Origin of the sequence: Paenibacillus sp. FSL K6-2524 (assembly GCF_038005525.1) — a bacterium.
GTDB lineage: Bacteria > Bacillota > Bacilli > Paenibacillales > Paenibacillaceae > Fontibacillus > Fontibacillus anaericanus.
In genome coordinates this window covers 2,474,626-2,532,296 of sequence record NZ_JBBOSP010000001.1, presented here as the reverse complement: position 1 = coordinate 2,532,296, position 57,671 = coordinate 2,474,626, and the positions used below count along the sequence as shown (strand labels likewise).

Annotated in this window: 52 protein-coding genes and 6 pseudogenes (1 of these 58 running past the window's edge); 10 read left to right on the top strand and 48 right to left on the bottom strand. The window is 35.4% G+C overall.

The features are described from left to right. Window positions 1-83: 83 nt before the first annotated feature. The 7 genes from NST85_RS11305 to NST85_RS11275 form a co-directional block, all read right to left on the bottom strand. The gene (locus NST85_RS11305) at window positions 84-227 is read right to left on the bottom strand and encodes a hypothetical protein (protein ID WP_341189336.1); all 144 of its coding nucleotides are present in this window, start codon (window positions 225-227) and stop codon (window positions 84-86) included. Between the two features lie 662 nt (window positions 228-889). Next, window positions 890-1,108: a hypothetical protein gene (locus NST85_RS11300; protein ID WP_341189335.1), complete on the bottom strand. Its 219-nt coding sequence runs from the start codon at window positions 1,106-1,108 to the stop codon at window positions 890-892. 177 nt (window positions 1,109-1,285) lie between these two features. Continuing rightward, a complete protein-coding gene (locus tag NST85_RS11295) occupies window positions 1,286-2,281 on the bottom strand; it encodes an ABC transporter ATP-binding protein (RefSeq protein WP_341189334.1) in 996 nt (331 codons plus the stop codon). A gap of 14 nt (window positions 2,282-2,295) precedes the next feature. After that, window positions 2,296-3,093, bottom strand: a complete 798-nt coding sequence (locus NST85_RS11290) for an ABC transporter permease (protein ID WP_341189333.1) — start codon at window positions 3,091-3,093, stop codon at window positions 2,296-2,298. Window positions 3,094-3,097: 4 nt separating this feature from the next. Continuing rightward, window positions 3,098-3,898, bottom strand: coding sequence for an ABC transporter permease (locus tag NST85_RS11285; RefSeq protein ID WP_341189332.1), 801 nt, complete (start codon window positions 3,896-3,898; stop codon window positions 3,098-3,100). Between the two features lie 441 nt (window positions 3,899-4,339). Beyond that, window positions 4,340-4,489, bottom strand: a complete 150-nt coding sequence (locus tag NST85_RS11280) for a hypothetical protein (protein ID WP_341189331.1) — start codon at window positions 4,487-4,489, stop codon at window positions 4,340-4,342. Window positions 4,490-4,497: 8 nt separating this feature from the next. Beyond that, window positions 4,498-4,881, bottom strand: coding sequence for an AMP-binding protein (locus NST85_RS11275; RefSeq protein ID WP_341189330.1), 384 nt, complete (start codon window positions 4,879-4,881; stop codon window positions 4,498-4,500). 816 nt (window positions 4,882-5,697) lie between these two features. On the opposite strand from NST85_RS11275, the pseudogene NST85_RS11270 reads away from it, so the two are divergent. Beyond that, window positions 5,698-5,814 (top strand): annotated as a pseudogene (locus NST85_RS11270) (IS6 family transposase); the annotation flags it as partial. A gap of 3 nt (window positions 5,815-5,817) precedes the next feature. On the opposite strand, the pseudogene NST85_RS11265 reads toward NST85_RS11270, so the two are convergent. The 4 genes and pseudogenes from NST85_RS11265 to NST85_RS11250 all read right to left on the bottom strand — a co-directional run. Further along, a pseudogene (locus tag NST85_RS11265) lies at window positions 5,818-6,033 on the bottom strand (transposase); the annotation flags it as partial. A gap of 205 nt (window positions 6,034-6,238) precedes the next feature. After that, window positions 6,239-7,192, bottom strand: a complete 954-nt coding sequence (gene mraY / locus NST85_RS11260; protein WP_341189329.1) for a phospho-N-acetylmuramoyl-pentapeptide-transferase — start codon at window positions 7,190-7,192, stop codon at window positions 6,239-6,241. Between the two features lie 424 nt (window positions 7,193-7,616). Then, a pseudogene (locus tag NST85_RS11255) lies at window positions 7,617-8,114 on the bottom strand (ATP-binding cassette domain-containing protein). A 905-nt stretch (window positions 8,115-9,019) separates the two neighbouring features. Further along, window positions 9,020-9,418, bottom strand: a complete 399-nt coding sequence (locus tag NST85_RS11250; protein ID WP_341191100.1) for an ATP-binding cassette domain-containing protein — start codon at window positions 9,416-9,418, stop codon at window positions 9,020-9,022. Window positions 9,419-9,652: 234 nt separating this feature from the next. On the opposite strand from NST85_RS11250, the gene NST85_RS29305 reads away from it, so the two are divergent. Together NST85_RS29305 and NST85_RS29300 are read left to right on the top strand one after the other, a co-directional pair. Beyond that, window positions 9,653-9,799, top strand: coding sequence for a helix-turn-helix domain-containing protein (locus tag NST85_RS29305; protein ID WP_445671179.1), 147 nt, complete (start codon window positions 9,653-9,655; stop codon window positions 9,797-9,799). 22 nt (window positions 9,800-9,821) lie between these two features. Continuing rightward, window positions 9,822-9,881: pseudogene (locus NST85_RS29300) on the top strand (hypothetical protein); the annotation flags it as partial. A 54-nt stretch (window positions 9,882-9,935) separates the two neighbouring features. Here the strand turns inward: NST85_RS29300 and NST85_RS11245 are convergent. The 12 genes and pseudogenes from NST85_RS11245 to NST85_RS11190 form a co-directional block, all read right to left on the bottom strand. Next, a pseudogene (locus NST85_RS11245) lies at window positions 9,936-10,037 on the bottom strand (transposase); the annotation flags it as partial. A 103-nt stretch (window positions 10,038-10,140) separates the two neighbouring features. Beyond that, window positions 10,141-11,052 carry a glycosyltransferase family 2 protein gene (locus NST85_RS11240; RefSeq protein WP_341189328.1) on the bottom strand — a complete coding sequence of 304 codons (912 nt, stop codon included), beginning with the start codon at window positions 11,050-11,052 and terminating at the stop codon, window positions 10,141-10,143. A gap of 207 nt (window positions 11,053-11,259) precedes the next feature. Continuing rightward, the gene (locus tag NST85_RS11235; RefSeq protein ID WP_341189327.1) at window positions 11,260-11,418 is read right to left on the bottom strand and encodes a hypothetical protein; all 159 of its coding nucleotides are present in this window, start codon (window positions 11,416-11,418) and stop codon (window positions 11,260-11,262) included. Window positions 11,419-12,102: 684 nt separating this feature from the next. Next, on the bottom strand, window positions 12,103-13,629 hold the full coding sequence (locus tag NST85_RS11230; protein ID WP_341189326.1) for an amino acid adenylation domain-containing protein: 1,527 nt from the start codon (window positions 13,627-13,629) through the stop codon (window positions 12,103-12,105). A 42-nt stretch (window positions 13,630-13,671) separates the two neighbouring features. Further along, the gene (locus NST85_RS11225) at window positions 13,672-13,923 is read right to left on the bottom strand and encodes an acyl carrier protein (protein WP_341189325.1); all 252 of its coding nucleotides are present in this window, start codon (window positions 13,921-13,923) and stop codon (window positions 13,672-13,674) included. Then, window positions 13,907-14,623: a hypothetical protein gene (locus NST85_RS11220; RefSeq protein WP_341189324.1), complete on the bottom strand. Its 717-nt coding sequence runs from the start codon at window positions 14,621-14,623 to the stop codon at window positions 13,907-13,909. The genes NST85_RS11225 and NST85_RS11220 overlap by 17 nt, the downstream gene beginning before the upstream one ends. 91 nt (window positions 14,624-14,714) lie before the next feature. Continuing rightward, a complete protein-coding gene (locus NST85_RS11215) occupies window positions 14,715-15,488 on the bottom strand; it encodes a hypothetical protein (protein WP_341189323.1) in 774 nt (257 codons plus the stop codon). Between the two features lie 12 nt (window positions 15,489-15,500). After that, complete coding sequence (locus tag NST85_RS11210; protein ID WP_341189322.1) at window positions 15,501-16,340, bottom strand: radical SAM/SPASM domain-containing protein; 840 nt, start codon at window positions 16,338-16,340, stop codon at window positions 15,501-15,503. After that, a complete protein-coding gene (locus tag NST85_RS11205) occupies window positions 16,321-17,310 on the bottom strand; it encodes a glycosyltransferase (RefSeq protein ID WP_341189321.1) in 990 nt (329 codons plus the stop codon). Before NST85_RS11205 ends, NST85_RS11210 begins: the two co-directional genes overlap by 20 nt. Then, window positions 17,300-18,571, bottom strand: a complete 1,272-nt coding sequence (locus tag NST85_RS11200) for a B12-binding domain-containing radical SAM protein (protein ID WP_341189320.1) — start codon at window positions 18,569-18,571, stop codon at window positions 17,300-17,302. The genes NST85_RS11205 and NST85_RS11200 overlap by 11 nt, the downstream gene beginning before the upstream one ends. A gap of 73 nt (window positions 18,572-18,644) precedes the next feature. Then, complete coding sequence (locus NST85_RS11195) at window positions 18,645-19,235, bottom strand: HAD hydrolase-like protein (RefSeq protein WP_341189319.1); 591 nt, start codon at window positions 19,233-19,235, stop codon at window positions 18,645-18,647. Window positions 19,236-19,262: 27 nt separating this feature from the next. After that, complete coding sequence (locus tag NST85_RS11190; RefSeq protein WP_341189318.1) at window positions 19,263-20,354, bottom strand: hypothetical protein; 1,092 nt, start codon at window positions 20,352-20,354, stop codon at window positions 19,263-19,265. A 221-nt stretch (window positions 20,355-20,575) separates the two neighbouring features. Between NST85_RS11190 and NST85_RS11185 the strand changes: the two genes are divergently transcribed. Further along, a complete protein-coding gene (locus NST85_RS11185) occupies window positions 20,576-21,397 on the top strand; it encodes a helix-turn-helix domain-containing protein (protein WP_341189317.1) in 822 nt (273 codons plus the stop codon). Beyond that, window positions 21,387-21,629: an acyl carrier protein gene (locus NST85_RS11180; protein ID WP_341189316.1), complete on the top strand. Its 243-nt coding sequence runs from the start codon at window positions 21,387-21,389 to the stop codon at window positions 21,627-21,629. Before NST85_RS11185 ends, NST85_RS11180 begins: the two co-directional genes overlap by 11 nt. Before the next feature lie 300 nt (window positions 21,630-21,929). On the opposite strand, the pseudogene NST85_RS11175 reads toward NST85_RS11180, so the two are convergent. The 9 genes and pseudogenes from NST85_RS11175 to NST85_RS11140 form a co-directional block, all read right to left on the bottom strand. Beyond that, window positions 21,930-22,094 (bottom strand): annotated as a pseudogene (locus NST85_RS11175) (sigma factor-like helix-turn-helix DNA-binding protein); the annotation flags it as partial. A gap of 39 nt (window positions 22,095-22,133) precedes the next feature. Beyond that, window positions 22,134-22,526, bottom strand: coding sequence for a hypothetical protein (locus tag NST85_RS11170; protein ID WP_341189315.1), 393 nt, complete (start codon window positions 22,524-22,526; stop codon window positions 22,134-22,136). Between the two features lie 472 nt (window positions 22,527-22,998). After that, window positions 22,999-23,241, bottom strand: a complete 243-nt coding sequence (locus NST85_RS11165) for a hypothetical protein (protein WP_341189314.1) — start codon at window positions 23,239-23,241, stop codon at window positions 22,999-23,001. 202 nt (window positions 23,242-23,443) lie between these two features. Beyond that, window positions 23,444-23,530 carry a transposase gene (locus NST85_RS29295; RefSeq protein WP_445671178.1) on the bottom strand — a complete coding sequence of 29 codons (87 nt, stop codon included), beginning with the start codon at window positions 23,528-23,530 and terminating at the stop codon, window positions 23,444-23,446. 572 nt (window positions 23,531-24,102) lie between these two features. Continuing rightward, complete coding sequence (locus NST85_RS11160) at window positions 24,103-24,828, bottom strand: HAD-IA family hydrolase (protein WP_341189313.1); 726 nt, start codon at window positions 24,826-24,828, stop codon at window positions 24,103-24,105. A gap of 602 nt (window positions 24,829-25,430) precedes the next feature. Next, window positions 25,431-25,571 carry a hypothetical protein gene (locus NST85_RS11155; protein WP_341189312.1) on the bottom strand — a complete coding sequence of 47 codons (141 nt, stop codon included), beginning with the start codon at window positions 25,569-25,571 and terminating at the stop codon, window positions 25,431-25,433. 168 nt (window positions 25,572-25,739) lie between these two features. Continuing rightward, entirely contained in the window at window positions 25,740-25,919 is a 180-nt protein-coding gene (locus NST85_RS11150; RefSeq protein ID WP_341189311.1) for a hypothetical protein, read from the bottom strand. 543 nt (window positions 25,920-26,462) lie between these two features. Then, the gene (locus NST85_RS11145) at window positions 26,463-28,397 is read right to left on the bottom strand and encodes a carbamoyltransferase C-terminal domain-containing protein (RefSeq protein WP_341189310.1); all 1,935 of its coding nucleotides are present in this window, start codon (window positions 28,395-28,397) and stop codon (window positions 26,463-26,465) included. 793 nt (window positions 28,398-29,190) lie between these two features. Then, the gene (locus NST85_RS11140) at window positions 29,191-29,313 is read right to left on the bottom strand and encodes a hypothetical protein (protein WP_341189309.1); all 123 of its coding nucleotides are present in this window, start codon (window positions 29,311-29,313) and stop codon (window positions 29,191-29,193) included. Window positions 29,314-29,420: 107 nt separating this feature from the next. On the opposite strand from NST85_RS11140, the gene NST85_RS11135 reads away from it, so the two are divergent. The 4 genes from NST85_RS11135 to NST85_RS11120 all read left to right on the top strand — a co-directional run bounded on the left by NST85_RS11135 (window position 29,421) and on the right by NST85_RS11120 (window position 32,007). Continuing rightward, window positions 29,421-29,657: a transposase gene (locus tag NST85_RS11135; RefSeq protein WP_341189308.1), complete on the top strand. Its 237-nt coding sequence runs from the start codon at window positions 29,421-29,423 to the stop codon at window positions 29,655-29,657. Window positions 29,658-29,868: 211 nt separating this feature from the next. Then, complete coding sequence (locus NST85_RS11130) at window positions 29,869-30,348, top strand: IS3 family transposase (protein WP_341191099.1); 480 nt, start codon at window positions 29,869-29,871, stop codon at window positions 30,346-30,348. 257 nt (window positions 30,349-30,605) lie between these two features. Further along, window positions 30,606-31,517, top strand: a complete 912-nt coding sequence (locus NST85_RS11125) for a BtrH N-terminal domain-containing protein (protein ID WP_341189307.1) — start codon at window positions 30,606-30,608, stop codon at window positions 31,515-31,517. A 247-nt stretch (window positions 31,518-31,764) separates the two neighbouring features. After that, a complete protein-coding gene (locus tag NST85_RS11120; RefSeq protein WP_341189306.1) occupies window positions 31,765-32,007 on the top strand; it encodes a hypothetical protein in 243 nt (80 codons plus the stop codon). 2,397 nt (window positions 32,008-34,404) lie between these two features. On the opposite strand, the gene NST85_RS11115 is transcribed toward NST85_RS11120, so the two are convergent. The 15 genes from NST85_RS11115 to NST85_RS11045 form a co-directional block, all read right to left on the bottom strand. Then, a complete protein-coding gene (locus NST85_RS11115) occupies window positions 34,405-35,673 on the bottom strand; it encodes a hypothetical protein (protein WP_341189305.1) in 1,269 nt (422 codons plus the stop codon). A gap of 80 nt (window positions 35,674-35,753) precedes the next feature. Continuing rightward, entirely contained in the window at window positions 35,754-39,596 is a 3,843-nt protein-coding gene (locus NST85_RS11110) for a reverse transcriptase domain-containing protein (RefSeq protein WP_341189304.1), read from the bottom strand. A gap of 1,095 nt (window positions 39,597-40,691) precedes the next feature. Continuing rightward, entirely contained in the window at window positions 40,692-41,519 is an 828-nt protein-coding gene (gene ku, locus NST85_RS11105) for a non-homologous end joining protein Ku (protein WP_341189303.1), read from the bottom strand. A 272-nt stretch (window positions 41,520-41,791) separates the two neighbouring features. Then, on the bottom strand, window positions 41,792-44,734 hold the full coding sequence (locus NST85_RS11100) for a UvrD-helicase domain-containing protein (RefSeq protein ID WP_341189302.1): 2,943 nt from the start codon (window positions 44,732-44,734) through the stop codon (window positions 41,792-41,794). A gap of 203 nt (window positions 44,735-44,937) precedes the next feature. Beyond that, a complete protein-coding gene (locus NST85_RS11095) occupies window positions 44,938-45,297 on the bottom strand; it encodes a hypothetical protein (RefSeq protein ID WP_341189301.1) in 360 nt (119 codons plus the stop codon). 846 nt (window positions 45,298-46,143) lie between these two features. Further along, window positions 46,144-46,446 (bottom strand): hypothetical protein, encoded by a 303-nt coding sequence (locus NST85_RS11090; RefSeq protein ID WP_341189300.1) that lies wholly within the window; start codon window positions 46,444-46,446, stop codon window positions 46,144-46,146. A 473-nt stretch (window positions 46,447-46,919) separates the two neighbouring features. Next, a complete protein-coding gene (locus NST85_RS11085) occupies window positions 46,920-48,257 on the bottom strand; it encodes a RelA/SpoT domain-containing protein (RefSeq protein ID WP_341189299.1) in 1,338 nt (445 codons plus the stop codon). A 353-nt stretch (window positions 48,258-48,610) separates the two neighbouring features. Then, the gene (locus tag NST85_RS11080) at window positions 48,611-48,751 is read right to left on the bottom strand and encodes a hypothetical protein (protein WP_341189298.1); all 141 of its coding nucleotides are present in this window, start codon (window positions 48,749-48,751) and stop codon (window positions 48,611-48,613) included. A gap of 675 nt (window positions 48,752-49,426) precedes the next feature. Continuing rightward, complete coding sequence (locus NST85_RS11075) at window positions 49,427-49,834, bottom strand: hypothetical protein (protein WP_341189297.1); 408 nt, start codon at window positions 49,832-49,834, stop codon at window positions 49,427-49,429. Window positions 49,835-49,966: 132 nt separating this feature from the next. Further along, the gene (locus NST85_RS11070; RefSeq protein WP_341189296.1) at window positions 49,967-50,164 is read right to left on the bottom strand and encodes a hypothetical protein; all 198 of its coding nucleotides are present in this window, start codon (window positions 50,162-50,164) and stop codon (window positions 49,967-49,969) included. A gap of 392 nt (window positions 50,165-50,556) precedes the next feature. Next, complete coding sequence (locus NST85_RS11065) at window positions 50,557-52,026, bottom strand: protein kinase domain-containing protein (RefSeq protein ID WP_341189295.1); 1,470 nt, start codon at window positions 52,024-52,026, stop codon at window positions 50,557-50,559. Window positions 52,027-52,192: 166 nt separating this feature from the next. After that, a complete protein-coding gene (locus NST85_RS11060; protein WP_341189294.1) occupies window positions 52,193-53,278 on the bottom strand; it encodes a phospholipase D-like domain-containing protein in 1,086 nt (361 codons plus the stop codon). 790 nt (window positions 53,279-54,068) lie between these two features. Continuing rightward, the gene (locus NST85_RS11055) at window positions 54,069-54,191 is read right to left on the bottom strand and encodes a hypothetical protein (protein WP_341189293.1); all 123 of its coding nucleotides are present in this window, start codon (window positions 54,189-54,191) and stop codon (window positions 54,069-54,071) included. 336 nt (window positions 54,192-54,527) lie between these two features. Further along, complete coding sequence (locus NST85_RS11050; protein ID WP_341189292.1) at window positions 54,528-56,261, bottom strand: TniQ family protein; 1,734 nt, start codon at window positions 56,259-56,261, stop codon at window positions 54,528-54,530. Between the two features lie 5 nt (window positions 56,262-56,266). Then, window positions 56,267-56,590 carry a hypothetical protein gene (locus NST85_RS11045; protein WP_341189291.1) on the bottom strand — a complete coding sequence of 108 codons (324 nt, stop codon included), beginning with the start codon at window positions 56,588-56,590 and terminating at the stop codon, window positions 56,267-56,269. Between the two features lie 150 nt (window positions 56,591-56,740). On the opposite strand from NST85_RS11045, the gene NST85_RS11040 reads away from it, so the two are divergent. After that, window positions 56,741-57,082 (top strand): helix-turn-helix domain-containing protein, encoded by a 342-nt coding sequence (locus tag NST85_RS11040; protein ID WP_341189290.1) that lies wholly within the window; start codon window positions 56,741-56,743, stop codon window positions 57,080-57,082. Between the two features lie 104 nt (window positions 57,083-57,186). Here NST85_RS11040 and NST85_RS11035 read toward each other — a convergent pair whose 3' ends face one another. Next, window positions 57,187-57,671, bottom strand: partial view of a TniB family NTP-binding protein gene (locus NST85_RS11035; protein WP_341189289.1) — the end only. Its footprint extends 538 nt past the window's final position; 485 of the gene's 1,023 nt are visible here — the last part of the coding sequence; the start codon falls outside the window, past its right edge; the stop codon is at window positions 57,187-57,189.

Genomic DNA, 57,671 nt, shown 5'->3' with positions numbered 1-57,671 from the left:
TTCCCATGGTATTTCAGTTCCACACTCCCGCTACTTCGTGCCGATAAGATACTCTTGGATTTCCCTTTCTTAAGATTTCAAACTTACTCTAATAAATTGCAAGACTTCCTCTGCAGATCATAAATTTCAGTAAAGTAACGATCCAAAGGAGCAATCATATGCACGTTATAAAGTAGCTGCAGTAGTTCATCATTCTCTTCAATTCTTTTTAACTCACTATTTTCCATAACTGCTTTCATCTTGATTCTCTCATTGATTAAAAAAGAAGGCACAAAGACATACGAATACCGTATGATTTATTGCCTTCTTGTTTATATCCATTTATTTATTTGCTGAATAGCTACCCTTCTTCACCGAATATATAGCGGCGAAGAAAATAATTTTAATTACTTAATACATATATTATAAATTAAAAGATAATTATTTTAAATTAATTTCTTAATTTATGTAAATTCTAATACACTTCTCGCTGTTTCAGGAAATCGTTATTTAATACCAACTAATCACGCTAGTTATTAGGTATAACTGCTTTATAAAGAAAATATATCGGAAGTGTTTCATAATAACTTTGTTTTTCCAAATCTAGTTTGCTAAATACACATTATGCTTCAACTCTATTTTCAAGAAGTACATTTATACAAAAATGGATTTCTTGAAATTCATTTATGGGATAACTAGATTTTAAGTATATAAGATGATCTTGCTCCACTGAGGTCAAAATTACCAGTAAGTCGCTTACGTACTTGTAATTGATTGATATATCCAACTACATTATTTTAGGTTAACGTTGATGATTCATGTTAACCTTAATACTTAGGTCACCAATAATCAGATCAACCAATCCAACTGTATATAAATGGTCTATACCTGGACCTGAAATATTGTTATGTTAAGCAGCGCGAATATAAAATTTAAGGTATGCACTAATCGGAGTTTTTGATACAGCTTGTGTCATAATTCTGTTTTCGTCCAGGCCAAATACTTTATATGCCTTCTGTAGGTCTTTCATCATCAAATAATGATCATTCAGTTCAGTAAAAATATTTGGAAATTTGTTTTTTTCTTCGCTTAAGTTTATTGATCCATCTGTAAACACTGCCTGTCCCATGTGTTCTCCCCAATCTTTCTCTTACTTCCATTTTAATGGGTTTGAGAGTTTACACAAACTATTTTACAAACTCGATAAAAGCATCACCATAGTTAGTTTATTCAAAATATCATTTGACTCTTACTTTTTATTACATGCCTATTTGATACGTACGTTAATTTTAGCTAAAATAGTTTATCATTTAGTACTAATATTTTGAGAATATATATTTTTTACCACATTTTCAATATTTTCGCTTTGTATAGAAATATCTCTTACTGGTAATGTTTCAAAGATATCATGTATAGTTTCTTGAAAGTGCCCATTTAATTCCTCAAACAAATAAGTAACTTTGTTTTTTTCCGTACTTATTATGTGTAAATTGTTTATTTCTAGGTTTAAGGGGCTTGCACTCTCCGCTAATTCTATAGTTATTACTTTATTATTACCAAATAATCTTAATAATTTTTGTATAGTATTATCAAAAAGCACCCTCCCTTGGTCTATAACTATTACTCTATTACAGATTTCTTCTATATCAAACATATCATGAGTAGTAAGTATAAACGTAGTATTATACTTATTGTTCATCTCTTTTATCAAGAATCTAATTCTCTCTTTAGCTATTATATCCAATCCAATTGTAGGCTCATCAAAATATACAATATCCGGATTATGGACCAATGCCATACATATCTCACCTCTCATCCGTTGACCTAATGAAAGTTGTCTTACAGGTCTTTTAATAAATTCATCTAATTCAAAAAGTCCTCTAAATATTTCCATTCTTTCAGAATAATCATTGAAAGATACATTATAGATATAACGTTGTAATTCAAAAGAATCCTGAAGAGGTAGATCCCATAAGAGTTGCGATCTTTGTCCAAATACCACTCCTATTCTTTGAGCATTAATCTTTCTCGAAATATAGGGGACCACCCCCCCGACTTGAACATTACCAGAAGTGGGATGAATAATTCCTGTTAGCACTTTAATTGTTGTAGATTTCCCAGCACCGTTTGGTCCAATATACCCTACCATTTCACCTCTATCTATTTTAAAAGATACTCCATCAATTGCTTTAATAATTGCTTTCTCATTCTTAACTATACTAACAATATTGTTAATTAAACCCTCTTTCTTTTCTCTTACATAGTAATCTTTTTTTAGGTTTTCTACTTCTATAAACTTCACATTTACAACTCCTTTTAGTTGCCTGCCCCCGTATAGTGACGAATTCCAAGATTAAATATGATCACCGCTACTATTAGTGAAATAACACTAGCCAATGGTCCTAAGTAGCTAAGTACTATATTAATTGATTCACCATTTGAGATAAAATAACGGCTTGGATAATAACTCATGAATGCATATGGAAAAATAAAAGTAAGTACTAATCTCAACCCCTTGTTATATATGTCAATTGGATACTGCATAAAACTATAATTAATATCTATCACTATTCTTAAAATATTACCTGATTTCACTAGCCAGAAAGAAAGTGAAGACATTATCAAAGTAATAGACATTTCAATTATGGCTGCAGAAATCACACTTACTACAATAAAAGAAATATTAAAAAAGTTATATGTTAAACCCAACTTTTCATATGATAAAACAAAAATGATTAGACCACTTATAAAATGGGCCAATCCGATTTTATTGTATCCAATACAAAATAACTGGAATAATGGATTTAGTGGAGTAGTTAGAAACCTATCAAATAATCCATTTTGAATATAATTCTCTAGGTTCCAGGCTTGTTGAAAAAAAGATATTGAAATAGAATGTCCTATTCTCCACAATGAATACATGAGCATTACTTGCCAAAAAGTCCAACCTCCAATTATTTTGAATTTATCTAATAAAATATAAAAAGAAATAATCGCTGTTATAGGCTGTGCAAGCACTGTAATACTTGTAAGAAAAAAATCAATTTTATACTGAAGTTCTGATTTGAAATTAGCTCTTTGCCATCTTAGGTATATTTTAAAATTATGCTTCAATAATTTATCCCCCTTGCACATAAATTCTTCTAGAACCGAAATGCCATAATACTCTTCCCAAAATAAAGAGGAATATTATCCAAAAAAATTGAGTTATTAAAGAACTAAGCACTATATTTTTATCCACATTTGAAATTAATATTTCAATAGGTATTCCAAATATGAAGGGGAATGGTGTTGCCTTAAAAATCACCTTCAAACCTTCAGGTAAAATCCACAATGGAATTAAGGCCCCTGATAATAAAGTAATAGTTTGATTTTTTATGAAGTTTATACCCCATAATTGATTAACCCAAAAACTCAACAATCCACATATAAAATCAATAAGAAATAGTATCAGAAATCCAAAGGTTATTAATAATAAAAAGCATAGGAACCCATATATGGAGATTTGAGAAAGGTTTAGTTTAAAAATAATTAAACATAAAATCAAAGCAGGACAAAATCGAAGAGTTAGATTGGTAATTGAAACTCCAATGTCTTTATATAACAATCTAAGTTGGAAACTTACTGGTCTTGTTAGCTCTAATGAAATATTCCCCGATTTAACCATTTGTTCAAGAGTTATTACAACACCCGAGCGTAAACAATAGTTCATTCCAACCCCAATTATGCTATATAACAACATGTTGTTAATCGAATACGGTTGGTATTCATTTGCTTGACTATATAGATTTGTCCATAAGCAGTACGAAGCTAAAATAGGAAATAGAAAAGTAATTACACTAAAAAAATAATTAACTCTATATCTTAATACTGTTAAAAATTCTATCTGTATTGTTTTTGCTAAAAGTCTTATTAACATTACGCACCACCTTTTAAAAGTTGAATATTATTATGTCATTCAGAAAATCCTGTAATTGTATCTAAAGACTTTGTTATTTTAATAATGTGCATTGCGTCATTTTCACAGTATATTGAATAGGTTGATCCATAGTATTTGTTAAAGAATCCTTAGAAACATTAAAAGGTTTATTTTTTATTAAAGCAATTCTTCCAGCATCATTTGTATATGACAGAAGACAAATACCCCTAGATTTGGGCATAGATTCATAATATTGTTCGAAATTATGCAATTCTATTCTAATTCCATTAATATAAATAACTCTTATTCTCTTTTTTAAAGCAAATGTGGACACTCATAAGGTGCAAGGATCTCATACCAGTGAGAAAATAATTTAGGCTTCAAAATGGACAAATTACTATCTTATTTCACCAACTTCGCCTGTACACAAATGTTCTCCTTTCAGACCCTCACATTTTTAATAGCTTTTCCAGCGGAGTAACAGTTCTTATCAGTAATTGTTTGAGCTGATACTCTTGGTCCAGCTTCAGTTAGTTCATAAACATTAAAAACTCTTGAATAATTAAAGAGTTGCTCTGCTTCATCCATCATTTTTTCCTCTATTGGAGCTCTACTAGTATAAATATTCTGATAGTTTTCAAATCATACCTTCTCCCTTTTACTGATAATAAAAGAGCTAAAATTGTAGGATTCAAACATACTATCGTTGGTTTCAAAGTTTCCATTCGAGTTAAGATTATCCTAGGTGATACTAATGTGTTTAATGCAATTATTTTTGAACCAATCATCAATGAAACTAATATTTCACCTGTTATAGTTGCGGAATGAACCATACTCTTTGCGATATAGAAAACGTCATCCGCTCTTGGTTTCATATAATTGATTATTGAATCAATATTGTTCATTATTGCTCTATGTGATAAACCAATTGCTTTATAGTCACCACTCGTACCTGAACTGAATAATATTAATTTCTTTATCATCTTTAATCAAGTCATCTTGCAAAACTTGAATAGATCGGTGAACCAAATTAGATTCTTCTAAAATAATATTATAACTATTTGAAATAATTAATTTCTAATGGTCTCCTTCCAGAAACACATATTGAATTTGCCCCAATCTTTTAGCTAATTTGTTGATCATTTCTAGTGGTAAATTAGGGTCGATTTGTGCCGCAATCCCACCTAAATTTTACGATTGCGAACATAAATACAATGAAAGATGAAGAATTTTCAGATATTATTATTACCCTATCTCCTTGTTTTGCTCCATTATTACTCAATACTGACAAGTATTAAATCCAATAATCGAAATGGTATAAATTCCATATAAAACTACTTAAATACAATTATTTGTTATTTTATAGAAATATATCATGTATAAAAAAATAGAACAAGTTACCCTTTTGACAAATATACGAAGTATAATTTTTCCATAAATTACAAAATAAACTTGGAAGTAACATTCTTATACTCAGATGAATTTGATTTAAGAGTTAATTTCAATTAATAGTAAGTTAGTACAGTTATGTAAGTAGCGGAAATTTTACGATTACCTGGACTAATAATCATGAGCTATGTACTTGAAGTAATTAATAGTGATCATATAATTATATATTTATAAAGAAATCACTTGACATTTCGAAATGGATTCAATAATTACGAAGGATACCTATAACAAGGTATATCTTCAAAATTATAGATGGTTCTCCAATGTCAGCTTTACAAAAAGCGAAATTTAAGGGTTTAAATTATTATGAATGTGCAGGAGCATCTTCTTGAAAAGCTTGTTGATCGGAAATCATCTTATTAACGGTTAGATGTTATTTGAAATATAGCTTGAACTACCGAGATGTAGCAGAAATGATGAGTGAACGAGAATTAAATCTTTCTCATACAACGATCATGAGATGGGTGAGTTCGGGCCAGATCCGTATTTGGAAAGGATGCGGCAAAAGCTTGTGAGAAGCTGGTCAGATTGCCTATACAAGTGATCAAGATGTCCTGTACGCCGCGGTTCTTCACGTCATTAAGCATGCTGAGCCAGAACTTGGAGGACTCGTTTTCACCGATCCACATGCCGAGTACATTCTTGTTTCCATCCAGATCAACGCCAATAACCATGTAAGCTGCCTGTTTACGAGATTCTTTAATGACAATTGTGGTTAACTGGAAAATTACAGACTGCCGAAAAAGTACTTTTCTGAGATAATTATCCAAAAATAACCAAAGATTCCATCGCAGGATTTTTTAGGAGGCTCTTTTGCCTATCTGAAAATAAGCCTCATTGTGGGCTGTTTCAAGAGCCAGGTCTTCTTAGGGTTGTAAATCAGGTATCCCGTTAGTGCAGCACATATTTATAGAGAAGCCAGCACAATAATACAGACAACCAAGAGATAAAGCCGAACACAGTAACGATTTTGTTCTCGCTCCATCCATACTTGAGGCTAAAGTGATAATGAATGGGAGCCATTCGGAATAGACGTAGTTTCGTCCGTTTGTAGTACCACACCTGAAAAATGACCGAAAATTGCTCCATTAGGTATATCGAAAATAGTATGGGAATCAAAATTTCAATTTTTTCAATTACTGCTAAAATCGAAAGAGTGCCGCCAATTGCTAGCGACCCAGTATCCCCCATAAACGCTCGTGCTGGATAAACATTGTAGAGAAATAAGCCGAGTAAGCAGCCGATCATAATAAGGGAGAACATTTGTACCTCAAGTTTGTCTGAAATAAGGAAAAAGAAAAAATAAGTGGGGATTGCCACATTGATCAATAACCCGTCCAGACCATCCGTAAAATTAATAGCATTTGAAGAACCGACGATAAAGAGCAACATGAGGGCTATGTATATGTAAACGGGAAGATGCAATTGGAACCCGTGAAATATTGTAATGTCACTGGATATCGCGAAGGAACGCATCAATATGATGAGCAGTATCCCGGTAAATATGAATTGAAATACGAGTTTCGTACGCCCGGAAATCCCTGAAGGATCCTGCCATACGGCCTTTTTAAAATCGTCCATAAAGCCGATTGAGCTAAATAAGAGAAACGTAGCGCATAAAAGAATCATTAACGGTTCGGGATGAAATTGTAGAGATATGACTACACCCACCAGCAGAACCAGACCGGCCATCAGGGGAGTTCCAAGCTTAGCTTGATGGTCAGGGGGCAATTCAGTGCGTATTGGCTGTGTTAACTTAAGGCCCCGTAGTATCCGAATGAGAAGTGGTGTGAACATCAACACCAGCAAAAACGATAGACCAGACACGAATAACATTTCAAACATATTTGAAACACCGTCCTTTACAAATTTTTTATAATCTGGTGTAACTACGTTATGATAATTATATTTTGACCTTTTGAGTATAGTCTTGTCTGTTATTATTATCTCAACTAACAAAATAGCTAAAGTTATATCCGCGCATCTTGGATATACCTCATTGTCAACACCGACTTACGAAATAATGTTATACTGTCGTATCTTGAAGAACTGGAGCAGGCCGTCAATGACAGCCGGAACACTCATTTCAGATTTTTCATTCTAACATCGTTTGATTAGCACGGTACGGCCGTGGGGTTGTACCAGTTCTTTTGACTTTCATACATAGCCGCATATATTCCATTCATGTTCGTTAATGCGTGATGAGAGCCACATTCTTTCACTTGACCATTTTCCAGAAGAATAATTCTATCAACATTCTTAGTGAAGCCTAGACGATGAGATATGAAGATAACGGTTCTATCCCTGCCAATGTATAGATCAAGTTATGTACTTCAATTTCTGATATGGAATCAAGATAAGAAGTTGGTTCGTCTAAAATCCATAATGTAGAATTAGGATTAGCCATAACTCTGGCGATAGCCAATCTCCGCCACTGTCCTTTTGAAATTTCGATTCCATCATCCTACTGACCTAAATGGGTGAGAATTCCTTTATCTAATTTTTCAACCAACTCCAATAAACCGACCTTTTGCAGAATTCCAATAATTTCTTTATCCGTAAAGGAATGCTCGATGAAACCAATCTCTATATTTTCTTTGATCGTCATGTGATATTGAGCAAAATCTTGCAGTATACAAGAGACTGCCCCGTGTAAATTAATTTTCTTCCTACCATCTGATATATTTCCCTGATAGTTATTGGGTAAAGAAATTAATAAGTTTACAAGAGCCGTTTTACCGCAGACGATATACCCGACAAGTGCAATCTTTTCACCTGCTCAAGGATAAATTATCCAATGCATAATTATTAACATAAATAACATCCCTAAAAGAAATATCACTTACTGCATAGGGATATAGGGAAGCTTGGTTCATCTTTATAACTTAGAATCTCTTTATAGCTATTAATGAACCTAACCCCCAATCGATTTGAATTGATACATTTTCTGAATATTCATGACTATACCTACAATATTAACCTATTTCGTGTTTTCCTATTGCGATTTCATATACCACAAAAACCACCATTAAAATAAATGGAATACTCATTAAAATTCTGTTAGATTGCAAAGCTATTTCATCCTTCTTTGATATTTTAATATTTAAATCATACTCTTTATTGTGTGAATCATCCCATTTGTTATAGGTAAACTCAAATAGTCTATTGAATTTTATACTCTTGATGACTCCAATCATGGAGAAGTATAATTCCCTCTTTGATTATATACACGAAGTTGTTTTCACATACTATATTTCCATACAGTTTTTTTGCAATCACATCATTGAACAAATGCGCAAGTGTAAAATATAACCATATATCCATTTATCTGAGTAAAATAATAACATTATGCGTAATAAGCTGCTTCTACGTGCAAGCTGTTTATTTGAAAGTTAAATTAACAATAAATTGGGAAGTATTGAATTGGAATACTAAGAAAGTAATGAAACACATTTGTTAAGATACATGAAGTTAAATACAAAATAATTTATACGATGCAATAGATGATGGACAGCATCGTACTCTATATCACAACAAGGAAAAACAGAAGCATATTGATGGGAACCGCCTTCATGGATTCTTCTTTGGTAAACAGATGATAGGTTGAGTTCAAGGTATATTCTGTCAGACTCAATTCGACAAAAGTATTGACTACCAAAGCAAGATTGATAACTATATAGAGAATATAAAGTTTTTTTCACTTTGGTATGCTACGCGATTTACTAGTTTCAAGCGCGGTTGGTTCATTAAGATTTCGGTTTCTCCCATGTAAGCCCGCGATATAATGACTTTTTGCCATTGCCCGCAGCTCATTTCATAACCGTCCGGGTTATAATCCTTTCCAAGTAATGTATCAAGGCCATGTGGTAGCCTGTCCAATATTTTATTCATATTTCCTTTATCTGCAGCTTTTCTAATTTCAGTTTCATCCGACAATTTTTCAATCATGCCAACCCCGACATTCTCTTTGACGGAGAGGCTGTGTTTTGTGAATTCCTGAAATTCTATACCAAAGTAACGATATAAATCCTCTCTATTCATTGTAGAGATCTCTTGTTCATTTATTGTTATCTGGCCTTCATAGTTCTATAAGATCCCACAAATGAGTTTAGATAAAGTGGTTTTTTTCGATCCATTATAACCAAGTATGACACTATCACAGTTATTCCGCTGAACTTAAACTTCAAGCAGTAAAAGATCATCTTGAAGGGGGATTGTCGCAATACCAGGTTAACGCTAAGTACAGCTTATACAGGGGGAATAGCAGCCATGACCAAGTGACGTTCTACAACATGACAGGAGAGGATTTCCATTGTCCTGTATTGTCTTGCTAATGGACAAGATTATAAGAAGGCAGCGAGTCACTTTCAGGTTTCCTACCAACAAGTATACGGATGGGTCAATGTCCGAACCGGCCGTTGCATCGATAACGGGCCCATGAAATCCTTCTGAGGAACTTTGAAATGCGAGAAGTATTTTTCACTCCTATCATACTTTTGAAAAGCTTAAAAAGGACATTGATGACTATATCCATTTTTACAATTACGAACGATTACAAAGAAAACTAAATGGCCTCAGTCACATAGATATCATTAGAACGCTTATAGGTTGCATCAGTCTGCTTCTTAAACTCTCCATTACGATCTCGGGGCATGTTTAGCTGCAAGCCGCCATACTCTGTGTGAAGGCTTCCTTTTCCTATTTATCTATTTACTCATAATATTTTACGCTCTCTATACTGCTCTGAATTTTTATTGGTTAGATCGGAGTTGCTTCATTCTCAAATGCCTTTGTTATATGATATTCTTATAAAAAATGGGTTTGTGATCCCTAATTGTATGTGATATGCGTCCATTGTATCGCTGTTCAAATTCCTGCAACGATATCATACCGAATAAAAAATTTTCAAGCAGCTCAATGTGTTTATGAGGATGATTTTTACTTAATATTTTTATAGAATTCCGAATCATTTCTTGGTAGAAGTTATTTTCTCTTTTATGCGGGATATGATAATTCACTATATCCATCCGATGATTTATAGATATGTTCTTATCGATTAACCTCAATGCAAAGTCATAATGTTCAAAACCCCATTCTCTAAATTTAGGATCGAACCCTCCGACTTGGTCAAACATCTTCCGACTGATGCTCGAATTACCAACAAGAAAAGTAAGCCAGGACAAATCAGACTCCGTACTGCCCGTTTCGTCAAATAGTTTAATGACTTTTTTGAAATACACTGGCAATTTGGAGTATTTCTCCATGACCGCATATGATATCTCATTGCGCTGAGCGATTAAGCTTATCTTCCCCAAATAATCTTTCGGACATCCGAACACAGCCCCATGCTGATTTTGCTCATGAAACCCCAGGTGTTTTTTTATCAATAAAGGATGAGGAATCCGGTCACCATCACAAAATATAATGCATTCCGCACTGCTATGCAGCACCCCCGTGTTTCTTGCTTGTGCTCTTCCCCCATTCTCTTGATGTATGATCTTGATGGTATAAGGCAGTTCTGCGAACGGACTCTCCTTCTCATCGGCAGACCTTAATTCGTCTTCTGAACCGTCATCGACAACTATAATCTCGAAGGAATCCATCGGCATTTGTTGCATGCCAAAGTATTTTAAACTTAGCATTAAGGAAGGATATTGATTGTAAACTGGAACCACGATCGAAACCAGCTTATTCTTTGCTCTCAAGTTGATCACCCCTTATTCCCGGACTGCATCATCCGCACTATTTAAATGATTGAGCTGCCAATACACTCCGTCTCTAATTCATAAAACGCACTGCTTTTTTCTCGATATTGGATCGGTTTTTCACCATAGCACCAGGATGCTTTAACATTTTCATCTCAAGACATTTTATAGTCTGCCATAAGCGAATAATTTTGTTGATAGTTTGAATTAGCGGCTCTTTTTCGGCCAAGGGAAGTATTTTTTCCACTGTATACTTTTCAGCTGCTTTAATTTGGATAATCTCATTGATAAAATGGATGGTTTTGCTGGATCAGTATTGAACAGCGCCCCTTTTAGCATGCTCAATTCTTTTTGAATAGCATCCATGTTCATTTGGATAATTCGTGTACAAGGTCGCGTAATCCGCATCTCGCCTCAAATGACTTTACTCCAGGTTCTCAAAATCCCCAGTATATACCACCTTCTTTAATGTAATGCATTCTACTCGATATCTTCTCGTTTTCCTGTTCTAACGCGGCATGTACTGCTTCTTGCAATGCATTAAAAACTGCTGCGAATTCATGATAGGGTACTTCCTTTTTGCATGGTCTAGGTTCAAAAAGTTCGTCTGGTCAATAAGATGAACCTTCTGATTCTATTTATCGTATCCATAAATAAGAACAGCGTGGTAGGAATGACTTTCAAGATATGTGTCCTTTCATAGGAAAAGTAATACAGATCTAAAAAGACGATAAGTGGGTTCACCTTATCAATCACCGTTTGGAAGGATATCGGACACTTCATTTTCCCTTGGTACCTGAATCCCCGTCCCGTTTAGTTTGGTAGTCACTTTTTCAGCACGTCCCACGTCGGTGCTGAAATTTTTTTTATAAAATAATTCCGTGATTTCATAACAATAGACCATATTGACCAAAAGACTAGATATATCTTTCCCTAAATACTTAATTACCGGAAACAGCCAGCTGTAAAAACAATTAACATAATATACATATTAAAAAGCTCCATTGGATGAAGCTTCTTCTCGGTACTAGTCTCCATATGCCGATTTACCTACCAATCCTTTAAGAGTAGAAACGGTCTATCTTTTGCTTTGATGATTTCATGAAACACTTTCTTATCAATTTTCCCATTATGATTTATTGGCAACGAATCAATAAACAACAGATTGGCTGGAATCATATAGGAAGGCAAGTAATCCTTTAAATAGTCGTATAACGCTAATGATTCCTTCAGGTCACTTACAGCGAAACAATACAATTTATTATTGTTAGAAAGTACTACACACGCTTGAATGAACGGATGTGTCTTTATGGTATGTTCAATTTCAGACAGTTCCACTCGATTACCGTTTATTTTCAACTGATCATCTTTACGGCCAACAATAATGTGATTTCCGTCACAATCCCTGTAGGCGATATCACCCGTTCTATAAGTCCTTACACTTGGGTTCAGGGGACTTACTCCAAACTTATTATCAATATCTTGATGAACATATCCTCTCGCTACACATACTCCTGTTACGAAGAGTTCAGCGCATGCTTCTGTAACTTTGGTTCCGATGTCATCAATCAAATCCAATTGCACATTTTCGATGGCTTTCCCTATAGGAACCGGTCCATGTTCTACGTTGTTTGTAGCTGGAATGTAATAATAGGACACATCCACACAACACTCCGTAGGACCATATAAGTTAATTAGCTTTGGAGAATAGCCTATTTTTTCAATAAAATCATAAACGCATTGCCAAGTTAATACTTCTCCACCGATTAAAAAGTACTGGACGTTACATGGAATGGATTTATTGCATTGCAGCACTATATTTCTAATTAATGTAGGAGTTATATCTGTCAGGTAGATATCCCATTTCCGATAAAAATTTAGAAGCTTTCTGCCGAAGTATTTAGTGTCTGTATCACTGATTACCAAAGTATGGCCGAATAATAAGGAGCAATAAATTTGCTTAACGGATGCATCGAATGAAAAAGAAGCAAGTAGCGCAATCCTGAAATGTCCGGGAGTATATTGGTATATACCGTGATATAGAGATATGACCAAGTTATACAGACTGTTATACTGTATGCATACGCCTTTAGGTTTCCCTGTAGTTCCTGAGGTGTAGATGGTATAACATAGATTATGATCCTCGGAATTCGCCAATTCGTAAGTTGTGTCGATCTTCTCATCTGTACTAAGCTCAAGTAGATTGATTATCGTTAGTTCTCCATCTCTCCCCTGCAGTTCGTCATAGGATTTATTATCAACAATGAAAATATCAGCATTAAGCTCTCTTCGAATATAATCTAATCTTTCCCTCGGAAATGGAAATTCAGCAGGGACATAGTAACAGTCGGCTTTCAGTACAGCAATCATGGATATAACGAAATAAACGGATCTCCCCATAAAGATTACAACAGGTTTTTCCGTCTCCCCTTGAGTATATTGAACAATTTTTGCTGCCAACAGAGAAGAAAGCCTATCGACTTCATCATAGGTAAATTGAGTGTTCTCATCTATTAATGCAAGCATATTTCTATGTCGTCGTACAGATTCATCCAGACCCTTTAAAATCTTGTTCACGTATAGCACCGCCACTTTTACTTAATCATGCTTTGACAGCAATCAATGGGTATGTTTATCGATAAGCTGAATTAATCCTTGCACATTTGCCAGATTTTCAACGACCAAATCATCGTCATCGAATTCCATATCGAATGCAATCTCGATTTCAACAACCAATTGCATGATTTGGAGGGAGTCTATTCCGATGTCATTTACCAAATGGGTCTCACCCGTTATTCGGTCATAACAGTCGTTATTCTCCAATATAGTACATATAATCTGCTTAACTTTATCTTCAATATCTGTTTTCACTCTTCGTTGTCCTCTCTAAAGCCCATTCTATGGTTAATTTAATAATTTCCTCCGACCATGCGCAGCTGCTGAATAAATGATCGGCTCCCTCGATCAGCTTCAAAGTATGGTGTGGATTGGTTGTGAATTGTTGATTTAATAATTTCTCTTTCGTTTCTTTGGTCTTCTCATCGGCTCCACCAAAAAACATCATTTTGGGAAAGTCCATTTGAATCAGATCGTCCAGATCAAAGGAGTTAGTAGAAAGTTCTTTTAAATACTTCATATTCATTAATAAGCCTGTATATGGTAATGGATAAGACAGGCGATTAAAAACAGGATCTCTGGTGAGTTTTAAATTTTGGTTATTCTTTTGGGAGTCTAACCCCAGGTAATCCGAAGAAAGTTCAAATAACACCGGATTCCATAAACAAAGTACAACCGCGAGATCAACTTCCTTAGCTACCTGAACCGCCACCTTAGCTCCATCACTGAAGCCCAGTATCAACACCGAACGCAGTTCATGCTGCAGGCATCCTTTTAAATATTCAATAGATAATAAAATATCTTCGACTTTTGATGCGACCGAAGTCTCGATATATTCTCCACTGCTTACTCCTAACCCATGATAATCCATCCGCAAAAGCATGACGCCATTCTTCTCCGCAGACAAACCCAACATAAAAGCCATTCTGTGGTTTTCAACCCTGTCTCCATTCATGCCATAACAAAAAATCATAACGGGTGTATCCGGATTTCGATGAAGGGGAATATGTAACATGCCAAGCAGATTTTTTTTGCCGTGCGATATACTAACAGGTATTTGCAATCAAATCACCCGGCTTTCCTGATACATAGTTACAAATCTCACTTATTATCCTGTTTTGCCATTCCGCATCTCTGACAAATGCCGAGAAAACGTTCTTATTACGGCCTTCACTCGATGAGGACAGGGTCCATATACAATGGTCAATATGTTTATGAATGAATTCTTTATCGGGTTGAATGGCCAAAATTTCTTTCAGCAGCAATCCTGAGATTCTTTGACCTCTCAGGTTCGACGGTTTAGCCCCAATGTCGTCAAGGAACAAATCCACCTGTTCTGGGGGGAAGGTATCATATAAGTCAATGAGCTCATAACTTTTTTCCTTTAACAAAGAGATGTCCAGGTCCTGACTTCCGTGGAATGGATTCAGACCGATTACACGCAGTTCAGGGCATAGGCTTTTTGCTAACTCAACAAATAAATAAGCCGGTAACCCCCTGCTTATACAATGTATTTCTGAGAACCCTTGATTCTGAATATAAGCAATCCCTTGACATAAATCAGTAACCAGAGTAGTATACGTCACTTCCTCCAATAATCCGCTGCTGTCTCCAACCCCAAAAGGATCAAGCTGAAAAACATGGTTTCCCTTCTGACACAGACGTCTTGCCAATCTACTCATAAAATAATCGATATCACACATGGGTTGTGGAAAACCGGCGATTAATAACGCAGCTGCACCTCTTTCGTTCCTTGAGGGAATATGGCAGACACCGGATAAGCTATTCTTGTGTACATTAATCCAGAATGGATAAGCCATGTTTATTCACCACTAATGATTTGAATTTTTTAGCTGTTTCAAGATACTTTTCGTCTCAGTTTCCCTAATGAAATGCAATAAGGCATATTTCAGACTTCCATCGACATTACAATGCTTGCAAGGCATCAAATCCTTTCTGCTTAACGAAAGCTTCTCCCTAAATTGCGTATATACATTGCTGTTCAATATATAGAGAAAACGGGACTCCTTTATGTTCCCTAAGGGAACTGAACCTATCATGTCATGCGGGCATATTCTGACGTTGCCGTCCCATCCGATCACAGTTCGGAAAAAGGGCATGCAGCAAGGGAAATCTGTAAAAGGATTATCTTCCTTCTTGTTAAGAAATCCTGACCGGTTCGACTCCCAGTTTCCTTTTGCATATCTCCTTTGATCAAGCAGTCTAATGCGGTTATCGGCAAGCTTCATCCGGGTTATCTTTTCAAACATTTTATTATCGTAGCAGCTAACGTTTAAGCGATTTAGTCCACATGTAAAAAGTGTATCTGCAATTTCTAAATCTAATAAATCACCATTTGTTATCAGATTAATCGCTACAGATTCCCCAAGAATCTTCCTTGTTTCGGAAATCAATACACCCGATCGAATTCTATCGTCAAGCAATGGCTCATTGATACTATACAAGGAAATCGTTCCCGAAAAGCCTATTTCCTTCAAATCAAAGAGAACATTATAAATATATTCATCCTTCAATAATTCAAAGTTTTCTCTCACCACTTGATTCGATCCAAATAAACACCAGCTGCAATTTCTCGTACATTGGCTGCATGTCTCAATTTCTACGTATTTCAATGACCGATCGATATTCAACTTATGATTCAGCTCTTTCATAGTTTTTCAACATTACTCCTCTCCACATCGTGTAGTAATACCCTATACCCCTAATCACAGAGTTGCATGTGTTCATGAAGAGTAGCCTTAGAAAAGATTTTTTGTACTCGACCCCTTTCGCCATTCCATAACTTTTCAACAAGAACTTTATTACGCTTGGCAACATGGCCAACAAAAAACATAATGGAGAAACTAGCAAAACAGCGAAAAAACATAGCAGAACCATAGTTTTTTTCATTAAAATATTCAGCGGATTAGTATGGCAGTAAATGAGCTTATAATTTGCCGTACCTCTTCCTCTGTTAAACATGTGCCAAATTATTTCTTTAGCTTTTTCAGGCACCTTATGTTTGACTATGATAGAGAGGTCCGTCACACGGCAATAGGTTAATTTATCGATTTTAGAGACTAAATCCCAATCCTCCCCCCCACACCCAGGGTAGGAGGAATCAAACATGCCAACTTCTATAATGATCTTTTTTCTACATGCAAATCCTTGTGACCACATGATCATGTTATCTCTGGTGTAAGTAAATTGCCGATACGCCTGCCGATACATCCCATATAGCGTAGAACCATTATCAACAGTGGTTTGCGGGAATACGTAATCAGCACCTCTTTGAATGAGACGATTTATGTTTGTTAGGTAATTTTCATCAGGTAATTCATCGGCGTTAAGAAAAATTAAAATGTCCCCTGAAGCTTTTTGAATCCCACTGTTCCTCGAATAGGAGACACCTTTGTTAAACTCATTTTTGATAAATATTATTTTGTTGCTTTTATGAAGATAACTGTTGATGACATCGGATGTATTATCTTTGGATGCATCATCCACCACAATAATTTGATATTCCCCTTCAAATGTTTGTTTCAAACATGCGTCTAATGTATTCCCGATATCCTTTTCTTCGTTGTAGCAAGGAATAATAAAAGAATACGTTAAATTCTTCACTATCAATTCATTTGTCATTTGGATACTCCAACTGACGATAATAGTTAATGTGCTGCGGTTCCAAGTGTTCTGGAACAACAATTCTGTTAATACCTTCAAGTTCTTCGATGGTTATAGATTCCAGATTATCTTCCAACAGAAAATTAAAATCCTGATAGATTCTAAATCTCACATCAAAACCCGATTTGGAGAACATAGCTTGCGTCTCCCTAATTTCTTCAAAGGTTTGATCATTTAAACCTATGATCAGCAGCAACCTGGGCAATATATTATTGGCCTCACAGATCTCTTTGAACTCTTCAAGCTTTTTAAAGTCAATGGTCTTATTATTTCTCTTCTGAATTTCTTTACTGATAGATTCAACTCCAATGGAAATTCTTTTGCAATTCGCCTTTGCCATATAACGGATAACTTCTTCATCTAAGCAATCCAATCGCGTACATGTTTTCCAGGGTAATATATCGCTGCATTTGCTTAATTTTTCGCAAAATTCAATCACCCAGCGCTTATTGAATGTAAACGTACTGGAATCAAGATAGACAGATTTGAAGAGCTTTTTATTATTGTCTAAATATTGAACAAGCTGGTCGATATCCCTATACTGTAACTTGTTAGTGGCCACATGTTTTTCATTGCAAAATTCACAGTTAAACGGACATCCTTTGCATGCGGTAATATGTAATTCCCCATCACCCATTTGAATATAATTTTCCAATGGCAACTTAGATAATTTAGGGATGCCCCAGTCGCCTGGTGGAAGAAAGATTTCTTTTGATAAGTGTACAATTGAATCTTCAATGTAATAAGACTGGCTATTATGCAGAGCCGGATGGAGATATTCCTTGCTGAATTGATATTCATTCATTAGAACAGCTTCAATACCCAGTTCATATTGGCCGCTTGAAATGACATAGTCGAACAAGTTCAAACTTGAAAAATAAGAAGGTCTGCAGCAAACGCCTTCTCCGTATGCAATTATTTTCACATTCCTGTCGATGCTTTTTAAAAATTCCGCACATTTGATTGCATCCACGATGTTGTTCATATTGATACATAAAAAGATAAGGTCATTTTCATATACAATCTGAGCAATAGTTTTTGCGGTGTAGAGCTTAACGGCGCAGTCATGGATCGAAAGGTTGATATAGTTTTGTTTAAGCACTTGACTAACATCATCCAGGTATCCGGCAGTCTCAGCAAGGCCGTTATAATGACGAAATAAGCTTTCCACCAGAATACTTTGTGGTGGCCACATTAAAGTAATATTTCTGACCTTCATGAAATAATCTCCTTAAGAATTTACTTTTTTAATCAAATCACTCTGAAAAGCACTTAATTAAGCAATTCGACCTTCATTTTCCCAAAAGTTGCACCTGTTTTTTCCCCACAATTACTCCACAATCATCCATTACATAATCTTTAATGAGATGGAAGCGCCTTTTTAAGAATGATGTTAAGACCATACTGATAATCCGAGAATGATCGATATGATCATCGAACTCCTCATTTCCAATAAAGAACCCAAACTCTAGTGAATACTTTTCCATTACATCGTCGAATAACTGATTGTTTCTCTTGCCCCCCTCATCGCCGGTGTAAATTTCATCAAAAAGATGTTTAATATTTACGTTATCGAGGTCTCCTTCAACCCTTCTCCGAGGTGCATTGCTTACTATAAAAAGATGAGAACCTGAACTTTTCAAGTCCATAATTAGATCGATCAAAAGCTCATTGCGTACCATATACTTATTTGCACTTTCCTCAATTAATTCAAAATCGACTCCATACTGTTTGGCAATTTCTCTTCTTTTTAACTTTCCGTATAGACTGATAGTGATCTCATCCGTGAATTCTGTGCCAATATGTTCTGTAAAGGCCTTAACCCATGCATCATTACTATTAATTAACGTGTTGTGACAATCGAAAAAGAAGCCCGATTTCATCTTTACCATCCTCCCCTTTATAAGCAGCTACCTGACAGCATGATTTACATCATGTTTAGACAAAAAACTTTGTTCTGAAGGGCAAAGTTTTACTGCATCCGCTTTCGCAGAAATCCCAAACGTACATTGTATAAAAGAAATCAATTGTTGTTCAGCATGACCCTTAATGTGAATAGAGTTTTGTTCAAAACTGTACTCATAATTTCTTCGATTACTAATAAAGTCATCAAGTTGATGCTGTAATTCTTTGTCATCTGCTAAGCTTTTTGATTGACTACTGCAAATATCATAATTTGAACAACTGCTGTTGCAATGATTCGCGTGCTTAAAATAATTGAGTTTTACTTTACTCTTCATGAATCTGGCAATGGCACATGATGTATGCCTTACAATATTCACGTTATATTTGTGAGACAAAGGAATAATCCTATGATAAAATTCACTCTCTATATATTTATGTTTACTGTCTACTTCTCCGATTTCTTTGCCTAACAGGGGGTAAATCTGCTCTTTATTTTTTTCAAATATTCGAACACCACCCACAGTTATCGTGTCAAAATGAACACCCATTCTTTGGACAATATCCTCAAACAAAAGTTGATCGTCATTTATTCCGGGAATGATCGGCCTAACGTATAGAAATCTGGATTTTTTCGGAACATACGAATATATTTGTCTAAGATTATTTTCATTAATCCGACGGTCTGAATTAAAATCAATACCGTGGGGTAGCCCAGTATACGTGTAAAAGAACAAAATATTCAAGTTTTCAAAATAATGGCTTATCCTCTCATCAGGTGACAGTTTGGTAATCAACATAATGGGTGACTTTATCTCATAATCGCTTAGTAGTGATAACAAATCATATGTACTATCCATAACGTCTGGCAGAAATGGGTCTGTTCGATTGTTGATATACAAAGGAGTCTGGTCTTTAACATAAAAAGAATCCTTTGACAAAATCGCATCAATTAATTCCTTGGGTGTAGCGCAGTGTTGAGGTCTTCCCTCGTAATTGTCAATCGTTGATAAAACACAGTATTTACATCCCAATGGGCAGCCAATATGCGTGTTTATTGAAAGGCCACTTTTTAAATGTTCAATCGCAAGCTCATTCATATACTCGATCCTCCATTTTTTGAACAGTGAATTCCTTCCTCATTCCAGCGTTAACCTTGTTGCAACTTATTGCACTTTATCGAACAATAACAAAACAAATCCTTTTATTCTACAATTTCTGTAAAATTCGATATAATTATGAATTTTTTCCGAAAAGACTATACATACTATTGGAAAATCAAGGAAAATACCTTGTAGTTTAAAATCAGAAAATGTTATGATTGGGAAAAAATCCAAAAAAAAGCGAAGTGGGCCTTGTGTCGAGAATTGGAATTGTTTCTGTATCAACGTTCAAACCTCTGCCCCCTGGAAAAACTATGGAGTTCAGAAGCAAAAAAAATAGGCTTTGTTATGTTGAAACGTTATCGCTAGTACAAACAGGATGGGATTCGCATTGCCTCAGTCTCCATAAAGGAAACTGCATTCTCGGACAAAATTTTTATGTTCATAATCCTAATGAAAGCGTAGCAATAATAAATATATTAACTATTCAAACTAGCAATTTACACCTTGAAAATTTACATCCTATTACTACGTTGGAATATCCAACAGAGTCTTCATATGTGAAAGACATGTTATCCCCCATTTTTAAAGAACGTAATAATTCCCAACAAATCGAGTCATCTATTTACTTTATTGAAAAATGGCTTGCTAATAATGCCGAATCCTTGAAGACAAAAAGCAGTATCTATAGGGAGAATAGAAAAATTGATTCAAGACTTATTAAAGTAAACCGTTATCTCCGAGAGAACCATGAAGACCAAATTACGTTGGGACAGCTTGCAGAGCTAATTCAGTGTAACCCTGTTTACCTCAGTAATACATACTCCAAGATCTTTAAGATGTCACCAATAAAACATCTTCAAGTCATGAAGATGAATAAAGCTATGTCTTTGCTTCAATCTAACGATGGCAAGATTAAAGACATAGCTCAACGTTTAGGCTATTTTTCAGCTTCACAGTTTTCCGAAATTTTCAGGAGAAATATAGGACTCACTCCACTAGAATTTAGACGTAATATGAGGATAAGTGATGATAAATGAGTTAATTTCTAAAGTAACGGATATCGTCCAAAAATTACTGGATAGACCCGATTGGCCTATTACCACTGAAATGGACCTGATTAGCAACGGTTTGAGTTCTGTTAACATGATTCTTCTTGTTGTTGAACTCGAAGAGTTATTTGATATTGTGTTTGAAGACTATGAGTTGTTTTTCGAATCCTTCTCTACTGTCCAAAAAATAGCCGAGTTGATAACAAGAAAAGTTGAGTAACATTAGGAATTTTTAGTTGAATGTGCCAAAACGAAGGGGATGACCAAGACATCCCCACTGCACACTGTGGTCTGTAATCACTTTTACACAATCATTCCGTTTTCAGAAAAACCTCAAAGAGCAAATATAAGGACTTGCTCTTTTTCCATAAAGTGATTTTGTGATTGGGATATCGGCGATCCAGTTATTAAATACAATAATTATTATAATTCTGATCCGGTCCTTTCCTGCTCAGAATAATAGTAATCTCGGTAAGCGTCCGCCCAATCTATATATTAATTATTGCTTATCGTCTAGACCTCACCGCTTCGCCTTATTTAACTCATGATACAGCTTCATCTGCGCCCGCATCTCAATCCGTGACACATAAACTTTGGCTGATGCCAAGTTCCTTGGCAATTTCCCGCTGCGTCCTCTTTCCCCTCCTGTGTCCAGGCCGAAACGGCCGACCACGACTTCTTTTTTTACGGTCATCCAAAAAAGGACAAGTGTTAGCAGACCCTCTCATAATTGAAGGAGAAATCTAAGGCGTCTCACCGACATCAGCCGCAAACGCGGATGCAGGAAAACAGCAGTATCAGTGCTGTAAGTAAGGTGACAATTCGCTTTTTCATACCTTGTTTTTCTTCCGTTGAATTCGTTCCTTATCGTTAAAACCAGATAAACTGCGACAGACAACACCGCTTTTCGCGGTAATGAATATTTTGTATATAAATAATGCCAGCCCTGGATCGGAACTCGCATTTTTTGAGACTTACATATGCAGGGGCGACTGGAGAATATCAGCGGTGGTTCTTCCCCCGTTTCGTCCTCTTCTTGTCCTTTTTGCGGCGTTTCCAGAGCAACAACAGCAGCCAAAACAACAATACAAGGACCAAAATGAAGATCATGATTCATTAGTAACAGAATCCAAATGTGCAGTTGTATCCAGTACCAAAAGGTTTGGGTGATTTTAATCTTGCTCGCCTCGGTCAGCGCTTCTTGTTAAGTTTGGGACTGTTCTTGTGTTATTACAAAAGAAAATGTCCGGCATTGGCTAACCGTGATCCTTATGGTTCCAGTCAGTTTTACCAAAATCGTACTTTATTACTAAGCTTCACGGTCAACCTGCAGTTTCCCGAACTGATGTAATCATGTGCAAAATCATCGTTGCTTATGGTATGTTTTGCCTGAACCATCATCTGTACTCCTGCGATTCAACATGGCTACAGAGGCCCGCTGCCCTGCGGCTTTCAGTTTTGATCAACTTTTCAGTCGCGATGACACCAACAAATTGCCCCCCGCTTTATATCCTCCGGTACCTTCACCTTAGAGGTGAAGCTTTTCTCTTCTTTAGGCTTCAGATTAATATTTTGTACTCTTTTCGGGGTCACCCACGCACAAACAAGTCTAGGCTTCCGATCCTTCTCACATGAATTAGTGGCGGTAAATCAATATGTAGACCAAGGGAGAAGCTATATTCCCCGCGTACTATAACTTCCTCAGCCTGCAATATGATTTGCGGTAAATCTGTCGAAAACACGTCCGCGATTCCACTTATACCAGCGACTTCCTCCTCGGCAGTGATGTCAGCCACCGCATAAGAAACATAACCGGAGGGAAGACTGGCCAATAGATCTCCCTGCCCCTCCAGCAGGGTATGTCAGATCATGAAATCCCCTAAGTTCACAGCATATTGCCAGCCGGAGTCCGATGTATGACGTGGGTAGAATCCGAGATGAAGACCCAGCCGCCTACCATGCGGTACGAGATGGTCTGAAGGAAAAGCTCGTGGAAGATAGACGTATTCTTTGAACCAGGTCCGCTTGTTCCAGCTAAACGTCGTGTTCGGGTACACGGGCCGTCAGAACGAACCCTAGAAACCAGCGATAAGCCAGGTTCATCTTGATCTCTTTCTCCAAGAACAAATGCCATAGAAATAACCCAGGAAGATTATCTTATAGAGCACAAACGGATATACAACCGGCCTGCCATTGTCTTCGCAGTAGAGCGGTCGCACTTTGGCATCGATAAAGGAAAAGTCGATGTATTGTGGATCTAGTAAAGCATGAGGTCGGCCGGGACTAAATCATTAATGGAAACATAACTTGTAATTTTGTTGTATTGTGCGGTTGGAACATAGCATAGCAGGCACCGTTCGTTTGGATTTTGATTCCTATATTATACTTTAAAGTAACCTGCTCCGCTTGTCACATAAAAGAACCGGCCTTCGATAAAACATCGACAACCAGTTCTTTTGTTCATATGTTTGCTAAGTATCTTTCGCTTTTTACAAAGCTTTCGTTCCCCGTTAACCCGTTATTCCTAAAAACGAACATACGTTTCAAAAAAAGGAGTGCTCAAGAAATGAATCTTGCGGATAAAGATTTGTTGAGAGTATAAGCTTTTTATCGGAGTTTAATCAAGCCGTTAAACCCATCACCTTTTAAATAATGGATAACTTTGAGCAAGTTAAAGTGAATAGTCTTGTCACTCATTCCATTTCCTTTAGATGTTTGATTGCGCCTTTTAGGTTATAGACTACCGAATGATTGGTTCGCATGAACTTGTAGTACATATAAAGTTTCCAGTCTCTGCTCAAAACAAGAGAACGAATTCCAATTTTTTCGGCACCGACACAGTTTCCGACATTATCGTCAACAAACAAAACTTCACTTGGTGACATATTCAATTCTTCGAGTGCTATCTTGTACATTAACTCATGGGGTTTGATAACTCCGATTTGCGAGGAAATAACGAAGGATGAAAAATATTTTCGTAAATCTGCTTGTCTAAATACGTTGTCCAAGGAAGGCCATGCATTCGATACAACAGCTAGTTTATATGTTTTGCTCAATTCAGGAATCAGCTCAAAAACATCCTTATAAAACTCATATTTCTTATAATTGTACACCAAATCATACGTAATCGAATTTAACTGACTTTCCGTTAGCTCCAATTTAGGCAACTCGCTAGAAAAGATTCGGTAATATTCAAGAAAATGACGATATTCTTCATCCTCATTCTGAATTACATTCTGCATGGAAATATAATTCCCCGCCAGATGGAACGCCCGGTGAATTGCCTGTTTATCTAAGGATCGAAACTTTGTCTCGTCTACAAAGTTAAAGAAATTAGGCGTGATAAACCAATGTCCTGTGATAGGCCTATTCAATACCCGCCCTGAGTCAAATAAAACAGCATTAATAGTAATTGTCAATCCCCCCTAATATGAAGCATCCATAATTCCCGAACTATAACGCATACGTCACAATTCTATGTGCTTCCATTAGAAAAAATTCCGTTACTCCTTGTGCCCTTACCTCAAATTTTCACTCATCGAGTTCTCCTAGGTTTATTTCATTTTCCTGCACAATAGAATAAGTACTGTTTGTAAATTTATATTTTTTGGAACAAATCTATGGGTAGAGTCACTTATTAATGCTTATGTAATAATTTACCCATAGAAGTAAGATTAACAGAAAAGAAAAACAGCAAATGCGATTACAGGGTTAGAGATGATATCGCTTGCCGGATAAACTCTTTCAAAGAATCGTAAAATTCCTCTACGCGCTCTCTTGATGTGTTAGTACGAGCAAAAAACATTATACCAAATACCCAAGTAGCCACTTCGCACATCGGATAAACCCTTAAAACAATCTATGTCGATGTCTCCTTCCAACTCCGCTCGATAATATTCCAGTCTGGTCCCCCACTTCTTGGCGTAGACTCTAGCTACTGGATTGGTGAGCCCCTAAAGTGCAAATTACCAATTCTCCCTGAGTCACCCGGTATCAGCCTCCTACGATATCGACTCATCGTTCAAGATTTCGAACTTTCTCGAAGCTGCTTCATTCTCACTCCCTGTTGGAGTTGAATAGCCGCTTTACTTGTGCGAAAAGCCGTCACTTCAACCTCCACCGCTAGCATCAGATCAAAGAAGTCCACCACAAAAACCGGCAACGAACGCGGTTATTAGAATAGTATTCCCTCAGCAGATTTTTCCGTCTCGCTGTTCCCGTTAATAACAAACTTTCCAAACAATTTTCTCTTCTAGGAATTTTCAGTTGTAGAGTTATACCGGGTATTCGGGCTATCGAGAAGCGACACCAGGCGCACAGTACAAGGACCTCATTCGAACGGAATTTTTAAAGTACTGTCGGAAGTACGGATATCGAACTGATCCAACTCTTCCTTCTGCAAAATTAGGGGTGTGGATGAACCATAAAAAGGTGCTTCGCTTAATGCAGCAGATGGGCTTGCACTCGCAGATTCGGAAGAAATATCGGCAAAACTCCGCTTCCTCTCCAAGAGGTCGAGTAGTAGAGAACTTGCTAAAGCGGAACTCAACATTCCTAATGAAAAGGGGTAAGAGATGTCACACAATATAAGGTACTTTACAATTGGGTGTACTTATCAGCGATTAAAGAATTGTATAACAACGAAATTGTTACCTGCCACCTCAGTACTAACGTAATGATAACTTACGCGTCCTTAGCACGTTTACGAAAGCATTAAACAGAAAAGGAGCGTAGCCTTAGCGACTAGGAATTCCAATATAGGTCCCACGATTATCTCGACATGCTGACAAAGATTGGCGTAAGTATCAGCATGTCTCACCGAGGTAATTGTTATGGCAATGCCTCGATGGTCGAGAAATTCTATCTTCACTACTAATAATCTTAAAAGGAGCTAAGAGATATACTATTAAAAGAAGACCATAAAAACTGCAGAAATGTATACCATATAATACGCTTTATTTTGACAAACATTCGGAGATATGCCGCTACAATGTCAGAAAGATCTGTCACATCAAACAACTTTCGACTAAGGTTCGTTGAAAAAGGCTTAGATTTAATCGGTGATGAGTTCATTCTTATGTATTATATTGAAAAGTCGCTTCATTTTATCCACATCTCTTTTCTGTTCTATATCTAAACTATTGTTTAGACGTGAAGTAGCATAATAAAACTCCAACATTTCGGCCGATATGTCATAAGGATTGTATTGCTGGATTCTCTGCTCCTCTTCAGCTTTATTGCTATTACTATAATAACTCATATTTCGCTTTAAAGGGGAACACTCAGGATACTCATCAAAATTCTGAACTTCAATTCTTATCCCATTAACATACAGACACTTAATTCGCTTTCTCAATACGAAATTAAGTGCTTCAGGTATTTTGTCAATGATCGGTTCGCCCTTATCATTTAAGGATGTATTGCAAAGAATAGGAACCTTCTCCGAAGAATAAAATGCTTTAAGTACGTTATATAATAATTGATTATTTTCCGAATTTAGGGTTTGAATTCGGGAACTAGTATCTATATGTGAAATTGCTGGTATTAACGGTAACTTATCAGCACGAATTTTAAATGTTTGCAACATATAGGGAGACTGATAAGCACTCTCAAACCATTCGTCCAAGCACTCTTCCAGTATGATAGGTGCAACCGGTCTCCACCATTGCCTCTGCTTAACAACATTCAAAATATCTTTGGACTCTTTCCATCTCGGATCAGCCAGTATGCTTCGAGAACCCAGCGCTCTTGGACCAACTTCACTTCTACCATCGAACCAAACAATAGGGGAATGTTTCAAATCGTTCACTATAGTGTTCAATTCCAAATCTGATACACTTTTAATAAAAGGTTTCCATTGATCACTTAAAAGCAATTGTTCTAGTTTGGTATCTTCATTTCCATAATAAGGATGATCAAATCTGAAATCGAAAGATTTTACATATTTATTAAATGCATAAAGAGCGATTCCCAAGGATTGACCGGTATCACTTACGCAGGGTGGGGCCAGAAATCCCTTAAAATGAAACTGCTGCATTAACATACTATTTGAAACACAATTAAGGGCGTAACCGCCTGAAATAGCCAAGTAGGTATTTTCCACTTGTATATTATATTTCTGAATTATCTCATGAATCGTGTTTATCATCATCAATTCAGATTTTTTTTGGATTAATTTCATAACCATACTGATCTTATTATCTTCTATTGAAAAACGTTCATCAAATCCGTTAAAAACTACGCCAACATCTCTATCGTCAAGATTTTCTATAGTACTGTGAAGCTTATTAAACCATTCAAATGCAGTTTTTGACGATAATCGATCGTCGAGAACCACGACATCTGGAAAATTCAAGAGATATTCACTGGTAGATGCACTGGCTAAAGCCATTAACGACCCTTGTTCCATGTCATACTTCATTCTTGCGTAGCTCCACAATAACGCAGGAGAAGATATATAAAATAAATCCTTGATTTCACCTTTTTCCGCTACACAACTTGAATAATATTTCTTTGATCTTGCGTTGCAGTCAATAACATTATCTGGACCACCATCTACCGCTAAACCAATGATCGTATTTTTCCTAAATATATTAGTGTCCAACATTAAAGAGGAAAATAAGTGTGCTATACTGTGGTATGTAATTTGAGGATAATCATGCAATGAATGATATTCAAGGTTTTTATTCTTTTGTAACTCTGGTGTACCCCAGATATCAATAATATCTTCGAGACATAATTCATATTCGGATAATAGCTCATTTATCATATCTCTTGCTTTTTCGACGCTGAATAATGACTTATTATGCTTTTTTAAGCCCGTTAACCTCTCGATTTCCCAATAGTGTATTAATTCAACTTTATTACCATTTTTCTTCCACAGTGACATATTATGGTCATGCCTTATTCTGGCACCGACCAGGTTCGATAAGGGGTCAATATGTAAATATGTTGATAGGTAATAACCATCTTCAATATCTTGTATCATATTCTTCTCCTTTATAATCAGATTACAATTCCCTAGTACAAACCCTTTTTGTGATAATTAATATAAACCAATCAAATCGTTTGTAATTTATTTCACAAAACTACGGATAGCTATTTCCATACTTAATATAGAAATATATTAAGTATAAAGCATGGGAATATAAGTTGACTCTGTTATTATAATACATATAAAGACGACATGACAAGAACCATTGTTTATGGAAATGCCAACAATTAACGGTATACATCTTGTGGTTTTCGACAACTCCCTCATTGCTTCTTAGGCGCACTTCCAGCCAAGACATTTTGGGGGTGTTTGTTAATCAATCGTAGTGTTACGACCAGTTACTTATCATTCGTGAAATCATGGTCTTTTGTTAAAAAAAACCGCAACAGACCGTTCTCATTCACGTTAGACTCCTGTTAACAAAAGGATACGGATCTGCGAAAATTCTCTAAGTCGGGATAGCAAACAAATCTTTACCACGATCAACTCAGGCTACCTCCATGGAGGTAGCCGTGTAAATCCACGGCTGGAAATATCCACACAACGACGACGCAGCGGTAGAGCCGGCTTGACACGGATGGTCTTCGTACGATTGGATGATATCTAGTAAACCCGTATCTCATGGCACTCGAGCCTATCATGCCCGCCTCTCCAGCTAATTCCTTTTATGGAATCCTCATCCGTACTTGAACCAATATTTCGATATAAACTATTTGACGCTACCGGAAGGGTCAAATAGTTTGTATATCGAGAGTATAGGGACCGCATCGTCTGGAAATACCGGTGATTATGTTTTGTCATCCAGTCGGCTATCTGTGTTTTCTTTATCCCTAACTTCTCGATGATCGGGTAGGTCCATCGTTCTCTCATCCCCATACCTCTCAAACTTCTGGCCCTTCTCTGGTGGCAAAAAAACCTTCCGCTTGGTATTATCCCCTTCAAGTAGACACTCAAAATAGACCGAATGTTATCATGTGGAAAGAGTGACATTGGAGGGTAGGGTGAAAAAAGGGACAAGTGTATCAATCGTACACGGAAGAATTTAAAGTGAAAGCAGTGAAAGTTTATCTGGAAGGATGTGCGAGTTATGAAACCGTGGCTGAGAAGCTCGGAATCAGAAACTGTACTCAACTCAGTCTGGGTAGGAAGCATCGGGATGGAGAGGCATTTGATACACGTAAAGACTCAACCAACCCCATGAAGGGGCGTCCCCGTATGCATTTTCCAGCATTGAAGAAGAACGGGATTACTTAAAACCACAGGTGGACTACTTAAAAAAGCGCTATTCAATTCTAGTAAAGGAGAGAACTTGATATCTGAGGATAACTACCAAGTGATTAAAGACCTACGTGATCTACACAGCGTTACACGCCTATTAACAATTGCAGGAATACCTAGAGCTTGTTACTACAAGTGGCGAGCTACATGAACACAACGGGCCGAATATCGTGCACGAGATCATGAGATCAAGGAGCATATGATAGCTATTCACTTATTGCATCCTTATTTCGGATACCCCCGATTGCAGGTCGCTTTGTGGGAAGCAGACTACCTTGTTAATCATAAAAAAGTACAGCGGCTCATGAAAGAGTTGTCGATTCAATCCCTCATCCGAAAGAAACAAAATCACTCCAACTATACCCCTTCCGCGGTGTACCCTAACCGATTAAAGCGTCAATTTCATGCGATTGGACCGCTGCAGAAATTAGTCACCGATATTACGTATATCTCAGATGGTATGCGCTTTTATTACCTGTCAGCGATTCAGGATCTCTTTAACAATGAGGTTGTGGCTTGGCAAATATCTGATCGTAACGATCTGAAACTTGTGCTGGATACGGTTGAGCAATGGACACGAAAAAAAGACGTCTCAGGCATACATCACACGATTAGAGGAATTCGACGTCAAAGGCAGTCACTCTCGCAAAGCTACCTGCCTGGATAACGCATGCATCGAATCCTTCTTTTCGCATCTCAAGACAGAGAAGTTGTATCTCCACCAGGTATTAAAAATAACTAGGGATAACACACCCAAAGTCGCAATTTACAAATATGTAAATAATTAACTTATGTAATCTGTCAAATTATTGGCTTGTAACAACTTGATACACATGATATATTTCCACCATGTTCCAAATTATAGAACCTAAGGATTCTTATGTTTAAGATGTATTATTTTATTAAAAGGTAATAGGAGGGTACATGTTTAACCATCATTGTTTTTATAGTGTGGTAACAAGACTTACTAATAAAAATGGGCATAACCTTAAAGAATGTGATGTGTTTAATCTAATGGGCGGACATAGTTTTAGAATCACAAAAAAAGATAATGGATATTTTCCTTATGTTGAATTTTGCGCGAACAAAATTAGTACTGAAATATTCAAAAACATGACAGGGATTAAATTAGTGCACGAAACGTTTAAAAATGGTGACTTCGAAATTCAGAAAACAATGAACAATTTAAAAAAAGTTAAAAATCAAGTGGTTTTAACCAATTGTTTTCACTTACCATATGACTCAATAAATTATAAAAAAAGAAAAGGAAATCATTATATTATGATACATTCTTATAACCAAGACAATGACACTTTTTTGGTTAGTGATAATAAATATGAGACTGTCATAATAGAAATGAATGATTTAATGCTAGCTATGAATAATCAAATGCGGCACAAAGATCATGTTGTATTTTTGAATTATGAAGAAGATTTTATAGAAAGCAATATTATTGACGGAATTACTCGGATTATTCGACTAAATGCTATAGAGATTTTGGAAACTTGTGAACAACAATTTGTGGAACTAAAAGAACACCTTAAAGGAATAAACGAATTAGATCCATTGGAAAAATCCTTATCATACTTTGAAATGATACATTCAATAAAATCTTTTAATGGTCCTATACTTTCGAAGAATTATCTTTTACAAAGTTTACAAAAAAAAAATATAGAAATTGATAAGAAACTTATACAGTCGATTGGGATGTGGGAGAGATTATGCTTTAACTTTTATAAAATATATCAATTTGATATGGAGATAGACCTCAACAATAGTATAGACAAACTTTTGAAATTAGAATTATCTATTAATAATAGATTGCTTAATAATTAGTTGTTATATTTTGAGTGCGTACTAGTATATTCTATAACGTTAGGAGGTGAGATTCTATGAAAAAGGACAACAGTAATCTTGTGGTAAAAACCATTGGAATATGTAGAGGTACTCTATCAAAAGGGGCGACCTAAGACCCTATTATAAAAAAGGGACAATCCTCAACATCTATTTTGCATAATGTATGACTAGTACGCACCCAAAATATAATGATTAAGATTTGGAGTTGAATTAATTGAACGTTTATATGAATTCTACTATTACTATCATTGAGTTCAAAGATGGAAAGATTCTAACTGATGTAATTAACAATCAATCTTATTATATTAGTCATGATGTTTATATGATTATAGAGCCTACCATTAAAGAAGCCGTTTCATTAGAAGAACTATACAATAAGGATTATGAAAACGAAGATATAAATGAGTTAATTGAAGATCTTTTGAATAAAAATATCCTAAAAATATCACAAACAATTGAAGATATTTAAATATCAGACACATTTTGATTTCTCTGAAATATATTAATCACCTCATCATCATTACGAACAAAACAATGACTTTTAATACGTATATTCATCTTTATATATATTTGACTCATTTGCTATTCACTATCAAACTTGATTTAAAGTTAATATAATATTATGCATGGCTATGAATAAGAAAAACTCAAATTAACGCTATTCTTCAGAAAAGAAAAATAAGTTATGAGCTAAACATTGAAGCAAATAGAAATAATTAATTATAAATGATCAACTTAATGATACGGAAACAAATCACTAAGTTAAAATCATCTATTTACATAAATATATCGTTATTCGTTCATTGTTTACACTTATTTATGAGGTGTAATAATGAACCAATCCATTTAAAAATTGTCAGACAACGAGTCTAAGTATCTATGAGCTATTTCAGTACGGTAAATATATAAAGGTGGGCAAATCTGAAATGGAAGAGCTTCTAATCAAATTAATGAAAAGTTATGGGCCATGACGTCCTCGGATTTTAAAAAAGCACACCTACTTCTATCTGAAATATTTGATAATAAATAAACCACTATCGTCATAGTGGTTTATTTTTACCTGAAATGCTTACCTCTAATCTAGATCTATCGATCAAAAACCCACCGTAATAAACCTTTAAATATAACACTGAGTATTGTATTCGGACGATGGCCATGACTAAGCTAAGAAGGTTATGAATAACCTTACAAAACATACGTTCCCCATACACTGTAATATGTATCAAAGCCTTCATCTATGACCAGCATAAATGTACTATGGATCAAACAAATGTCTTTTAATAAACAATCCTATTGGTGTATAACAGTCCCCATGCTGGGGCTAGAGTAAAGGGCTGGCCTAGCCAGCCCCTCCTCATCAAACCGTGCGCGAGGTTTTCCCTCATACGGCTTTCCGATGTTCATCATTCATGGGCATGCAGCATTTTTGCTTTGGCCTCATGACCTAGTTTCCCCTTAGAGTTGTTGAGCGCTTTCTTGCGTGTCGTTAGCCATTTTGGCATTCACGAACTCGTACCTCTTGGTGAAACATGAACAAAGCAGGGCTCCTTCCCTCCCTAAGGTTATGTTGTCCTTAGGTTCTTCGGTACTACAGGCCCCTCGGACTCCCTTCCTGCAGACGGTTCACTTCACCTTTCGGGCTTGTAAAGTGTCTCTTTACGGGTTCCTAAAAAAATTCCCGTGCAGGGGAGGGTCTCCCCAGTTCACTACATTATCTTTCAACCCATGCCGTTCCCTCTACGCCGGAGGATTCTTCACTGTTGTCCCAAGTTCTATACAGCTTCCTTGGCCTTCGTCTATATACGCGAGACTCGACATCTTCTCTTCCCCCTTTGCAGTGCCTTTTTGACGACGCGGCAGGATTCACTTCATGTTGCGGTCTGGGTTGTTGCTCGCCCTGTCTCAGACAGGTACTTTTGTCGATTCGCTTCTACACACAGATTTCGCCATGCACAAGTATCCTAGCTACAAAGGCGGCTTGGCCCCTCCTTTGATTGGACTTTCACCAACTAGATAATGCGTGCTTCTGGGCACGCCGTACTTAAAAAAGGTTTACCGGAAAACACGGCAAACCTTCGTACTTATACAACTATCTTATTGGGTCTTCATACCAGTAGAGCCTGAAGTTCAGATTCTGTTAGAAATTAAGTATATAGATCCTTGTACTTTTCTCGCTCCGCAACAATTTTCTCGCGATCAATTGTCATTACAGAAATCTCCTCTAAAATGACCTCTATTCCAACAAAAAGGGGATTGTAGCTCACGTTTATCAAGTATTCGTTGTCTATAATAATGGTTGTGCCGGATATATTGGTTAATCTTTTTGATAAGAAATATCACCATCTACTAAAAAAGAAATTTGACTAAACACAAATGAAGTAGACGCAGACTACAGCTGGTCTTAGACTGCTGCTGGTTTTATTCCTATACTCTTCCTTATTATTCTTCATATGAGGAACCAACTCGATAGGAATCATATGTTTGGAAATCAATTTTAAAATATTTATTGAATATATCTACTAAGGTAATTAAGTTTCAATTAATATTCCCTTTATCAATTTGTAATATTATGTTATTTAGTAGAAAATAAAAAAAAGAGAAGATAAGTGCATTTTAGCTTGACATCATTTTACCTACATAAAAAAATAAAAAAACCTGATTCGGAAATTTTCGAAGATATAACATATATATCAAATTTTGTATCCCAATACAATTATTGGTTCGTTTCTAAAAGTATACTTGGACATAAAAAACTGTACCTTCAATTGTAAGTTGTGTCTATCAATTGGGGTACAGTACACTAGTAAACGGTTTTTATGGTTTCAAAGTCATTCAATGTCTATTCAATCTTTTACGCAAGGTGCAATTAATTTGAAGATATTCGAACATAATTACTCCAGTTCGCTACTCTTTTCTCTAATGTATTAGTGATCTTTTCACAGTAATAATTCGAAACAGTGAAGTGTAATAATTGTTCGTTTGAGTTGGTCTCTTTTTCAACTATTACATCCTCTGACATACAATGCTCAACTGTACTCCAGTTGTCAATATATTTGTGTCCAGATAAAAAACGATCCCAAACTTGAAGTTCATCACATAACACTGCCAAAAACAGTATCGGGTTATCAGTAAGATTAAATTTAGTATTAGTGAGATTATGGTAGGCCGTAGCCTTACATGCCGGTATTACATGACGAATAAATACTTTTAACGGATATTTATAGTTTTTTGTTAATTCCTCATATAAAGATAGATATTTTTGCTGTGCTTCATTGCATATCCAGTACCAAATAGACGAATATTTTAGTAACATTAAACCGCTTGCTACTCCATGATCCACAACAGTATTTCCTGAATAACCTTTTGTAGCCATAAATAAGGCAAAATCTCGTACAGTCATTTCTTCTATATTAGTTTCCATTAGAGCATCTAGTCCTGAGTTTGTCTTCAGTCCTAAATCAACAAGCCAAGGGATATGATCTAATTGATGTATAATATCTGGCTTCGAATTTATGGTGGAAATAGAAGTGATTTTGTACTTTTCTTCAAACGTTCTCCATAATTCTTCTAGTTTCATACTATTTTCTTCAGATAATACTCCTGCATATCGCTTTATACTATCTAAATTAAATATATTATCAAAGATTGATGCATAAGGTGATTCACCGGCATCTTTTTCTAACTCCTGTGAGAATAGGTAGCCAATATCGTGAAGTAATGAAGCGTATGTCCATTGAAACAAAAACATATGAATTGGATTAGAGCTTTGTATAGAATCATCAATGGGTTTTCTTAAAGATGGAATATTGTCATAGACCCATATACCTAATAAATAGAGGTATAATGTATGGGCAGTATGATCCGTTTGCTTATCATAAGATATTCTTCTTTTAATTTCTAGCGTCGCCACTCCTGATCTTATTGGAACTAGATCGGAAAAATCTGTAAGTTCTAAGATCCTTTCAGCTAATGCCTCCGCTTTTTGTATTCTTTGTATATCAGATCTAGTAATAAAGAACTGTTCTAACTCTTCTGCTAATCGAGGAATCTTTAATCTAAGATACTCTGCAGCCCCCTGCCCTTCTTTCAGATGGTTATATAAGACTTCATTAATAGATCCAATTTTTATTAACATTTGCAACTCCTTTTAAATAATAAGTTGGTTTTACATTCAATATAATAAGAAACTCAACGACAAATATACAGTACATAGTGTTAACAACGGCCAGTATATCCTGCAGGTGAAGTTTTAACTTCTACTGGTGCTTTAGGTTGTTTTGATGATTTAAATATAGTTGGGTCTAGCTCAAAAATACTAATGGCTACTTGATTATTTCCATGAACATGCGCAATTAAGCGATCATGTTTAGTAAACGGTGCTTGTGCTGTTGAACCACCAAACTCGCCTGTATTCGCTAAAATCACAGGTTGATACATATGATAGTGTAGTGCCCCAACCATGTTATCGAAAGTTTGTACATCCTTATTTAAAGCCGCTACTACGAAAATATCTGATACGTCCCGTAAATCAGCCACAAGTGCTAAATCCGTAGCATCGTAACATATTGCACCAGCAACACGAATAGCATCATTGGTACCTCTCTTGAATTTAACTAGTACTTGATAAGGTCTATATCCTTGTATTCCAAGTTCCTTTTCTTCCTTTGTCATATGATATTTTCCTTGTCGAACTTCCACAAACTCTCTACCCGTCCGTCGCTCAGATCTTAGTATCCAAATAGCTTGATTGATTATTTTTTCTTTTGAATGATCATGGATAAACGTCATTCCAGCGAAAATACTTGATTTTGTAGCATCAGATAATCGTCGCAACAACCAAATATCATCAGGATGAATAGATAACTCAGGAAAAACTATCAAATCAACCATATTTGCATTTATTCTTTCTTGAGCATCACACCATGTTTTTAATTTTAACCTAACAAGATTACATACTGAGGCAATATGTGCTTGATGACGTGAACGGAAAGACTCTGTCCAGTGAGTCGGATCTTTATCATTGAAATCATTAAACTTTGGAAGCAATGTTTGAACGATCGCAACCCTAAACATATTATTATCTGTTTCTTGATAACTTATTGTAGGAATTTCATAAACGGGAGTACCAGTTAACTTACCAAAATAATGTAATTGATGATGAATTCGTTCAGTTACAATATTTGAAAGATCCACAGCTGTGTTAATATCATCAAAGTTTACAACCAAATCCCCTTGTATTGTTATTCCAGGCCATTGTAATAAACGGATCAATAACTCACTTATCCATGGTGATACTGGATCTTGGTAACTGTTTAAACCACTTGGAGAATTAACTAATCCAAACCGTCGAGTATACCATGTTGAACGCAATCCTCTATATTTCCCTACATCTTCCCGTGTTAAAAAAGTAGAGATGGTAAAGTCATACTCCCCTGTAAGACATGATCGAAGGATACGACCAAGTCCATATAACCATGGAGGATTCATATTTATCCAGGAAGGTTGCTCGTATAATTTGTCATCAGATGGTTGGAATTCAATTCGAATAGAAAAATAACTATCATTTTTATAATCTAAATGCTGAATTCTTTTCCAATCACTACATTTTACAAATATAGATTTAACAGATAAACCCTTTTCGAGTAATTTTTCAATGCCATTATATGTTAATATTTTATATGCAAGCAACAATAGAGCATTTTCTTGAGTAAAATGATTCTCATTACTTTGAATAATTCGTAACAGAGAAATCTCGTCATTATTAAAAAGGATTAATTTTTGTTTCAAATTAATATCAATTTCCTCTGGAATATATTTTAACCACTCTTTTTTTCGTGCTTTTCTTGAATTGCGAATTTCTTCAAGAAGATCTGGCCTATTCCTTATAAGCATAAAAACTAAGTCCTTTTGCTCTGATTCATTTAATGTATTAATTATTCCTATAAACCAATGCGCAAATCTTTTAGTATCAGTATGCAGTTGTTGGGCCACGAGCATAATAGGAAACCAATCTTTTACTTTTTCTTTTTTCGACTCAACTGGTCGATACAAAATAGCTTGATGTAAAAGTTGATATTCCCCCAGTCCAGACTCAGTTTTACCAACTTTATTCGCTTCCATTGCATCACCTATTGAAGCAAGGAAAAGATAAGCTTGTTGTTTAACGTACCATGGAGAATTTGGCCGTTCATTTAAAACTCGTTTTGCAAAAGATCCTAATTCTTGACGAAACGAATTAATATCTACTGACTCAGGATATTCAACTTTCGGACGATAACCTATATCTACCGCTCCAGAACGAAATAAATCTGCAACAACGTACTCCATAGTTTTCTTTTCAAGGATATCTATTTCATTTTGTTGATTAGGAAAAAGTTTATATTCTAGAGCTTCTAATACTACGTTTAATAATAATTTATCAGGAAACAAATCCAAACCACATTTTAACAATAAAGTTAGAGACGGGTTATTTGCCCAACATCCAATTAATTTTCGAGCTGTTGTTTCAAATTCATGATCAAGCATTTGCCCAGAGGTCACATCTTCAAGAAATTCTTCTTTGCTTCCCAAAGTTTCTTGTAGATCAATCATTCCTCTGCGTAATCTAAGAGACGTAACAATTCTAGTAGCAACAAAACGTTTCAAAGTGTCATCGCGTACGTCGATATTAGGTGTTGATATTCTTGATAATTCTAACCAGTTCATTTTCTCCGAAAGTTCATCTATTAGTTGTTCTGAAGTTTGTAGAAGACCGTCTAGTCCACCTGCCATCTGCTGTAACGAATCAATGTCAGGGGTTCCACTAAGCACACCTTGAAAGAGAGTCATCAGTGACGAGATATTACTTTGGGTGGACATTTGTCTATAGGGTAAGACTTTAGTTTTTTTTTCATTAATTTTCAAACGAACTGTAGAACCTATTTCATCAAGATACTCCTTTAAGTTTTTGGATATAAAATAACTTAATTGTTCCGCGATTGATTCTTGATCAGAATCCTTTGTATCATTCGTTTCTACCACAAGACGCAAATCGTCCACGTAGCGGCAGTAATCACGAAGAATTATCCTAGGGAATTGATCATCTTTTTGTTGAATCTCTTTATTTATTAGCTCACCTATCATATTATCAAAATCAATTAAGTATGCATTAGAAAGAAATCCGCTCGCTACAAGTCCCTGAGGAAGCCCCTTTGGAAGGGTATTCTTCTCAAACACGCCATTCTCAAGCGGTATATTCTCCCAACTCCACTTGAATATATTTTCTAGAATTCCCCAGAATTTATCGTCTGCGTAGTATTCCGATCCTAGTTTATATGTATTAATGTATCTTTCGTAAATAATCTTTATTTGCTTTCGAAGTGCATTAAGATCTATATTATCGAAAAAACCCTTTAAATCGATGGAAACAACAAACATATTTTGATTTGATGTTAATTTTGGAGCGAAATATTGGCAAATCTTTTTAGGGCGCGCCAGAAACAATCTGTAGTCCTCGTAAAATTTTCGATAAGAATGTGAGTTGCCCCATCCAAATTTAGCTTGCTTGCGTTGATTAGGAACTTCTAACCATTCGCAATGCAACCTATTTCCATAGCTGAAAATTCTTTGTTTTTGTGCTTGTAGAAAATCTTCCTCTTCCGAAGGCCCTTGTTCGGATTCTACAGCATTAGCAAAACAAAGCATGGCTGCTGTCGCAAGTGTTTGATCTTTAATGCTTAGATGCGCTAAAGGCCGAAGTTTTTGTTCACTTTCAGGATACCAAGGATTTTCTTGACCTTCGTTAGCATCTTTTTTAAAAACCCAGTGTGAATTTTTCGGTGCCGGTACAATTCGCATTTTATCAGGCTTATATGTTTTTCTTTTAGACAATGCAGCCCATTTTGAAATATTATCTTCGATGTTTATAGTAGAACAATCAAGTTCTAATACATCAGCATACCAGTTATGACGACGAATATACTTCTGCGTCTTTTTCCATGCTTGAGCCAGAACAACAGTATCAGTTAAGTATTCAGCTCGCGGTGCGATGAGGGCATATTTATCTCTTTTTTGGTTCATAACTTTCACCTCTTATTTCTACTTCATGAAATACTCTTTCGATTTATCGACACTTTCTTGAAAATTATAACAAATTGGTAGTATATCTGATAGAGTTATATTTAAGAATGTACATATGAATGTAATAATTAATTATAAAACATTTCCAAAGGGATAAAAATATGCCTAAACAACGTCAACTACTTGAACATTCAGATTTTGAACGAATGAGAGTTTTTAAACAGCCAATCTTTGTCTATTTACAAAATGATTTAATAGGGAAAATGTGATAATTCAATCTCATAATGAGGAACTTGAATTAAGTAATATTGGAGAAAGATACTTTAAGGAGAGTTGTAAATTTTTTAGTAAACGATAGTACTTACTTACCTAAGTTATTGCATTAGGTAGGATATCCGAAAGAAGTAAAAACAATATTTTGAACGTGTATCAAACTTCTCTATCCCTTTTATTGACTAAGCATGAATAAAAGGAAACATGAACTATTACTCTCAAACCTAACGCAGTAGCGAAAACAGTGTGTTATAAGATGCCCCGACATACGTAACATATGTGAATAGTGTAGTTAAATAAAGAAATTATAAATAAAACCAGATTCCAGCATACTAAGGCAATTTTTTCGCTAAGGTTGACAACGTTACTTGAACGTATTAGTTCTGCTGTAGCTTCTAAATACCAATATTCTATAATTCAGAACATTAACTTTTACTAATCTTATTTTATTTCTCCTTTTATTCTCAATTAGTGCCTGAATTTTCGTGTGTTCTTTTCAATAATTTTCGAGGGACTTTTTTTACGGGGAATTAATTAACGTCTTTTTCCGAGCTTTCTAATAAGGTTCCTCCTCATAGTATTCGTGGAAAACAATGATCTTTCCTGCCAGTCACCGCAAACCCAGAAATCCCAGCTCTTTTTGGTAAACCTTAAAAAGAAAAACCCGCGATTTTATGCGGGTATCGTGCGGAGAGAAATCCAAAGACGCGTTCCATCCTATCACTAAACGAGCAACTCTTGAACGACTATATAAATAGTTTAAATAAACAAAGGGAAAGGAATTAACCTGTCCCTCACTTATTTGGATGGATTTATTTAATTTCATGCTGTTTGTTCTTTTTTCTGTTTTCCTTTTGGCTTTATAGTTTTTTTATTCTTGCTTTGATCTAAAGCATCAAGACTAGCCTGAAGAGCCGACATAAGATCTAATACATTATTCTTCTGTTGAATAACCGAATATTGTATTTGATCACCTTGAATTTTTTTGTTGATTACATCGTTTAGTTGATTCCTATAATCATCCTTATATTTCGTAGGCTCAAATGCAACTGAGAGATGTTGCACTATAGATTGCGCCATGTCCAGCTCCTTTGGATCAACAACAGGATCTGTCTGAATATTAGGAACTTCTTGAATTGGCCTGATTTCATCAGAGTAATATAGAGTCTCAAGTACAAGGCAGTTGTTGATGACCCTAATAGCCCCCAGGCTGCTTTTAGCACGAATTGACACCTTACATATACCTATCTTGCTAGTCGTCTTTAAAGCTTCCATTAACAGAGTGTAACCTTTATCAGCCCTGCTATCAGGGGATAGATAATATGTTTTCTGAAAATAAATCGGATCAATTTCATCAATACTTACAAAATCCATAATTTTAATTTCTTTATGTGAATCAGGAAGCAGTTGGTCTAACTCATCTTTTTCAAAAAGGATATATTGGTTCTTCTGAAATTCATAACCCTTAACTAGCTCTTCAGATTTGATATCCTTATTACACTGACTGCACGATTTGAGTAAAGATATTGGTGAGCCACATGTTCGATGAATTTGTTTCATAGTGATATCTTTATCCTCAGTTGCAGCGTGCATCTTTACTGGGAGATATACTAGCCCAAAACTTAATGCACCTTTCCACAATGTATGCATAATGAATCTACCTTTCCAGTTTTAGAATCATCATTTCCTTTTTTAATATGAATTAATCAGCATTAGCAATCACAAGTAATCACTGCTACTTTGGTCCGATAAATCCTTACACTTCAAGTTCTTTAAAATATTTACAACTTATAGAGTCAACGCTTTATGGGTGATGTTTCCTCTGGTGATCTATCCAACCATTTACACAGAACCTAGTTCAATCTGTCGATAATTGATTAAATGGTTTCTGAAACTTTTATTTTAGAGGGTTGATACGATTTTCATTTGGAAAAATGATAATTCTCGGTATATCGGCAATTGTGTTTGTAGTTGGTGCAGCCGTAAAATGGACCTCGGCTTCCTTTTTTATAAACCAAATATCCGCCACATTTCGGGCACGGCTTCGTCTTTTTCAGGATCTCAACATACGAATTGGTGTAATCGCACCCTGGGTAGTTGGTACAACCCAGGAACGTCTTGTTCCCAAGCCTACGTGTCAAATGACCAGTTTTGCATTTGGGACACTTGGGATTCTCGGATATACTTCCTTCATGAGTCACGAGCTGATACGGAACCTTATCCTTTTCGATGAGCTCTTTTAAAAACACAGACATTTTCTGCTCGGACGTTAAGATATAACACGAATTCAGAGTACGCGTTAGAGCCACATAAAATAATCGCCGCTCTTCTGCGAACGAAAAGCGATCTTGATCGGTCAGAACCCAAGACAAGACAGGATCATCTGCGATTTGGTTGGGAAATCCAACCAGGCTATTTTCTCCATTCAGGAGAATTACATGGTCCTTCTCCAGCCCTTTGGATTTATGAACTGTTAAAAAGGAAATCTCTAATTCACGATATTTTGTATACACAATGTAGTCTTTATTTTTATTACATTGAAACTCGGGTTCCTCGTCTAAAAAATTTATATCAAAATTAGTCCGTCCAAGCAGGAGGATTTCCGCAGCTTTGCCATGGTCTTTAACGATTTGCTCGATGGCTGCGCGAAGAGCTGTAATCTTGTCCTTTTGATACCCTAAAATTTGAATCGGTAATGTATTTTTATGACTGGACTTCAACTTTTTCTTTAGCTGTGCTTGGTTTCGCATTACAAATCGTCCCGCCACATCGACTAGCTGCTGTGAGTTACGGTAAGTCTGCTCAATTTTCATTAGTTCAAAGGCCCCAAAATAATCCCCGAAATGGGTGAATAGCTGAAGATCACTGCCCGCAAAGCGAAAGATCGATTGCCAGTCATCGCCCACGCACATGACCTTCGCGTTTGTGCGTTCTCTAATCGCTTGAATAAGTCCAAAACGACTTTTAGAAATGTCCTGGTACTCATCGATAATGATATATCGATACGGAAAATGCAGTTGATGCTTCCTAATGATATCCGTTGCCTGATTGATCATATCCGTAAAATCAATGCTGTGCATCCGCTGTAAGTGATCTTCATAATAGTTGTAAATCGGCCTCACCAAGGAGAGGAACAGTTCCGTTCGACGCTTGATGAACGGAATTTCTGGTTTCGTTTTGTTTTGTTCCATAAACACATCAAACTGGGTTTCTTGATTACCGTTGGACTTAAACAGATTAATGAATGTCGATAAAAGACTCACGAATTCCTTGAAATATTTGTCTTGATCTTGCTGATATACTCTGTTAAAAATGTTAGAATAATCGGCTTCTTGAAATTTCACACCTTTAACGAGTAACTTCTCCCGCAGCTTGTCGAGTAGTATCCCTTGCTTGTTGTAATACGAATAGGTTTCAATCAGTGTCGTTCCTTGCGCCATATGCTGCTGGCGTTTCCACTTCATACCCTCCACATATTTCACTTCTTCAATTTCGCTTAGCCAAGGGGTACCCCCCTCTTCATCTACGCCAAAATGCTCAATGTAAAGATCATAATCGGGTAGATAAAAATCAGGTTTGTACTGGCGATAATACTCCGTTCGTGTATCGAGAGAGTATTCTCGTTCATATTCATAATCCACGGAGTTTAGAAACAGAAAATTCGCAATCAAGGTTTCTTCAAAACTTTTTACGGTTTCTCCAGCAAGGGTTTTCAATTGGGTTCGGTTCTGTCCTGCAGCAAGGTCAGAATATTCTGCTTTAGACATCTTCCCTTTTAAGGTTTCGAAATCTAAGTTACGGTTAAATTCATGGTATTCGCCCAAATTCTCAAATTCTGAATAATCTTTGGGAATGCTGAGGTAATAACCAAAAAACTCAATGAGATACCGAATTTGTTGTCCATGTTCAAAGATATGGTTCTTCATATAATTCTGAATAACATTACTCATTTGTTTCGAATCAAAAATATCAGGTTTAGCTTGATTTACCTTGGCGATGATTTCGAGTCCTAACGCATGGAACGTTTTGGCCGTCACCGGAAGGTGCAGCCGATCATTAATTCGATCCTGCATCACTAGCGCTGACTTATTGGTAAAGGAGATGAGCAGAATGTCTTCAGACTTCACCTGTTTACGCTCTACTAGATATTTCACTTTTGCTGCAATGGTTAAAGTTTTTCCGCTACCTGCACCAGCAAGCACAAGGTTACTGTCCTCATCCGTAACCACCGCGATCCGCTGCTGGGGATCCAGCGACTTTCCGTCGATATTGGAAAGCAGATCATGACTTTCTTGCAACTCCTGCTCTATGTATTCCTTGTTCCAAATGGCTCGGTATTGCATAAGGTCATCATAATACGTAAGACTGACCTTGGTTGATTCGGAGATCCTGCTAATATCCCCTGAATGAAAATATTTAAAAGTGTCTTGATATTCGGCCATCAAGTGCACAAAGGTAGAATACGTGAAAAATCCTCTGCGTATGGTTGCTATTTCCAATAGAAATGAAGCCGCCCTCTGGGTTTGTACTGCGATTTCATGGTTAAGCTCTTCCATCGTAGCATCAATTGTGCTGTAGAGAGTGAGATACTTTACTTTCTGTGAAGAAAATAAAGATAGGATCTTTGCATACTGATTATTGGTATTTAGTTCTGATTGTACTGTTTGAAAGAAACTCTGAAGCAATGGATTTAACGAATAAGGTACATTGTTGGAATAGTATGTATAATCACGATTATTCTTTAGACTCAATACTTGTTCGTTCGAAATATTGAATCGCTGCCTCGCGAAGTCATCCATTAGTTTCTGAAGTTTACCACATAAACCGGAAGTTACCACCATTTGAACTTCTAACAGATTAAGCATTTTGTTCAGTTTCTTCTTTTTAAAATAATTTCTTATCCATCTAATCAAAATTATCACTGTACCCTTCATATGGAATAAAACAAGGAAATACATTGAAAGATGCAACGGGTAATAAGTTCTGTTTACCGATTGTTCGCCTTATACCTCGTATGATAATTTCCCTTTAGCGACTTCTGGCAAATTTACAGAAGTGATTTCGTAACTTATCTCAAAGTCCCTTTGGTGCGTACCATAATAAAACATGGGAGTACAAAGTTATCTTTAAGACTTAACTGTTCAAATTCAAATATTAGAACTGTGCGCTGGTTTTCTTCATAATGTTGAAAATCAAATAACGCTTCAATGTAATTTTCAAAGTCTTTTTTTAGTGTCTTCGGAGTAGGTTTATGGTAAAGGGACAATAAATGCTCTTCCACTAGATGAGAGTGTTCATATTGATTAATCTTACTATCAGACTCATGACTAAGTAAAAGATGAATATATCCATCATATCCTGTAAACTCTTCAATTATCTTAACGTTAGGTTTCATAAAATCATTGCTTTTTAAAATGTCTATTTGCATACAAAAAGTTAAATTCACCTTAATATTCTGATCTTGTTTACTTCCTAAATTCCTTAAAGTAATTGGAATGATACTGTATGAAACAAAAAAACTAAACAAAGCATAATAAGAATTTTTTTATTTCTTCTTCAAATAATAGTATAGCTTCATATATATTAATTTCTTCTTTGGTTCAATTCCGTCTGTTTTTCATCCCAAATAAGTCAAGGATTGTTTATCTTCGCAGTATAGCGAAGAAGTATATTGTGATTTTTCAGAAACTCCGCGAGAAAATTTGGAGCAACAAGCTTTTTTCTTTAGTGAATCTAAAAGAAGCCAAAGTTAAAAGCAGGGACTTACGGGTCAAATACATTAGATTCTACCTTCACTTCGGATCTATCAGAAAGTTTCATATCCGATATTTCTTTAATTATTTCAATTAAAGGTGCTTTTTTCCAAAGGTAAAAATTAGACTCAAATAGATTAATACTAATTGAATTCGTACTACTGGAAATTCTATTTGATCCTTAAAATAAAACTCAATACAAAGATCACTCATTCTTTCATTTTTCATTTCCAAAAATGATCAATCCAGCTTAACAAGCGATTTTCGAAATCTATTCTCGCTTCCTTTTTTCCTTGAGTTGAATATAGCATATATGTATAAATCAATGACTTGGACATTAATTCAAGATTTGTATCAGTAGCATGTTTTCCAATTCGAGATAAATACTTTCCCAAGTTCCTGTATATCATTGCTTCTAATGCTTCTTAATCATTCAATCGTTGAGTTAAGATTTTTTTTTTAATATTAAAGTCGTATTGTCTCCAAAATCCTTATCCGGCTACTCTTTTTATTAATTCAATTCATAGTGTGCTTTGTCTCTTCATTGCAAGTCCCAATAAGGAATAGTTCAAGGTATCCGCATCAGGATAATCTTGAATAAGTAATGTAATCCATTTTCGGATGTTGGGCATCATGAAGCTATTTTTTGATGTTTTGAACTGAACCACCTTTGGCTTTTGATCTTGGTAATACCAAACAATATCCACCAGGTCCAATTGTGTATCAGGTTTAATTTGAACATATTCCCATTCCTCTGAAACGAGAGAATTGACAACAGTTACAACGGCTTGAGCTAAATACCCCAAGCGCCTTCTTTCCCTCACATTGCTTACCTCCCAATTTACGTGGTTTCCTTTTATCTAACTATTGACGTTCTTCCATTTCGCTAATGAATCGCGATGGTTTTGCTTTGCCTTCGAACCCATTTCATTCCGTTCTAATTTTTAGCATAAGATAAGAACTTGCTCTGAGACCGAGTCATGGCACCGTAAAGCCCTCTTTACTCATTTGTACTTTAACTTCATCATCACCGTTTCTTCCAGGAAGAAAGAGCTCTTAAACTGCTACGATAAATACAACTTTATACTCTAACCCTTTAGCAGTATGAAACATGGATATGTCAACTGAGAGTTGGTATTTTACTCTATCAGGTGAATATCATACATAGGTAGTCCAGCTAAATTTGCATAGATTGGTTTGTGGTATAGTCTCTATAAGCTTCCACTAGGTAACTTATTCAATGTGATTTAAATTCAATCAAATGTAAACTAAACTACAAACTAATCTATTATTCACTCTAATCTATTACAATTTTAGGTAAATCCCAGTTTAAATCCCCTACTATTTTGTCCTCAATGCTCTCAAGTTTTTCAACAATTTCTTGACTATACAGAATCGTACTTTGCTCAAATAATTCATTTGCAGTCTTAATTGGTATTGCAATGTCAGTTGTAAAACAAAAATTATAGTTGTATGGTTTTATTTTATATTTAAATTCTTCCTTAGTAAAAATACCTGCGTCATCTATGTTATCAGTGTAGCCGTGACCAGAATGTATCCACCATTGAAGAGTGTTTTTTTTAATAGTCTTTCTTTTTGATAAGACATAAAAATTATCTGCTGTAGACGATTCTATTTTATTAAATATATCCCTCCTTTTATTTTCATATATTTCTTTTAATTTCTCATCATTATCGTTAGAGCCTAACAAAAGTGTTTTATTGAAGAAACTATTAATATCGTGCCCAATAATAAAATCATTCTGTAATGGTTCGCCCAAATATAGTGGTTTTCTTTCGTTAATTACACTAATACTAGAAAGGATTGATTCTTTCTCACTTTTTTCAATTTTCAAACTATTAATTTTTTCTCTTAATAATTTATTTTCTTTGTCTTTGGAATCCATGTCTGTTTGCACTTGAACTAAATTTTCTTTCAGCATATTTAAAAACGAAGCCATCTCATCTGAGCTTCCAACAATTCTATTCAACAAAAGTAAATTTAGTTCAATAATTTTAGGAACCTCTCCATGTGGATACCGCAATAAATGGTCAATTTCCCCATATCCCTCTTCAAAAATAGTTCTGACTTGTATCTCAGCCACCATTTTTTTAGACGTTGGAGAAAACTCAATTAAATAATGAACCGAACGATATCCAGACTTTCTACGGTCAACATTAATATCTAGTTCAGAAAATCTTTCCGTATTATCCCCTGCTCTTACGTTTGCTGTATTCTCAATAACATTCCATGTCTCACTTATGAAATTATGAATCTGTTCCCAGTCCTCTTTGAAAATATGTATTGCCCGAACACCTATTAGGTCGGTTATTTCTTCTTGATAATTACTAACTGAAAAACAAAAATCTTCACCTTTTTGTTCCTTGCGCTGTGGAGTCTTCCTAATCATTTTTTCTACCAGATGTTCAGGATCTTTTAATCTAGATCTCACAGTATGAATTATTTTATTTGACCTAAGTGTCTTTGCAATAAATTCAGCCTGGGCAGTCAATCTATCTTTAATTGATAAAAAATGATCATAAATTTTAACCATTTGATCCCAATCAATAATTTCTTTATACTCCTCAGGTAAATGGTACCTTTCGAAAAATTCATTTTTAGATAAAGGAATCAATTAATCATCTCCATCTTCACTGATCTTCTCGGTTTCTAATAACTCTCCCCGACCTTTACTCCAGTATTATTTTTATCACTGACATCTTTTTAATCAATATTTTAAAATCATACTAATTTAGGGCAGTAAAATATTGTCTTTCGTTTTCAGTACGAAATATGATATTACTGTTAAATCGAGTTGCGCAAGCCTTCTCTTAATATGTGAGCACTTTCCCTTCTTCTTAGGTAATAGTTTACCTTCATTTTTATCCTCATCTATAATGAAATTAATCTCCGCTAACATTTCATGTTTTTAATTAACCAGAGATTGACCAATTAACCTTGAATTAATTATCTTACGTTCGAAATATGTTATAATAATAGACAACTCTTTTGATAAAATTCGCTGGTAAAATACTTTAGTTGATCCATTTTCATTTCACCATCTGGAATGTTAGCTCTTAAGTGAGATTCAGGTTTATTTGCTTCATCTCTAACTGCTTGATCAGCCATTCGTTCGAGTTTCGTGTTTTGACACTTTCACCATTTCATATCCCCAATCGCAATATATTGAGTTATTAATTTAATATAGCGCGTACTTATGCAATAATGATATAAAAAATATTTTCTAAGGGAGAAAACGATGCCTAAACAACGACAACTACTGGTACATTCAGATTTTGAACGAATGAAGGTTTTTAAACAGCCAATCTCTGTCTATTTACAAAGTGAATTAATAGGCGAAAATGTAGTAATTCAAACTCATAATGAGGAAATTGTATTAAGTACCAATGGAGAAAGATACTTTAAGGAAAATTGCAAATTTCTTAGTAAAAGATAGTATATTAAATAACCATGATTTTTCTCTGTATAGGTGCAAATTACCATGAATTTCATCAAACTTATATACCTTATGATGACTTACCATGAATAGCTGGAAATATGACTTATTACTTCAAAGCCTAAAAAAAGAAAGACCTCCAAAACCTTTCAAGCTGCGCTTCGAACTGATAGGATAATTACAGTCCCCTCGTATATTACATTCGCCAGCAACTTACAACATTCTACATCTCGACTGTAAACTCCTTCTCAACAAATCAGGGTACATAGTAGCACAAAAAATCCCAAACTAAATTCTGATGAGGATTTACAATAACTTAGGCTCTGAAATTGAGGGGTTTACTAAAATTAATGAACACCCTTAGGCTGTACCATAAACTTTCGTTCATTACCTTGAACTTGAATATGATCTTCCCATACGAACAACTTCCAGTGTTCACCCTCATTAGGGTTTTTGAGTATGATTTCAAGTGGCATCAACTTCCTTAGTTCCTTAAAATCGATATAGTAGATCTTATTAACCCCTAATCGAACGGCAAGTACAGCAATTTCCGAGTCATCTAGCAACTCGACCTGCTTTGTCGTCAAATCAAACCATCCCTTACCGATTACATGTACTTTCGAATACGGTGTACATACGACAATCTTTTTTCCGCAGCTGTTACCATGATACATGATTTTCTTCCCCTGAATAGTAGATAAGGTGCAGTTAAATTTCTTGCTTAACTCGTTAATTACAAATTCCTTATTGGGCATCCTCTTTACCTCCACTACTATGGTTCCCACCATAGTAACACATAAAAGCGAAGCCTGTACTTAGCATATGAAGGGCTATGTAATACACACTCTTAGTAGCACTTTCATCGAACACCTCGTCCAAATGCTTCTTTATATAGCTTCTTGAATCTCCAACACTGTCTGAATAAAACGGATGGTTTCATTCTCCAACAACTTTGCTTCCTTAAATGACTTTTCAATTAAGCTGCTTTCCCATGACGGTGAAACTGGTGCATCTTCTTTCTCTGCATTTAGATCATCCAGTATTTTTCTAGCCTTTTCATCATTATGGAAATCCCTTAAATCCATAAGCTTGAATATTTAATCACAAGTTACAACCGAATAGAGCATAACAACTGCTGATCTATAATTCTTATGCTCAATTGAACTGACAACTTCGTTAAAATATGACTTAGTTTTATGGTGATATGTTTTTTCAATTGTTTATTAAAACCTTTTTAGCGTATAGTGACCTGGTTCAGAGCATGATCTTGTTCAATTTCTTAATTCCTCCGTCATATATTCTAACCATATCTTTTTAAGCGGAGATCAATCCTCGAAATTAAAACTTAGATATTTATATACCCCTTCAATAAAAATAAAAAGAACAGCAAGATGTGACTCGAGTTAAGAGTCTATCTACTGTTCATCCCTATAAATTGCTGGTTCCATTTAGTAATTAGTGATTTCTACGTTTTTGATTAATCCAGCAACTTATCTAACAAGTTCTTTGCATTGTATCTTATACCAGCACATTCTTCAAGAATGCTTCTTGCAAGCTTTCTTACCTCTAAATCTTCCAAGTTCAAACATAGGTTATACGCGATTTGAGCAAATATATCATAATTATTCCAACCACCATACCCTGTTGCTTCTACATAATTATATGAAATGGACTGTAGTATCTTGACTTGATAACCAATTTCAAATCGCAATACAAGTTCCCAAAATGATGACAATCTGTGCTCGACTATAAAATTGGAGATTCTATCAGTTTCTATTAAATCAAAGATATACTCATGCACCTGTACATCGTAATAACTGTTCAGTATTTTGTTAATGGCACTCTGTTTACTTTCTACCTGATCTTGATTTCTTAAAATACTTTCCACTTCTTTAATAATAAATTGAGCTGAGTCATATCGAAGGTCTTTATTTCGAGAAATACAACGCTCGACAACTGTCTTAAAAATATGATTTGAATCGGAAGCATTATGTGTGAACACATAATCAATTATCTTTCCAATAGAATAAATATCACTTTTTTGATCAAGCTTTGTGAAATCACCTATTGCAAGAGGATCAACAAACAGATGATTATTTTTTTCCGTGATAGATGACTTCATGCTCCGCTCGATAGACAGATCCTTACTTAATCCGAAATCGGATATTACAAAATCATTACTTATCTTCAATATATTCCCTAAGTGTAGGTCTCTGTGAATAATTGACTTTTCATGTGCAAATGCCATTCCCGCTAAGATGTCCATTATTATCTTTAATCTCTCTTCAAAAGACAGATCTATTTCATCTTCCAAATATGTATACAAGTTTTTTTCACATTGTTCCATAAGATATGAATGACTTATGGGATCAAAATCAAATACATTCAATACTGCAGGGCATCCCTGTAACTTTTGTGTATTTTCAAACTCATACTTCATACGTTTTTTTAACTTATCATCACTCTGATATATAGATTTTAATTCCTTTCTTAGAACCCCTTCCCTAACACGAACTATGTTACAGTATGACCCAGAATCAAGGATATCATCTTGCATTACAGATAGATATCCAATATCACGATTAATAACTTTTACGTTGTCCCTCTTCAAAACTTTAGTAACCATTTCAATCATATGATTGCTTTGTTCCTTATTCACTGTAGAATGCTTAAGAATGTTCAGAATATTCTCTAGAACCTGCAAACACTTACCAATAGGAAGGTCACCATACTGTTCTGACAGATATTTGTCATCAACAAATCCAAAACCGCCATTGTGGTCAAAAAAGTCAAAAATATCCAAATAATCAACACTTAAGACGGAGTTATCAAAATACCAATCTAACACTAGACCATAATAATTCCAATTTGATTCGGTTGTTTTATCCTCCCATAACTGCTTCTCAAAGTAGTTCAATATTTTTATATAATTTTGTTCGGATAGCATAACTCTTGCCCCCCCAATCATTTTACAATTTATGGTATTATATAAAAGAGCCGCTACTAAGACATCATTACTGTATTTTTACCGTATATGAACTACCTTTTTAGAACTATTCACCTCAATCATTATAAACCGATTTCCTGTGAATGTTCATATCCTTTCTATTACCCTAAGTGTTATCTATAGTAGCCTGTTGACCTTCAAGCCGCTTTATCTCATTTACTGCTACTTGGAATGAATTTCTCACTTGTTCCAGGTACTTATACAGCTCATTGACTGGCTCTTCTGCTGCTATCGCCAAATCGTAGTGTTTTTCTGCAGCACTATCGACGGCATCTTGAGAAGCATCATTCATGTCTTCGTTATGAACCATCTGTTCTGATAAAATATCTGAAGCATACTCAACTGAATCGAATTCTGCAAGTTCATGAATTGGAGTATCATAATCACAAAGAGCACGAATTGCGTTAAACGAATCTATATCGACCAGATCTGCTACATGTTCCAAACATGCAACCTCACGGAATTCGTTATCCAAATCATCTTCGATCTCATCGAGCACCTCAACCAAACCTTCTAATTCGCTCTTCATCAAAAAAGGATCGTGTATGTTGTAGACCTCCTGATCTTCAAGTGGATGACCAACAGAGGTAAATAGCCCGTCACGAATAACAGACGCTGCACCTTCCAACCTTGAAAGTAGAAAAGAAAGGAGGATCTTCTTATCATCCAACATGCCACCAAAGTAGGGGATGCCTTCATCAATTAATATGGGGAGGAGATACTCACTAATTACTCTAACCAAATCCTTTCCACGGATAAGGACCCCTGTCTCCCTGCTATGATCACTCTCTTCGGAATAATTAGCTGACCCAATGTAAGCGATATTCTCAGTCATAATTACTTTAGAATGGTTGCTGAAGTTGAATGATGTGGCTAAGTTTTCAATGTTTGAAGGATCAAGTCGTTGCGTGTACCGCTCAATACTTTTTGATGCACGTTCACGTGGAGAGTCGCCGTAATACCTTTCGAATCGATTTGGGATATTTGTAATAATACGAACCTCAGCATGGTCAGTCGCAGCTTCAAGTGCGCGAATCAGTTCCTTACGACGTGCTGAAATGTTATATGTTGTTACGAAAATCGACTCTGCATTGGCGAAATCGTCTAGCACCTCTTGAAAGTTGAATTCACCCTTTGAAGTAACGATATCAATTTGACCAGGGATTAATGGGATTATGGTTGTTCTATCCACTTATTTTCATCTCCTTCTTATGTTTGATTAATGAAAGAGTACCCCCTTGGTGTAGAATGTCAAGCCTTTTATCATACTAATAATCCTATATTGATTTACTACTTCCCTGCTTTACCCCTGATCATTTGCAATACATCATCATAGAAAGCTACCTCTATTCCTTTTACCGCCTCGTAATGTTGAAATGCCATTTCAAATGCTGATAAGCACGAATCAGAGAAATGTACCATCACTACATACAAGCCTATCGTTGCGACTGCACTAATTAATAAGAATTTAAGGATACTTCCAATGAATCGAAAAAATTGGTGATCACATTATGCAGTGCTTTGAACACACCCTTCACTGGCGAAATGATGAATGTTTGAGCTGTCCAATTCACTGCCTTACCTACTCTGTTGGATGTAGTAACCATGTCGAATTCGATGAACTTTTCATTTATTGATATGGATTGATCTTTGTAGCTCGCTTAAAGTTTCTCAAAATCGCCTGACAAGGGAATTGAACTGATATTTTGATATCAAGTTAAGCCGGTAGTGCTAACTTATCCTTGAATTTTTATATCCAACAACTCTAGTTTGATAAGGTATTCTAATTCCTAATCAAACTTATCAGTTGAAGTATGACTTATAGCTGTGTCAGGATTTCCAAACACAATGCTCCTTAAACCATAACGAGGATACTACATTTTTACCATGACTGGCGGTTGCATATAAGATTACAGGACACCGTCGATCACTACTAAAGTTTCATCCTTGACTGATGTTGCAATGGTTCCATTCCTTTCAGGCTAACTGACGATTGATATTCCTCTAGCCAAAAATTCAATTAATTTATCCAGAGCAATTTTTGCAACCTCTAATAATTTTTCGTATTTAATCTGTTCATAAACATCTTTAACTTTATATTTCAAATGTGTTTCTAGCAATGAAGTCGTATCGTATTCGAATGATATTCTTTTTAGAAAGCAATTCTTTAGCACTCACAGCATTCTTTCTTAATTTGTCATCTTTATAAGTAACATCAGATAGAATACCTAAATCACAGAGGATTATTTATTTCCAAATGAACGTAGCTATATAGTTTAAATTATTACAAACTCTCCAATGATTTATTATTATTCCCATTTATTTTTAAGCACAAGGTTTCTTACTCACTACGAATCAAAGTTTTTAAAGTTGTTTACTTTTCCACTTATCTCCATATATGCCCCATTTATAATAAACTCTTTTTAGAATCAAAACTTAATTTACTCGAGCTCCTTCATTACTGTTATAACTCCTTTGATTTTTAAGATCGTCTCTTCTTTGAAATAATATCTTTTCCTACCGTCCTTCATTAATAGGGTAAAATCCGCTTGAATATCCTGTTCCTTTAGAATCCTCCAAAGCCTTTTCTCACCAATTTTAAACATCTTCATAACATCACTGAAAAAAAATCCTTTTTCTCTTTGTCGTTCTTTTTTTATTAAATCTAAACAGGACTGAAGTTCGTTTTCCCTATAATAATTATCAGCGAAAGTTCCAAAACTAGTTAAGCGGTAGGGCATTAGCATCCCAGATAAAGTGAATTCGACGATTTTAACAACAGTTAAATTGTTTACGGAATATTTAATAAGCGCATCATGAAATCTTAAAAATGGTGGATCTACTTCTGTTACCATGCTACCACTACAATTTTCGATTAACTTTTTAGCTTCTTGAATATTAAACATCTGGATTGGAGAATTGGCTATCTTAATTGGACTTATGTAGCTTGCCTCGACTAACTTTTGAACAGAAGTTACATTGATTCCTAATAACAATCCTACTTCTTTTTTGGAGATCAAATTTTTCCTTACATTCAAATAATCGTCGAGTTTCGACTTTCCAACCAAATATATATTTGTTCCTGTTGTTAATTTCGTTTCAATTTCGAGTTCATTATAATCACTCAACTCATGAAGCTTGCAATAAGCAATACCTGTATATTGACGGACCTCTTCCCTTCGTACTCGGCTTCTTCTTAATAATAATTCTGGTTCCCTTTTAAAAACGGAAAAATCTTTCCTTACGAAACCTTCATCGATTTGTTTGATAAAATATGAAACATACGCTTTCTTTAGCCATAGAAAAGTAGAATTATTAAAGATAAGTTCAAATTTTTTTAGCCGTTCATATCGTTGCATTTTTTGATTACGAGACAAGAAAACATCAAGAATGTAATAAAATCGTTTTGGAAAATCAAGATACATCCAATAAACATTGGCAAGTGCAATGGCCATCTTCAACCCACTTTTCTCCCCCTGTACACGGTTATAGAAAACCAATAAATTATTTGGTGTAGAACCTGTAAAGTCTTGTGCCCCAATAAGTAGATGAAAACTATGATAGGCTAATTGAAAAAAATGAACTAAATCACATATATCAATAATCGGAAAATTCTTGTCCCGAAACCCTTCTATAATTTGTTTTTGAGATTCCAATAATATGTCATTAACTGTTGATATAATATTTGTTTCTTTGAAACTAAATAAACATCTATTGCAAGAGCCGTTCATGAACGACCCCATACTTATCCGACTGTTGCATTTAGGGCAAGAATCAACTAATAACACATGATGATAGCCACACAAATGAACGGGAAGTATGTTCCAGATAAACTGATGAAAATAGTTCTCTTTTATACAAATAGGGCAATATTTAACTTTGTTTTTCATGATATTTTTTTTATAAAATTCAATTCCAAATTTATTTTGAAGGTAATGACCATTGTGCTTTTCTAGCATGTCAACTTCTTTAAAAACCAGTTCCCCCAACCTCTCCATTGCTTTTCCACTAAATTCATTATTTTGTGATTCATAAACTGACAACCCAAGTCGGGAATTAAGGTGAGAAACAGAGAAATAGCCATTCCAGTGTGCTAAACGATAAAGAAATCCTGAAAGACTCTCGTTGTGATAGATAGAGGGTCGGATAAGAAGTGGCTGATAATGGGATTTCATTATCATTAGCGCCTTTTTGTTCTGTTCTTTAATTGTCGCTTTAGAGATCTAATTACCTCTTGATAGTTTTTATTACTTAACTCATCAGCACCCCCATTTTCTAAAATACGGTATGCTAATGTTAAGCTACCATCATTCAACAATAATAAAATGTACTCATCATCATAGTTATCAATAAAGATCGGAATCTTTCGTGATAAGTAGCTTGCTTGCAAATACCATTGGTCACGTATTGCGATGCTACAGGAATAAATGATTCCATTAAATAATATCCCATTCTCTGTTACTTCTGCTTGATCGGAAGGAAATAAATCAATTAATTTTTCCACTATAATTACCTCCTATTAATCTATTAATATTATTTTCCCCAAAAGATAGATTAATAATACATATAAATAGTAATTTTATTTTAATACTATCTTTTATGTGATGTTTCTATTCAATCATGTTGTCTACACTTTCAAGTAGAGGTGTGGCTAATGTCTGGAACAATTTTAAAATTAATCGGAGAACGTATACGTGATTTACGAAAAGAGAGAGGCCTTTCTCAAGAACAATTAGGAGAGCTGGCTAACCTTCACTATACTTATATCGGTGGAGTAGAGCGAGCTGAAAAAAACATATCCGTATTGAATCTTGCAAAGATTTCGGATGCCTTAAATGTAGGGGTTTATGATCTATTTACTTATACAAGGTTAAGCAGGCAAACAACCGATAAATCAGATGATGTAGAACAGATATTAAATCTTCTTCTCTCGTTAACCCCAAGTAATGTTAGAAAAGCAAAAAACATATTATCGGAAATGTTCGATAAAAATTAAATGGCAGCCACAATTGGCTGCCATTTACCATTTCGTATAGTAAAAACAAATGTACATAGGGCTATAGAGATACTGTTCTTATACATTTAATGTGAATCTCGATTCTAAGAGGACTTCTTTGGTTTCCTTTTTTTAATCATCAGCTTTTCTTTATATCTAGTCATTGCATCCGTTTCACCTCTGATAACTGCCTCTAAGCCAAAGTTAGTATCAGTAAATGGATTAACAACATATGGCCTTGCTACCTGTTTTATTTTCAACATAGCTCTAGCCATATGGGATTCAGTAATTTGATCATCCCCTGCCTTTACAGCAAAGAAAGTCGCATTTTCTAATAGTTTCATTACATAAAAAGGGATCCCCTTTGAAATATAGTAAATTTTATCGGCTTTCCTGGGATCAGCTAAATTAGCAGAATCCGCGAATGGAAGAAGTCCATCTATCTTCTTTAAAAAAATTCGGAAAGTAATAATCTCCTCAGGAGTACCATAGGCAAACGGCTCTAATTCTACTTTATTGCAGAATCTTCGATCCAGTTGCCCATTTCTAATAAAAACCTTATTTGACTCAGGCATTCCACATAATACCA

Coding starts and splice junctions, on each gene's coding strand:
- NST85_RS11190 (WP_341189318.1), bottom strand. CDS start 20,354: ATGAATGAGCTTGCGATTGAACATTTAAAAAGTGGCCTTTCAATAAAC.
- NST85_RS11285 (WP_341189332.1), bottom strand. CDS start 3,898: ATGTTAATAAGACTTTTAGCAAAAACAATACAGATAGAATTTTTAACA.
- NST85_RS11050 (WP_341189292.1), bottom strand. CDS start 56,261: ATGAAATCCCATTATCAGCCACTTCTTATCCGACCCTCTATCTATCAC.
- NST85_RS11300 (WP_341189335.1), bottom strand. CDS start 1,108: ATGGGACAGGCAGTGTTTACAGATGGATCAATAAACTTAAGCGAAGAA.
- NST85_RS11040 (WP_341189290.1), top strand. CDS start 56,741: ATGTCTGGAACAATTTTAAAATTAATCGGAGAACGTATACGTGATTTA.
- NST85_RS11275 (WP_341189330.1), bottom strand. CDS start 4,881: ATGATAAAGAAATTAATATTATTCAGTTCAGGTACGAGTGGTGACTAT.
- NST85_RS11280 (WP_341189331.1), bottom strand. CDS start 4,489: ATGATGGATGAAGCAGAGCAACTCTTTAATTATTCAAGAGTTTTTAAT.
- NST85_RS11210 (WP_341189322.1), bottom strand. CDS start 16,340: ATGAAAGAGCTGAATCATAAGTTGAATATCGATCGGTCATTGAAATAC.
- mraY (WP_341189329.1), bottom strand. CDS start 7,192: ATGTTTGAAATGTTATTCGTGTCTGGTCTATCGTTTTTGCTGGTGTTG.
- NST85_RS11080 (WP_341189298.1), bottom strand. CDS start 48,751: ATGGCTGATCAAGCAGTTAGAGATGAAGCAAATAAACCTGAATCTCAC.
- NST85_RS11200 (WP_341189320.1), bottom strand. CDS start 18,571: ATGAAGGTCAGAAATATTACTTTAATGTGGCCACCACAAAGTATTCTG.
- NST85_RS11215 (WP_341189323.1), bottom strand. CDS start 15,488: ATGGCTTATCCATTCTGGATTAATGTACACAAGAATAGCTTATCCGGT.
- NST85_RS11195 (WP_341189319.1), bottom strand. CDS start 19,235: ATGAAATCGGGCTTCTTTTTCGATTGTCACAACACGTTAATTAATAGT.
- NST85_RS11120 (WP_341189306.1), top strand. CDS start 31,765: ATGAATTCTACTATTACTATCATTGAGTTCAAAGATGGAAAGATTCTA.
- NST85_RS11065 (WP_341189295.1), bottom strand. CDS start 52,026: ATGCTATCCGAACAAAATTATATAAAAATATTGAACTACTTTGAGAAG.
- NST85_RS11070 (WP_341189296.1), bottom strand. CDS start 50,164: ATGGATTTAAGGGATTTCCATAATGATGAAAAGGCTAGAAAAATACTG.
- NST85_RS11100 (WP_341189302.1), bottom strand. CDS start 44,734: ATGCTTAATCTGTTAGAAGTTCAAATGGTGGTAACTTCCGGTTTATGT.
- NST85_RS11205 (WP_341189321.1), bottom strand. CDS start 17,310: ATGACAAATGAATTGATAGTGAAGAATTTAACGTATTCTTTTATTATT.
- NST85_RS11145 (WP_341189310.1), bottom strand. CDS start 28,397: ATGATACAAGATATTGAAGATGGTTATTACCTATCAACATATTTACAT.
- NST85_RS11305 (WP_341189336.1), bottom strand. CDS start 227: ATGGAAAATAGTGAGTTAAAAAGAATTGAAGAGAATGATGAACTACTG.
- NST85_RS11110 (WP_341189304.1), bottom strand. CDS start 39,596: ATGAACCAAAAAAGAGATAAATATGCCCTCATCGCACCGCGAGCTGAA.
- NST85_RS11180 (WP_341189316.1), top strand. CDS start 21,387: ATGATAAATGAGTTAATTTCTAAAGTAACGGATATCGTCCAAAAATTA.
- NST85_RS11115 (WP_341189305.1), bottom strand. CDS start 35,673: ATGTTAATAAAAATTGGATCTATTAATGAAGTCTTATATAACCATCTG.
- NST85_RS11220 (WP_341189324.1), bottom strand. CDS start 14,623: ATGAATGGAGACAGGGTTGAAAACCACAGAATGGCTTTTATGTTGGGT.
- NST85_RS11235 (WP_341189327.1), bottom strand. CDS start 11,418: ATGGATGCTATTCAAAAAGAATTGAGCATGCTAAAAGGGGCGCTGTTC.
- ku (WP_341189303.1), bottom strand. CDS start 41,519: ATGCATACATTGTGGAAAGGTGCATTAAGTTTTGGGCTAGTATATCTC.
- NST85_RS11125 (WP_341189307.1), top strand. CDS start 30,606: ATGTTTAACCATCATTGTTTTTATAGTGTGGTAACAAGACTTACTAAT.
- NST85_RS11075 (WP_341189297.1), bottom strand. CDS start 49,834: ATGCCCAATAAGGAATTTGTAATTAACGAGTTAAGCAAGAAATTTAAC.
- NST85_RS11170 (WP_341189315.1), bottom strand. CDS start 22,526: ATGAATCATGATCTTCATTTTGGTCCTTGTATTGTTGTTTTGGCTGCT.
- NST85_RS11095 (WP_341189301.1), bottom strand. CDS start 45,297: ATGCAAATAGACATTTTAAAAAGCAATGATTTTATGAAACCTAACGTT.